Genomic DNA, 57,671 nt, shown 5'->3' on the forward strand with positions numbered 1-57,671 from the left:
AGCTGTTGATTATGCAGTTCCTCTTGAACGTATCGGGCCATTGCTCTACGATTTGCTGACTGGAGGAAATCTTTTGCCAAATGATGAGAGTACTGGAGACATTCTCAAAGAGATTCTCCTACAGGTGAGTAGACAAGCCAATATCGATTTTCGCCCCTATAAAAAGTCGACGATCCTGCGGCGCATTGGACGTCGTATGAGCGTGATACATTGTCATACGATGAGTGATTATGCGGATTATCTTGCAAAGGTTCCAGAAGAAATTGGAGAGTTAGTCAAAGCTTTTCTGATTAATGTGACGGAATTTTTTCGCGACGCTGAAGCCTTCGACTATATCAAAACAGAGATACTCCCAAAGATGATAGAACGTGCTCGTGAGAGTGACCATGTGTTACGCTTTTGGGCGGCTGGCTGCTCAACGGGTGAGGAGCCATATTCACTCGCGATATTGCTCACAAGCTTACTCGAAGAGGAACTATCTAAGTGGAGCATCAAGATCTTTGCGACTGACCTTGATGAGGCTGCTATCAATTTCGCACGCAGAGGCATCTATTCCGACAATATACTCAAAAGCATGCCAGATGTTTATCGTGAGCACTTTTTTGAGCATGTCGATCAAGGGCACCGTATTTCTAAAACACTACGCCAGATGGTTATCTTTGGTAAACAGGATCTGAGTAGGAGTGCTCCATTCCCACGTATTGATATGGTCATCTGCCGCAATATCCTGATCTATTTTACGCCTGAATTACAAGATTATGTCCTCAACCAATTCACTTTTTCACTGAACCCGGGTGGCTATCTCTTTTTAGGAAAGGCCGAAACGGTCCATCCGACCCAGTCATTTTACGAACTGACCAACAAACATTGGAAGGTGTATCGCTGTATTGGCAACGCACTACCTTCAGTTCGCCGCCAATCTCACAAAGAAATAAATACTCCTGGTTTAGAAGGATCCACCATGAATCGTGATGGCAAAAATATAGGCAAGCAGACCAACGATCAAGCAAACAGTATAAGCACACTTGAATCAGGACAGCTTCAACGTTTCAATGAACTGCTACTCCGCTTCCTTCCCGTTGGCATCGTGATCATTAATCATAACTATCACATCCTGACAGTAAACGGACCTGCCCGTCGTCTCCTTGGTCTGCGTGAAGTGACAATCGAACAAGATTTTCTCCATGCAGTTCGCGGCATTCCCTATCAGAAAATGCGTACCGCCATCGATAGTATGTTTCGCGAGCGGAGCGCTCTGACTCTTAGCGAGATTGAGCTGGATGTTGACTCTGGAGGTAACGGACGCTTTATCACCCTTTCCATCTCTCCTTTGCAGTTGGACGCTGGCCTACCAGACTTTGGCGCGATCAGTATCACCGACGTTACCGACCAGGTGCACATCCGCCGACAATTAGAGACGGTACAAGTCGAACAAAGCCAGCTGATGAATGAGTTGAGCGCAACGAACAAGCGCTTAAGTGATATCAATAAAGAGCTCATTGATGCCAATGAGGAACTCCAGGTAGCCAATGAAGAACTGGTTCTGACACATGAAGAACTCCAGGCCAGTATTGAAGAGTTTGAAACGACCAACGAAGAGTTGCAGGCCACCAACGAAGAGTTAGAGACCAATAATGAAGAACTTCAGGCCACCAATGAGGAGCTTGAGACCACCAACGATGAACTTCGTGCTCGGACGAGCGAACTACAAGAGTTTATGACCAACGCCGAAAGTGAACGTGTACGTCTTTCTGAAATCGTTGAATTCGCACCATTTTCCATTCTTGTTCTACGAGGAAAAAATCTCGTTATTGATGCCTACAATCCTTACAATGCCCAGCATCTAGAAAGTCGCCCGGTACAGGGTCATCCATTGGAAGAGGTCATGGATGTTTTCTGGGATGAGCACATATCCACACAAATACTTTCTCTGACAAAAGAAGTCTATCTCATGGGAATAAGAAAAACTTTTTCACACGCATCAACCCAGCTCTCAACGCAACCAAAAGATACATCGACAGAAGCAAACCAGCACAACTTTATGTATACCCTGGTTCCATCACATGATGCTGCAGGTAAAGTTGATGGCGTAATCATTTATGCCATCGATGAAACCAAACGGTAAGCATGACAGGCCTCTTTTATACCACTTATACTTGCTCACAAGCAGGCCCTATACAAATCCAAGTGTATAGGATCTGCTTCGAACGAATGACGCCATGCAACACGATAAATCCACATGTTGGGTATGTCCAAGCATGTACAACCATAACACCCATCAAAAATGAGTGCGTCTTCTGCTTCACACCACTGGCTTCTATCTTTCTGGCACGTCCTTTACATATCGGGTAGTTGGAAATTGGCCCCCCGTAAGCGCTTGATCAATGCTGGGCGACGCAAATGAGGTTGCATCCAGTTACGAAAACGCAACTGAAACTCCTGAAACTCGTTAAATTGATTGGCAACTTCACGAAGCCCGATCAGCAATCGTTCTGCCTCATCATAGCCTGAGCCTGTACTACGCATAACTGCTCGCTCAACCTGAAGCCAATAATCATCCAAGTGATCGTGGATCTCCTGGAGGCGACGCAGACGAGTTTGTTGCTCCTGTTCATATTTTTCGCGCTCTTGCCTGACTTTCACAGCTTCACTTTCGGCAAGCAGTACTTCATAGGGAACACGCTCACCTGGTAACGGCGCTGTGGCTGGCTCCCCCCTCCCTAATATACGCAACTCCTTTATCAGCATACGACTCAGGCCTGGTTCATTGTGTGCCAGGCGCACCAGGTAACTATCGCGACTCTTCTCTGGCAACAATTTAACCCATGCGGCAAAATCATCAGCAATTGATGGGGTTGCCGCGCTACTATGTTGAGCCGCCGCACCGAGCATTTCTTCCGGTACATGCAATAATACCGCTAACGCTTGCTGAGCCTCCGTCAGTGAGCCAAAAGCTGGAGGAACCTCGGGGGCGATTTCTACCTCTACCTCTTCCTCCTCCTCCTCTTCCTCATAATCCCCTATCATGTCTCGGGCAGCCAACCATACAATATACAGAGCGCGCAAATCACCTTCCAGCAACTCATCACGAATGCCAATCAGCGATCCCAGTTCATCGGATGCCCATTCGTCAGGACCTTCCATCTCTCCAAAAGAAATATCCAGAATGTCATATTGACTATGTCGAGTGAAGGTAACTAATTCATCCAGGTCATAGCCATCGAGCAAATTAGCTGGTAAGCTATTATGTGGAAAGCGGAATGCCAATCTTGGTGATCCCCAGTTAGCCCAATAGAGGAAGCCATCAAAGTATTTTTGAAGTACCCTGATAGGATCATGTTTGAAGTCACCATAGTTTTATTCGATGAAGGCACGTGTGGGAGTGACTTCTATATGACTGGACAAATCTTCAACGTCTGCGATTTGTTCTTTCGTCAAAGGCCGATCAACAGTCATAAATTCATAGCGTTGATATTCGCTCATTATTAAATACATCCTCCATGTAGTAACTTAAATACCAGGATAATATATATACCATGTTAGCACAATCAAATTGGCAATGCCCATTTGATTGCTCACCAGACTGGTTCGAAGCAAGCACAGGGTTAGCAGTAGGAACAAAATGGCAAAGAAGATGAGACACAACAATCCGAAAAATATTCTGGTCGGTGCCATTGATGAAGAAAAGCCGCAAGTCCGGACGATGAGAAAAAGTGCTGCTGGACAAGAAACTCAAAGGGAGCCTCAAGAAAGTTTAAAGATGATGACGTGACACGAGCAATCAATTTTTCATCCATCGTTTCAACATTGAGGAGTTTCCATCCTTGCTGGATGCCATGCCAGATATAGCGCAACTCCCATTCCACAACCAGAGGAGAAACCTCGATACTCTGGAGTGTCCGCATCGATGGCTGGAGCCCTTTTTCTAAAAGGGTATGCATCCAATTACTGCGCGTATACCACACCTGTCTTTGCGCCCCCCATACTCTTATGTGCGATGAGGCATCCTCTAAATGCTGCTTATGTCGACGCTTCGGCTGGCCAGTTCGTCCAATATAACGAATTTCATCCGTCTCTGGATCAACTTCTGCATAGATTACCTGACCCGCAGGAAAGGTCCGCAAGCAACAGGCTCGAATACACAACCGTTTTTGGCTCTCAGAAAGAGCGCAAAAAGCTATCTCACATTCCCGGCAACAGAGAGAGATACAAGTCCCATGCCCACACAAAGCATAGCCATCATAGTGAGCAAGAAAATTGTAGCGTGGTGTCTGACGCTGACAGAGACAGCATGCCAACTGATGACGCTCACGCAGGGCAGCATGACAGTTCATACATCGTGTGTACAGTACAAAACGCCCTGAGGAGCTGATTCCCCCAAAAGCAGTTGCGGGAAGGATCTCTTGACACATACGACAACGACGCTCTGGTTGCTGTCGATACCATTGCTCCCAAGCTTGTTGACGTTGCTCATGCTCCTGCCGCAGAGAGACTTTCCGCCGTAACTCTTGTAGCCTTCTATCTTCCTGCCTGGATTCTTGATACCACTGCTCTTGCTGAATAGCTAATCGATGATGGCGCTCAGACTGAATAGAGATCTCACATTCACAGCAAATTTCTCGTAGATCGGCCCTTTTTCCCTTATATCGTGAAAAAGCCTGGATTGACTTGACTTTATGACATTGTAAGCAACATCTTTCACCCCATTGCTGATTTGTTACATCAACATCCATCGCACTCTCACTTGCCCCTTCGCTCCACATCACCTATTCTTACAACGCCGCCTAAACCCATAATTCATTAATTATGCGGCAAAACCCAATGTAACAGAGCCAGAAGTATTCGTCAAGTCAAGCGGATAAAAGTATCAGGGTGCCTGACCAGACACCCCAAACACATGCTTGAGCGATCAAGACTTAGAAGATACGAACCGCAACCTCAGCAGGAGCATCAAACAGCGAAACAAGTTCATCATCCAGCCTGACTAAAGTGAGCGAACAGCCAGCCATATCAAGAGATGTACAGTAATTGCCGACATAACTACGCTGTACAGTGATACCACGAGCTTCGAGTTGCTGATGAGCACGTCCGTAGAGGATATATAGTTCAGAGATAGGAGTGCCCCCAAGTCCATTAATCATCAAGGCAACATGGTCACCTTGCTTATAAGGCAAATCCGAAACGACGGCTTCAAGTAACTCATCGATAATTGCATTCGCATTTGTCAATTTCTCGCGCCGACGTCCTGGCTCGCCATGAATCCCAACGCCCATCTCTATCTCATCATCGCCAAGCGAGAAGAGAGGCGAGCCCTTGGCTGGTGGTGTACACGAGGTAAGAGCCATACCCATTGAGCGAGTGACAGAGTTTACCTTTTTACCCAAAGCTACCAGATGATCAAGATCAGCCCCCTGCTCAGAGGCAGCCCCCACCGCTTTCATCACGAAAAAATTTCCGGCAACGCCACGCCGACCTACGGTATAGGTCGAATCCTTAACCGAAACATCATCATCAACCATCACAGTTTCAATGCGAATCCCCTCAGCTTCAGCCATCTCTCTGCCCATCTCAAAAGCCATACGGTCACCGGTGTAGTTATTGACGAGATGCAACACACCCATTGGTGAGGCCAGCAACTTTGTAGTTTCAAGCACATAATCCATCGGTGGTGCTGCGAACACGTCTCCCGGGCAGGCCGCATCCAACATGCCCCGACCAACCACCATCACATGAGCCGGCTCATGGCCTGATCCTGATCCCTGGATGATTGAAACCTTTTTGTCGCTGGGAGCATCAGTACGCATAATCAGATTATAATCGGGAATATACTTCAGTGTCGTTGGATTTGCCAGTGCAATTCCTTTCAGCATCTCAGGTACATATTGTTTCGGGTCATTGACGAACTTTTTCATGATCTTTTTCCTTTACTTCACTAACTTCGCTGTCAGAAGATACATTGATCAATACACGTCATTGTCCATAAAGGTCATCCCTGATGCGGCCAGATCTGACTTACCTGCTCAAACATTACCGCCACTGCCATAGCGCCAGCGTCAAGCGTCCCTTTACTACGCTCCCCTGAATAGGCCGCCCGCCCACGTTTCGCCAGGAGGTCTCTCGTCGCTTCAGCCTGTGTTCGGGCAACCTGAGCCGCCTGTTCAAGTGCTACCGGCACACTGGTAGAAGCGCTAAAAGCCTGCTCTAGCTGATCAACGGCAGGCACAAGCGCATCAAGCAGCGTCTTATCTCCAAGCTCGGCTTGTCCACGCTTCTTAATACCCTCAATGGCTGCTCGCAGCATGGCAACTGTATCAACACTTGTGAGTTCCTGTTTATCTCCAACGACAACAGCAGCTCGCAAGAAGCCGGTTCCCCAGATAGGTCCCGATGTGCCACCGATACGACTGGTAATAGTTGTTGCCACTTTCTTCAAAAATGTACTGATAGTAGTATCGTCAATCGTGTCCCAGTCGAGGAGTACTTTCTCGAAACCGCGAGCCAGTGAGTAGCCAAAATCACCATCACCAACGACGGCATCAAGATCCCCAAAGTACGTCTCGTTGTCCACAGCAGTTTGTGCGATGGTCCGCACTACAATCTTGACGGTTTCTAAACTTGACTGTTCCATTCAACTTCCTTTCGTGGATCTCTAGTGGATCAGTAGACCTCACATCCAGGCTCAAGGTTCAAGGCATGCTTCAAGATCCCGCAACGTAATGTAGGTACCAGGAGTAGCGTGCCCTCGATTGGCAAGCACACACGTAGGATTATCAGGATCACCGAGATGAGGAACGACGAGAATCGCCTCTTGCATATCTTCGTCCACGGTATAACTGCTCAGCGTTATCACACAATGCAACCCGGCTGCGACCGCCGCTAGCAGTCCATTACGCGAATCTTCGACAACGATGGCATCAGCCGGACTGATATCCAGACGTTCCAAAGCCAGCAGGTAGATGTCTGGGGCGGGTTTCTTTTTGGGAACGATGTCCCCGGCAAGCACCTCGAAATGCGCTGCCTGCTCAGGGCCGACAACGTGTTCCAAAATTGCACGTACCGACTCTTCAGCCGAGGTAGAGGCAACTGCAAGTTTCCAGTGGTTCGCGATAGCTTCATGCACGATACGAGCAATACCCGGACGTCCAGGCAGCTTCCCCGCATTTACTCTCTCTTTAAAGAAGGCCGTCTTCTGTTTATGCCATGCGGCCAGCATCTGCTGCTGAGAGGCACCATCGGTTGGCAGATGAGCTTGCTGGACAAACTCTTCGGTAAGCAGACTGGCCATGCGTTCCTTGCCGCCTCCGATTTTAAGCTTGATAGCATACTCTTCATCTGACCAGTGTACAGGTAAATCGAACTGCTCAAATGTCTGGTTGAATGCTGGAAGATGACCAAAGCGCTCAGTATCAGCAAGGACACCATCGCAGTCAAAAATCAGCGCTTTCACCATGCTTTGCCCTCAGATCCAAAAGTCCTCATATGCTTCTGAGCCATCTCCTTAATTTCCTCGCGAACAGAGGAAAAAAGCGATGGTGGATCCCACTTATCCCTGGCCTCAGCATCGCGCAAAAATGACAGAGTCGATTTCATAAACGTCATTTTAACGGCTGTAGAGATATTAACTTTAGCACACCCACGTGCAATCAGATCTTTGAATTGATCGTCCGTCAAGCCGGTACCGCCATGCAAGGCAATTGGAACCGGGAAAGCAGCAACAATATCGGAGACCCGTTGCCCATCTAACTTTGGTGCGGATTTATACATTCCATGAGCATTACCGATTGCTGGTGCGAAACAGTCCACCCTCGTGGCTCGAATGAAATCCAGGGCGACTTCAAGTGACTGGCGTGTGGATTCCTCATCGGAACCATGGCCGTCTTCGATACCCTTAATGCCCTCTATTTCACCCTCGACACCAGCCCCATAGCGTCGAGCCTCGGCTACAACTTCTATTGTTTGACGTTTATTTTCCGCAACCGGGAGTGCTGAGGCATCGAATAAGACAGAGTTCCACCCTTTCGCCAGACATGCGCTAATCACTGCGCGCTCAGGACAGTGATCCAGATGGAGCGAAACAGGTACTGCAATATCACGAGTCAACTCGGTCCACATAGCAAAAAGAAGATCAAGGCCAACCGATTTCACGGTCTTCACAGAGGTTTGAATAATCACAGGCGATCGCGCTGCGACCGCTGCCGCTAGCACCGCCTCCAGAGAGAGGTCATTAAAGACATTGAAGGCAGGCACACCATAACGCTCCTTGAAAGCGCGATCAAGTATGGCTTGCATGGTCACAACTGGCATTACACACTCCCTGACTACTCAATCGTTGAGTAATGACTAGCTTCATTCATCGCACAGAACATTCAATGGAGTGTCTCTATCTAAACCACGTTCAGGAGGGGGTAGGTCTTCCTTGCCGGTTTAGATGAGAGGAGAAAACTATTTTCATTCAAAGAATGACACAGTACTAAACCTAAAACATTCGACCCAATGAAAGTATAGTTATCAGGTTGCATGCTGTCAAGCCTTCTTTCATAGCAGTGGTGGGTTCCAATTGGAGCCCACCACCTCGCAGACAGTTTGGAGATACATCACACTCTCTTACCCAAAAGGAGTCATTTTACTCATCAGAGGTAGAAATTTACTTTCAATTCTGCTCTCTATTACAGGCTAGCCCAATCAGGCTGTTGACCACAACGAGCAGCTTCCAATCCTCTATCTCCGTACAAATGAGGCTCATCAGCAAGCACTCGCTCATACTCAACAACTGCATCACTATAGCGTTCCAAATGGAGCAAACAGGTTGCCATGGTGAAACGCAGCTCACTGTCATCTGGAGATTGTTGCAACCTCTCTCGAAGCAAAGAGAGCGCATCTGAGAAAGCTCCAGCTAGCACAAGGATTGCACATCGATTATTTATCATCCAAGCACGGTCATCTGGCTTCGCCAGCACGAGTGCTTGATCAATGGTAGAAAGCGCCGCTTGATACTCTCCCAAGAAACTTTGAATAAGTGCTTTGTCCGCCAGAGCGTGATAATAATATTCGTTTCTGAAATCTCTCTTAGAAAGTAACGCAAGGGCCTGCTCAAAATCCGAGAGCGCTTTCGTTATAAGAATGAGTCGTTTCAAGAGTTTCATGAGCTTTGAGAAGATACATACGCCCCATAATCTCATCCCATGGATAAGAAGAGCACATATCCTCCCAAAGATACTTACTGCGTTCCCGAGAGAGCCAGTCCAGGCACACTAACTTGAGTATTTCCATCTATTTCCTCCTATCTGATATACAACTAAAGCCCTTTTCTTTTCTTTTACAAATATGCGGTAAAAAAATACCAAAAACTATTAAATTATCTATAAATCCATACATACAAATATTACCATTATGTTATTTAAAACAAACTAATAGAGCACCATCTATAGTTGTTTCTGAGCAATATAAAATATTGATAATATTCAATGCTGAGACACATTGACAGCGCGCCAATAAATTGACTACATTTGATCTAGCCACCTATTGAGCATCCAGTCCACCATTAGCCAACGCGGTGAAAGCTCTGCCTGATTGGCTTGCAACAGCATTGGCATGAAGAAAGGATCATCTTATGTCAGATCAGCATGTACCGCAGAGGCATGCTCAGATAGCGATCGGTATTGATATTGGCGGAACCCATACACGTGTCGGCATCTTTCAATCACATGACCAGCCAGATTTTATGTTAATTAACCGCTTCCCTACTAATCAGAGCTATCAGCAACAACTACAATTACTGGTAGCAGCAATCAAGCAAATACAGGGTAAAGCAATAGAGGGGATCGGCATTTCAATTGGGGGACGGATAGCACAGGATGGCCGTTCGGTGATTTTCGCGCCCAATATGCCAGAGTATATTCGCCAACCATTTGCACTTGACCTTGAACAGCAAGTAGGCTATCCGGTACGCCTGGCACACGACACTGTCTGCGGACTACTGGGAGAAAAGAAGTTTGGCACTCTGCATGGGAGCGAGCGATGTGCCTACTTAACTCTTTCTACAGGCACAGGAGCAGCTTTTCAATTGTGCAAGGGAGAGCATTCATTCACTATTTCAACCGATATTGGACATCAGATTCTTGATGGGAATACGCGCCTCTGTCTCTGTGGTCAGGTCGGATGCCTGGAGACATTCACGGGGGGCAGGCAACTGTCTTTGCGGCTTGGTTATGCGCTGGAGCAGGAGACCAGTACGCTATTCTGGGAAACCTTCACGGAGAAACTGGCAATTGGACTACTCAACCTGACCCAGTTGGCAAAGGTAGAGATCATGGCAGTCAGCGGCGCAATCGTACTCAATCAAACGTTTCTCCTGCCATTACTGCAACGAAAGATAGATCAACTGCTCGTAGGATCTTCATTACATTTACGTCCTGCTCTTCTGGGCGAGAATGCCCCTATTGTAGGAGCTGCTACACTCCTGGAGATCCCTGAAGAGATGATTATTCATTAAAGAGTACGTATAGAGATAATTTTCCTTATTGACTCTTTTTCTTATTCTGATGTACAGGCATCTCTCACTCTGGTATACTTTTTAGATTGAGGCTTGATTAATTAATAAATAGCACAATACTAGTTAAGAACGACTGAGAGACCTTAGAAAGAAAATGGATATGAGATCATTTAGATTTCGGGCATGGCATAAAGCAGAAAAGAAAATGTATCCTGTAAAATCTATAGAATTCAATAATGAGGAAATTATTTCTCTATCTGTTTATGCCCCTCTTGATTATACCTCCCGCGTACGTAGGGACGATGTATCTAAACTGGAGGTGATGCAGTTCACTGGTGTACTAGATTGCAACGGCAAGGAGATATGTGAAGGCGATATTGTACGTGGCGACCAAAAAGATGCAGCCATCGTTGACTGGGAGCAAGAAATTACGACCGATCGGGAATGGCATTTCGCCTCTGGCTTCTCAATCAACCTGTCTGACACGACCATACAGACACTGATAAGTGGTCGCGGATTCCAATATCAGCTCCTCAACGTCGAAGTTATTGGGAACGTCTACGAGCATCCCGAGCTGATACCGCAAGAATAAAATATCTGCATCATGTGAGTCTTTATGTTTGCACTCCACCAAGACAAAAGCAGGCTTGTCTGGCCGCGATATCGGCAAGCCTGTTGCAGACATACAGCAGATATATAGTTCGCCGCATGAAAATTTGTGGGATAGACATGTAGTTACCATGTTGAACTATTCAAGGATAGCGTAAGTATAGAGAAATGAATTTTTGATAAATAGACAAATATGAACGAATACTTCTTGACAATAACCAGGAAATGGGCTATATTCGTAATAGTGAACCGATATTGATTTCGAAAAATATCGAAAGCAGTCAGGCGCATGGCTTTCTTCTTGCCCATGCGGCGGTCACAGAACATCGCAAACGATTGAAGACCATGGTTCTCAGATCTTCCTTCCCCATAAATCAGACAGATGAGGGTATTCCATACATATCCTATGAAATTTCGTTTCATTTCCTGGCAGAGGGTCAGATTGATATGAGAGTGCTCATACCACCCCTGATGAAAAGATGGTAGAAGGAAGTTCTTTCGCGCGATCTATTTTTACAGCATAACCCTGGTATATTGAACCCTCCTGGAAGCGTGGCCAGAGTTCTCTTTCTGTCTGCATCTGGTCAAACTCTCTTGATGTTCTAAACACCAGGTATGCAAGAGAGAAAAAGGAGATGTCATGGATGCACGTCCTCTCGGTGCTCTGAAGCACCGAAAACCTGCTCAACGGCTGATCGGGAAGAATATGCTATTCTGTTGTATGATTGTACTCTTTACAGCCTTCCTATTCTTCAATCCTTCCGCCATCGCTCATGCTGATGCGCAAAGCGCGCAAGTCAACGTCGGATCAGCCAATGCGGCAACATTGCCACAGACAGTTCCATCAATAGCGTCTAGCCAATATAACTTTGGCCAGAATGTTTACATCTTCACTCCCAGCATGCCACTGAGCCAGATCCAGGCAACGGTCGACGCCGTGGCAAAACAACAGATCTCCAACGAGTTCGGAACGCAGCGCTATGCGCTATTATTTGAGCCAGGCACATATGGATCCAGCACCACCCCACTCAATTTTCAGGTGGGCTACTACACCACGGTTGCCGGTCTCGGGCTCTCCCCGAACGATGTTATCATCAACGGCTCCATCGATGTATACAACCAGTGCGATAGCTCCAATAACTGTATCGCACTCGTGAACTTCTGGCGCTCGCTATCCAACCTGAGCATCAATGTCACCAATCCAAACGCAGGCTGCTACACTGGTGAATTCTGGGCAGTATCGCAGGCCGCGCCGATGCGTCGTGTCCACATCAATGGGGCAACCACCCTCATGGACTATTGCACCTCTCCAGCGTACGCCAGTGGTGGCTTCATCGCCGATTCAGAGTTCGATAATAGCACCGTAGTCAGTGGCTCTCAGCAGCAGGGATTGGTCAGAAACAGCCAGATCGCAGGCTGGAGCAACGGTGTCTGGAACCAGGTATTCTCAGGTGTTGTAGGTGCACCAGCTCAGTGTTTCCCCGCTCAAACATCATGCGGCGGCCCATACACCACACTCGCAACCAGCCCGGTAACGCGAGAGCAGCCATATCTATATGTAGACTCTCATGGACGCTACAATGTCTTCGTGCCATCAGTACAGCACAATTCCTCCGGCATATCATGGGGTAGTGGCACAACACCTGGTTCGTCCATTTCACTCAAAAGCTTCTTCATTGCCCGGCCGACTGACTCAGCCGCAGTAATCAACTTTGCCTTATATACTGGTAAGAATCTCATCCTGACCCCAGGCGTCTATCATCTCAACCAGAGCATCAAAGTTACACGCCCTGATGCAGTAGTACTGGGTCTCGGTTTTCCCACACTCATTCCAGAACATGGCATCGTGCCAATGACAGTCTCAAGCTCGAAGGGCGTTTCGCTTTCGGGGATAATCTTCGATGCGGGCACCATAAAATCGCCAGCGTTACTGCAAGTTGGAAGCGGTTACTCCTTTGGAGATCATGATGCTTCCGATCCAACAACGCTTCAGGATGTTTTCTTCCGCATCGGTGGTGCGGCAGCAGGTAAAGCTACTAATAGTCTCGTCGTCAATAGCAACAACGTTATCCTTGACGATATATGGGCATGGCGAGCCGACCATGGCAATGGCGTAGGTTGGACCAGTAACACGGCCGATACCGGTGTCATCGTCAATGGCAACAACGTCACCGCTTACGGCCTGTTCGTGGAACACTATCAAAAGTACGAAGTGATCTGGAATGGAAATGGCGGCACGGACATCTTCTTCCAGAATGAGATGCCCTACGATCCACCCAGTCAGGCAGCATGGATGGAAGCCCCGGGTGTGGATGGTTGGGCGGCTTTCAAGCTCGCTCGCACCGTAACCCGCTTCAGCGGATATGGTATGGGTAGCTACAGCTTCTTCAACCAGGGTGTAGACATCTACGCAGCACATGCATTCGAGGTTCCCAGCACCCTTCCAGCATCAAGCCTCCACGACCTGTTCACAATCTTCCTCTCCACAGCTGGATCTGGTGGTATCTTGAACGTTGTCAATAATACAGGAGGGTCATCAACTATTGCCAACCCGGATGTCCCGGTCACAGTAGTAAGCTATCCTTGAACACCTGATACCTCATAACAAACCATCGAGCTCCGTCAGTAGAGGCGGAGCTCGATGTTCTCTTCTGGGCAATTTGTTCCCAGCAACTCTCTTTTGGTACGAAACTAATCGACAAAAAGGAGATTGGAAATTCGCTCTAAAAAGTTCCGGGAGACGATATGTAACCTCATCTTGATCGTGGTTGAGGTGGATCAAGGTGCAAGGCATCAGAAAAACGATTAAAGAAATTAAACAAGCCAATCACGGTAGAAAGTTCGACCAGTTCCCCATCGTCGAAATACTGCTGCAATTCATCCCATAATTGTTCATCAACATCAAGGGCACCTGTCGTCATCGTCTCGGCGTAGCGTAACGCCACTAATTCGCGCTCGGTAAAAAGATGACGATGTTCGTCGATATGGGCCAACGCCTCAAGCAACTGTTCACTCACCCCAAGTTGCCTCGCCAGAATACTACGCGTATTCATACAGTAATAGCAATGATTAACTTGTGAGACACGTACCGCGATCAGCTCTTTCAGCGTAGGCTCGACGCTTCCGCTGCGCATTGTAGCTTCAAGTAATTGCATCGTCGGTTGCAGAATTGCCGGACGATGTGCCATCACCTGGAAAAATGCCCCTTTTACAGGCGATCCAATCTCCGAGGAGATTTGTTCTGATGGAATAGGAGGAATACGCGACATATCTAAATCTCCTCGATAGATGGAATATCTTTTGTCCCTATTTTAATAGAGATCGCCCTGGGATGCAAGCGGCTCATTTTTAACCGTTTGAAATGGTCCCCTGGGCTGACTGCTCCAGCTCTCTCATCTCCATTTTTTGCGGATGGACAACCAGGAGAGGTTGTGGCGCGGTATCAAAGATTTCTTCTGTAAAACTACCAAGCAACAGATGTTGCAGGCCATGGCGTCCATGCGTCGCCATAGCAATCATGTCACAGCCAGTAAACCCGGGCTCATCACCAATACATGAGCTTTCTTCGACAATGCGCTTCGTAATGTCTTTCACATCTGCGTAAGAGACAACTGATGTAGTCACATCCAGGTGATAAGAAGATAAATGTCCATCTATAAAACGCTGCTTTATCTGTGTCAGATAGGCTTCGGCTTGATCTCTCATTTCTTTATTAAGGTATTCAACCTGGGCAGGTGTCCTTGTCGAGCTCGCGGTCAAGCGCTCCACCACATATGTCAAATGTATCGCCCCTTGTCTTGGTGCAGCCAGAATTTCACTCAGTTGCGCGGCTGGTAGCAGAGCAGACTCAGCCAGGATTGAGCCATCTAAGGCCACAAGAATACGAGGTCTATGCATGTATGTTTCCGGTTTATTCTGCACATCTTTGACAATCAGCACAGGTACAGGACTATAGCGTACAAGGTATTGTCCAACGCTACCCATCAACCAGCGCTTCAACCTGGTTTCACCATAACTTCGCAGGACAATCAAATCCACTTGATGAGAAAGAGCCGCTTCGATAATACTCGAAGCCACTTCCCCCACCCGCATATCCATCTGTACTTTGAGCGAACTAAGATGTTCTTGAGAAATTACATGCTCAAAATATGCTTTGACGCTAGGAAAAGCATGTCCTTTCCTGGAGGAGATAGATTTCGTCGGAGTGCCTGGATAGAGTGGCACACTAGAAGGAGGCATGATATGAAGTAGCAACAACTCTCCACTGGAGGCGCGTACAATATGAGCAGCAAGCGGGAGTGCCTCTTCTGAAAGTTCTGAACCATCCAGTGGCACTAAAATCTTTTGGAACATAGTCATTCTCCTCATTTTAAACAGCATGGATACAATCTCTTGCTACTGAAGATAGTCTCCAAGTATTTCTATAATATCTTAGCTATCTTTGAAATATGAGCAGCAATTCCAGATGATCTTTTCTTTGCACCACCCAGACTTATTGTTCATGCTTCCTTCTAGCGGGGAATATCTTTACCTGAAGGATAGCTTGTTCCCATCACAAAAGCGGCAAACTCGACAAAAAAAGACTCACAAAGAGCTCTCAAAGCCTTCAACTCGCCATTATCGATCACTATAGGTTAAGGAAATCGCCAGCGACGCATTCTCATTCTCACTTGAAGAGCTCCTATGCACATATCCATTGTGATTCTTTTGTGAGAGAAATTTTCTGAGGAGAGAGTCTCTTGAGAGGCACCTGGCTTATCCTATTCAGTGTAGGAAGGTATAAAAAAGTTCACTAACGCTAAGCAGGTTTCAAAGGAGATACTTCTATGTTTAAACATATTCTTGTTCCACTCGATGAGTCTGCATGTGCTGAGCAAGCATTACCAATGGCAGCTCACATCGCTCGAACTACTGGTGCTACCCTGACACTTTTGCATGTCCTCTCATACTCAACAGACTATCTTGCCTACTCTCTGGCCCCCGGAGCATTCGTCCAGGATGCCATAGACATCAATGAGGATGAAGCGAAAAAGTACTTTGCGCGCATCTGTGCAACTCCACTCCTTAAAGATATCGAGGTTAAAACAGCCACCCTGTATGGCACTCCTCCCCGAGCAATCGTCGAGAACGCTGCACTTACACATGCTGATCTGATTGTCATGTGCAGTCATGGGCGAACTGGTTTGAAACGTCTGATGCTGGGAAGCGTAGCTCAACAGGTCGCTCGCGATAGCTCAATTCCAGTGCTCATCTTACATGAAAAACACGACCAACAAACGGCTGAAGAGTACGAGCAAAAATCTTTTCGCATGCTGATTGCCCTTGATGGCTCAAGTCATGCAGAAACTGCCATTAAGCCAGCCGCTGAATTAAGTGCGATCTTGTCCCGTCCAAACCCTGGAAGCCTACATCTCATGCGTGTTGTCAAACCGATCGTTTCTGTGGACTCACTGGATGGTAAGACCATTGCTCAGGCCAATAAAGACGCGTATGATCAAGCTGAAAACTATCTGGAAGATTTGACCCGGCGAATCTTTTTAACCATTGCGCCAAATATCCCATTAGATGTCAATTTCACTGTCCGTTGCGACGAGGATGTGGCAGCTCGACTCCTTTCAGTAGTGGATGTGGCCAACCTCATGGATGTTCCTCCATTGAGTGCTATCGCCGTCGCAACGCATGGACGTCATGGTGTCCCTCGCTGGCTACTGGGCAGCGTAACAGAGGAAATTCTCAGTCGGACAACTCTTCCAGTCCTGGTTCTCAAACATGTTGAAAGCGAAGGAGACAAAGGAAACATACTTGTCGAAGCCGCGACACAAAAACAAGCTGTTCGGGAAACATATCACCCATTTATCAGTTTATAGGTACAGCCGGGTATCAAGGAGTAGTAGCGAAGCGTGATCTCTTCTATCACTTCCTATGATCCACATTGTGATCACACTGAGACATCGTCAACACAGCCCGTGATGTCTCAGTGATCTAAGACATTTATCCTTTGGCGAGGAGGAATTATGGCCTTCAGCAATCATCTTTTTCTATCGTATTCGTCGTTTCGACAAATCCAGCCAATTTGAGCAAGATGAATACGATGCTCATCATCTTAATCATAAAGCAGAATAGTCGCACATAAGGAGAGCAATCGTGTTCAAACGTATTCTTGTTCCACTTGATGGTTCACCACTTGCTGAGTGCGCACTTCCCGCAGCACTACAGCTTGCACGCGTCATTAACGGCACAATTGTCTTACTTCGTGTCGTCAATACAAATTGGCCCTCTCATACCCCCCTGACACAACAGCTACCTGCCACAGCCAGATTCGAGGCGGAGAAGTATCTTCATACGCTCGTCAAGTCAGGTCGGCTCCCACATGTTTCCATCGAGACTACTGTGACTTTCGGCATCGAGGCTCCCACTATTCTTTCGACCATTACCACTCATCGTATCGATCTCGTGGTGATGTGTGGGCATGACTATTCAAATATGAATCGCTGGGTCGTGGGCAGTGTGATTGACAAAGTAACCAAACATGCCAGAGTCCCAGTCCTACTCCTTCATCATGAGAACGCTGCTTTTGTGAATACAGATCCTGATCGATTACAGCCATTGCGCATTCTTGTGCCACTGGATGGCTCTTCTCATGCCGAGGCAGCACTCAATCCGGCCGCTCAACTGATTGCAGCCCTGGCCTCTCCTCTTTCCGGCACGCTTCATATGCTGAGGGTGATTAGCCCAGGCAATAGCCACGAAGAGAAAGAACATGTAAGTGAATATCTCCAGCAGACGCTAGAACGGATTCAGAGAGGTGAACTTGCTCCAGATATAACACAATACAAAATAGCCACAAACAGGTCTGTGATTGTAGATCACGATATCACACATGCTGTTATCAAAGCTGCCGAAAACGCCAGCATCTTCGGCGGATATGATATCCTCGCCATCGCGACACACGACCTGGCAGGCTTATCACGCTGGACACAAGGAAATCCCTCAGAGAGTATCCAGCATCAGGCCAGACAACCATTACTCATCGTACCATCACAGCCTGCTTCTCTTACATCCAATAATGAGAAGCAGGATCGTTTACAGAAAAAAAGCGCATATACAAGTGCGCTATAGCACTTGAGGCGCGTAGACAAGATCAAGCAGATGTAGCCACAAGCATCTGCCCTCTCTATGCTGTTTGTATACGATCTGATAGATGTTATAAAGTCCACGCCATCTTATCAGATCGTATACAATATGTATGAGACGGAACGACTGTATGAGCCAAAAACTATCAATTATTCTCTTTCTGTGATCTATTTGTGACACAAATGACTCTGTAAATACTGTCCATTGTTATTTCTTCTGTCTATACTTGGGGAGAGAGAAATATTGGAGAGGTAGAGACTTTGTGCAACTATATGATAAGTGAATTATATGAATGATGAGCAATACTCTCATACAGAGAGAGAAAATGCACTGAATGCTTTCGCTAATCCTGGCCTGAATGCAGAATGGCTAGCCAATCTCAGTCATGAACTACGTAGCCCACTGGCGGCAATCCAGGGCTATGCGACACTTTTACTTCGTCATGACGGCCATATCCCTCAAAATGAACTGCACGAATATCTTGAGGCCATCGCAGAAGGAAGTCATCGTATGGCTACTGTATTGGATAGTTTGCTCGATGTTGCCTCTCTAGAAATGGGTACCACCACATTTCATCCAGGTCCTCTTGACTTGCTTCCTATTATACAAGAAGTACTTGCCGTCGAGCGGCAAAAATATCCGGAGAGTATGATATCGCTCTCCCATCAAGACAATACTATAGCCTCTGATATACAGGAACCTTATATCATCCAGGGAGATCAAATGCTTATCCAAAAGTTACTCATACAACTCTTGGATAATGCTCAAAAATATACATCTACATTCCCATCCATCACTGTCACACTCACATTTCAAAACCTTGATCAGCCGATAGCACAGATGTCTCCTCAGGTACGTGCATACTTCCAGCAACATCAGCCACCATTCGTGCACCTGACTATTCGTGATGAAGGCATTGGTGTTCCTCAGGAAGAGCATGAGCACATTTTTGATCGTTTTAAACGTATTAATACGGAACTGACAAATCCAGTTTCTGGTTTAGGACTTGGCCTTACCATGTGCAAACATATTGTCGAGTTACACAATGGTGTCATATGGGTAGAAAGCCTTCCAGGCAAGGGGAGCATATTTCAGATACTCTTCCCCGCTGCTACATCCATGAAAAATAAAGGATAGATACGATGACAGCACGCAAACAAGTGATTCTTACAGCTGATGACGATCCACAACTTCGCCGACTCGTTGCAAGAAGTCTTGAGCTTGAAGATTTTCAGGTACTCACGGCCGCCGACGGTGCGGAAGCGCTGGCCATAATTGAGGCCCAACCACCAGATCTGGTCTTGCTTGACGTAATGATGCCCAAAATGGACGGGTTCACGGTATGTCAAAAAGTCCGTGAGTTCTCATCTTTGCCCATCATCATTATCACTGCACGCGGTCAGGATGGCGATAAAATCAAAGGATTAAATCTTGGAGCTGACGATTATCTTACCAAGCCATTTAACATAGACGAATTAACCGCACGTGTACGCGCAGTGCTACGTCGCACGCAATTTTCTCCTCAGGAGCAAGCCTACGCCGTGCGCACCGTAACTACGATCGGAGCCCTAACCATCGACTATTCGCAGCGCCTGGTGACAATCGGTGGAAAAGAGATCGTGCTAACTCCGACAGAGTATCGTGTCCTTGCATATCTACTGCAAAACGCTGGTCGTGTCGTCACACATGATCTCCTGCTTGAACATGTTTGGGGTGGAGAATATGTCGGCGAGAGCCATATGCTTCAGGTCAATGTCAATCGCCTGCGACGAAAAATAGAGCCAGACCCACTTCATCCTCGTTATATCCTGACTAAAGTTGGCATTGGTTATCAATTTACAACCAAGCCCAAAGAGTAAGATTTGCGTCATCCACGATCTAGAGAGTGGAAGGCTGACCTTTATGTGACACCATTGTGATCACAATATAACAAATAGAGATCAGTCTATGAGCTAACTCTTCTATAATGACTAGCATGTTCTATAAGAAGGAACATGCTATTTCCTCGCAGAGTGGCAAATTTGGACATCTGCCATAGGAATAAGCGTCATTATATGAAAGGGCTAAAAGCCATATGGAGACACGTAGAGTCGGAGGGCAGCCTACCTCGAACAGAGTTGCACCCACCACCATTTTTCGCTACAAGCAACATCATCCCTTAAACTCTATCTTTGAGCCTCAGAGTGTTGCAGTTATTGGAGCGACCGAAAAAGAGGGTAGCGTTGGACGAACGATCCTCTGGAATCTCGTCAGCAATCCATTTGGGGGCACAGTCTTTCCCATCAATCCAAAGCGTGCCAGCATTCTGGGTATCAAAGCGTATCCCAACCTGGCTTCCCTGCCTCAATCTGTCGATCTGGCCGTGATTGTCACGCCAGCAGCGACCGTACCAGGGATCATCACAGAGTGTGTAGCAGCCGGCGTCAAAGGAGCGATCATCATCTCGGCCGGTTTCAAAGAGACCGGTGCCCAGGGGGCCGAGATAGAGGCAAAAATCTTACAACAAGCTCGGCAGGGAAACCTCCGCATCATTGGGCCAAACTGCCTGGGAGTCATGAGTCCACTGACCGGCCTCAACGCAACCTTCGCTGGCGCGATGGCTCGACCTGGTCATGTCGGTTTTATTAGTCAAAGTGGAGCTCTTTGTACAGCCGTCCTGGATTGGAGCCTGGGAGAAAATGTCGGTTTCAGTGCCTTCATCTCTATCGGCTCAATGATGGATGTAAACTGGGGCGATCTCATTGATTACCTGGGCAGCGATGAGCAGACAACCAGCATCGTGATCTATCTGGAGACCATTGGTGATGCACGATCGTTCCTTTCAGCAGCCAGAGAAGTAGCTCGCAGCAAACCCATCATTGTGATGAAAGCTGGTCGCACACAGGAGGCAGCTCAGGTTGCAACGTCCCATACTGGAGCGTTGGCCAGCAGCCAAGAAGTATTTGAGGCCGCTTGCCGCCGAAGTGGTATACTGATCGTCAATCGCATTGATGAGCTTTTCTCTATGGCAGAGGCACTTTCTAAACAGCCCTATCCTAAAGGGCCGAATCTCACCATCGTAACAAACGCCGGCGGTCCAGCCGTCCTCGCCACCGATGCCCTGATAAGCTCAGGCGGCTCCCTGACAGAGCTCTCTCCTCAAACGATTAGCTCGCTTGACAAAATCCTCCCGGCTCATTGGAGCCATCGCAACCCAATAGACATTCTTGGAGATGCCGACCCGGAACGCTATGCCAAAGCCATTGAAACCACCATACAGGATAGCAACAGCGATGGCCTACTGGTCATCCTGACGCCTCAAGCCATGACTGACCCAACGCTCACAGCCGAGCGCTTAAAGCACTATGCCACCAGCACGGGTAAAACGATCCTGGCGAGTTGGATGGGAGGAGCAACCATCACAAGTGGTAATGCCATTCTGCAACGAGCTGATATCCCCACATTTCCTTATCCGGATACCGCAGCCCAGATATTCGATTACATGTGGAATTACGTCTCCAATCTACGCAGTCTCTATGAAACGCCCCTGCCACCTCAAGAGCTGGAACACGGCGGCCCTGATCGAGCAACCGCAACGAAACTGATTGCAACCGCCCAACAATCAAACCGGACGTTGCTAAACGAATTTGAGTCCAAACAACTCCTGGCCTCCTATGGCATTCCAACAGTCGAGACCCACATCGCCACCAGTGAAATGGAGGCAGTCCAATATGCCGAAAAAATTGGGTATCCAGTCGTCCTCAAACTCTTTTCAGAAACGATTACGCATAAGACCGACGTCGGAGGGGTTCAATTACATCTCAACGATGCAGATGCAGTGCGCACGGCGTACCATGCCATAGCAGAGAGCGTGGAAAAGAAAGTTGGTGCCGAACATTTTCAAGGAGTAACGGTCCAACCAATGATCCCCCTCGATGGCTACGAGCTTATCCTGGGCAGTAGCCTTGATGCGCAATTTGGTCCGGTTCTCCTTTTCGGTTCAGGAGGGCAACTCGTCGAGGTCTATCAGGATCATGCCTTAGGCCTTCCGCCTCTAACCACCACCCTGGCACGCCGTATGATAGAACGCACACGCATTTTTGCAGCTCTGCAAGGGACACGGGGACGCCTACCAGTAGATCTTGCCGCACTAGAGCAGCTCATGGTACGTTTTAGTTATCTGGTGGCTGAGCAACCTCGCATCAAGGAGATCGACATTAATCCATTGCTCGCTTCTCATGGACGCCTACTTGCTCTCGACGCACGTGTGGTGTTACATCAGCCCGATAGTAGTGAGAGCTCATTACCGAGGCTTGCCATTCGTCCATATCCCCAACAATACGTGCATCCCTGGACATTACACAATGGAACCCAGGTCACGTTGCGTCCCATTCGTCCTGAAGATGAGCCCCTCATGATCCAGTTCCATGAGACGCTTTCAGAACGCAGCGTCTATTTTCGCTGGTTACAAGTACTGGGACTGAGCCAACGGATCGCCCACGAGCGCTTAATCGGAGTCTGTTTTATCGATTATGATCGAGAAATGGCTATCGTGGCCGATTATTATAATCCACAGATGCAGCAAAATGAGATTATTGGTGTTGGTCGCCTCATCAAAACTTCGTGGGCCAATGAAGCAGAATTTGCGGTGATTGTTACCGATCGATTTCAGCAACAGGGACTGGGTACCAAGTTATTAAGTCAATTGATCCAGTTTGGTCAAGACGAAAAGCTTCAGCGCCTTACAGGTGACATTCTCCTCGAAAATATAGGGATGCAAAATATCTGCAGGAAACTTGGTATACATCTCCAACCCTCACTAGCCGATGACTTGATGAAAGCAGAGCTGAAATTATAGCCTCTCTCTACCTATTATAGACCAGATATCCTGGCTTAGTCCTACAAAAACCAGAGTTGGCGTTCAATGAAATGAGATTTATTGAACGCCAACTCTTTTTCTGGTCCCGATATAGACAATGAGGCAACCTATCTCATAGCTTGAGATACTAAGCCTGCAACACTCTACCATCCACTACCACCACGCTCCCGGTCATATAATCCGACATGCCACTGGCAAGAAGCAATCAAAAGATATGCTATTCACCAGATTATGCGCACAAAAATATCTTATGCTGCAACTAAAACTGAGTTTTGATGATAATATTTTCCCGTGAATTTCTTGTGATAAAATGAGGCTCAATTGTGATGCCTTTGTAATCTGCAAAGAGTAAAGTACATGGTGTAAGGAATGAAAGGGCAGTGCAAATACCCCAGGCATTCTCTTAAGAACAGAGTTGAGAAGATGACGCTTTCAACGTCAAAACATGAAAGGGAAAAACAATGTCAATGATGCGTAGAGATCCTTTTGATGAGTTGATGCCTTTGCGTGAAGTCATGAACCGCTTGTTTGAAGAGAGCTTTGTCGGACCACGTCTTGGATTCTTCACTGGGCGCACTTTTCCGCTGGACATTTACGAAACTGAAGATAAACAACAGTATATAATCGAGGCTTCCCTTGCAGGTTTCAAACCTGAGGATATTCACATCGCCGCAGAAAGCGATACGGTGACTATTCGGGCAGTAAAGAATGTAGAAACCAAAAAAGAGAAGAGTACCTATATCCGCAGCGAGCGCTACGAGGGCGAGATGTCACGAACCGTAACGCTCCCTGGCATGATTGATGTCAACAAGGTTCTGGCCACCTACGAACACGGTGTACTAAAAGTGTCCGTACCCAAGGCTGAAGGGATGAAAGCAAAACAAATTCCCATCCAGGTTAAGGAGGCAGCAGGCGTCCACTAAACATTGCCAATAGCATTGTATTTGCACCCCGTAGAGTGCAAAAAGGAAACACAGCCTGTTTCTGGCACGGGGATTGTATAGACAATGGTAGTCTGTACAATCCCCGTGCTATTATTGTATCCGTAAACAGAGATTGACAATGATTTTGTGATGTTTGCGTGATAGTCCTTCATTCTAACGTGATGATTTTGTAATAGATGCACTCGATACTACATAATAAGCCATATACATAAGGATGTGTAATTTATTGGTCATAATCACAATCTCATCCTCGTGTATGCCATGGTACATAACAATGAAGTAAAAAATCGCCAGAAGCTCTTCGGAGATACGAGGAAAGCAACTATGATTGTGCGCGAGATTATGCAAACAAAACTGATTACGGTTGAGCCTGATGATACGCTAAGCCATGCAGTAGGTTTACTCAGGCAGTACCAGTTTCATCACCTCCCTGTTGTACAAGTAATACGACCATTGCAGCCACCTCAAAAAGCATATCAATATCAGCAACCCACATTTCTTTTTAAAGGACTACTCACGACTCAAGATATCGATATGGCAGTTGCCCTTACGCAACAAGAGGAAATGAGAAATCCTCTGGCTCATACATGGCAAGAAAGACATGTCGCAGAGATCATGCAACCATCTTCAGTATCTCTCACCCCGGAAACGCCAGTAGCAGCTGCGGCACAACTACTGGTCGAACGAGGGATAAATTGTTTGCCTGTGATTGAGTATAACCAGGATGATGCTCAAAAAAGAGCTGTTTTGGTTGGCATCGTGACACGCAGTGATATGCTTCTGACCCTTGCTCGCTCCCTGGGAGCATTTGAACCTGGCACGCAGGTCACTATTCAACTTCCCAACGGGCATATGACTCCTCTGGCAAAAGCCCTACTCGCCGCCGATCAACTCCATATCGGTATCAGTAGTGTGCTTGCAGAATCCCTGGAGCAAAAAGCTCATCACGCCTCACTGCGATTACGCACGATCAACCCCGCACCTTTCTTTATACGTCTGGAAAAGGAGGGCGTAGCTTATGCCCTGGGAGATGCATTTATGGAGGAGGAAGACCATGCCTGATGCGATAGCTGACCCAAATGCGCGCTTGCTATTTGATCCTCTTGCCATGCACTATGACTTTGGACCATATCATCCCATGCATTCTCAACGCCTGCAAGCGTTGATGGAATTATTGGCAGCCACCAATTTATGGCACCCTGAAAACGAGCTCACACGTTTGCGCGGACGTTTATCATCGGTTGATGAGCTACAACTCATTCACACGCCCGAGTATGTCGCAGCAATACAACGTCTGAGCGAGGTTGTAGACGAGCAGGAATATCATCAGCAAGATTTGTTACAACTCGCCTCGCGCTATGGGCTTGAAGAAGGCGATACGCCCGCTTTTCCAGGGATGCATACTGCTGCGGCAACTATTGCAGGAGGTACACTGGTCGCTCTCAATGCCGTGATGGGTTTATCAGGGGGTTTGGAGAATGGAACGCCACAGTCGCTGCATGTTTTCCATCCCGCAGGAGGTTGGCACCATGCCTGGTCAGAACGTGCTTCAGGTTTCTGTATCTACAATGATATTGCTGTTGCCATAGCACATCTTCTCCAGACATGTGAAGCGAAAGTTGCATATATCGACTTTGATGCCCATCATGGAGATGGAGTCCAACGTGCCTTCTATGATGATCCACGTGTGATGACCATTTCGCTCCACGAGACAGGGCGTTATCTTTTTCCAGGCACAGGTGATATTCTTGAGTTGGGAAGTGGTAGTGGACGCGGTTATGCAGTCAATCTTCCGCTGGCCCCGTTTACAGAGGACGATTCCTATATTGAGGTCATGAATATGGTCCTGGCTCCATTATTGACCTCATTTGCTCCAGATGTACTGGTCACGATGCATGGCTGCGACACTCATGCATGGGACCCATTAACACATCTACACCTGAGTATGCATGGTATTCAAGCTCAAGCACAGCTGGCCCATCAATTAGCACACACGTACTGTTCAGGACGCTGGCTTGCTCTGGGTGGAGGCGGATATGATCTATATCGGGTAGTGCCGCGTGCCTGGAGTCTGCTCTGGGCCGAGATGGCAGCTCTCCCTATTCCAGAGCAACTTCCTAAGACGTGGGTGAGCCGCTGGGAACCAATCTGGCGAGCTAGTAGGATACAAGAAGAGCAGGATCAATCTGCGATGGGAAAAAAAATAACGCAGGAGCATTTTCCAACCACCTTCCAGGATGGTCCGACGGATATACCAATCCAGCCCCGTCGTGATAGTATTAGTCGCCAGAACCGAGAAACAGCCGCACACGTGCGGCGTCTGCTCTTGCCGTCACCTCTTCGTCAGGCATTTCCAATGATGCGTCCTCACTCCCCATTTTCAGATCTGTTCAACCTGCTCCACGGAGACAGTTCTTCCACTCCCTCACGCAGCAAAGTGCTATCAACAACCCGAGGTTCGATCATCTTACGTGACTTCTGTCCTCCTTCGCTGGTAGAGCGCTTACATGCTGAAAAAGGGCTTCACGCTTTTGCACGCCTCCCTGAGCGCGAACAACAATTGCTCATCTCAATTGCTAAAAGTCCCGATTGTGCTCTGGCCTTAGCCCATACGCCAGAAGGAGAAATCATTGGTCAGGTCACGATTGCTCCCCTTGATGCCTGGTGGGAAGGGGTGGAAAATGCATATGAGGTCGCAATTGAAGTTAGTACAAATTGGCGAGGTATGAGTATAGCTAAAAACCTGCTGGCATTTGCTCTGGAACTGGATGCTTTAGAGGATATGCTGCTGATTGCTCTGGGTCTCTCCTGGCACTGGGATATGAAAGGGCTGAACATGTCCCCTTATGGCTACCGTCAGGTGATAACGCAATTATTTGCTTCACAAGGCTTCACTGAATATACGACCACCGAACCTGAAATATCGCTGGAGCCTGAAAATATCCTGCTAGTACGCATCGGCGCACGCGTCGACCCGCGCAGTATTGAGCGTTTCCAACGCTATATCCAACATTGAAAAGTCAGCACGTTCGCATGCAAAAATTTGTGCCTTTCAAAAAAGAACCGAAATGGTTTGAATAGTAAATTCAACCATTTCGGCATCTACATCTTACGACGTCCAGAAAAATCAACAGAGACAGAAGAGATCCTCCTGATTATTCAAGAGTATCTCTCGTGTCGTCTCCGGTCGGAGAGTAGGGATCTGTGATCACCTTCGTTGCCCGCAGAACCGCCTCAACATCTCCCTGAGCCAGTGTTGGCCCCAGATCATCACGACCACCAGGACCTCGAAGCAGATAGGCGAGCCCAACGGCGAGCAACATTCCAATGAATGGCCCGACGAGATAGGCCCCTAAATGTGCAAAGTCGCCCGATACCAGAGCCGGTCCCAGTTGACGCGTTGGATTCATGCAGGGTCCCTCGATTGGACCTGCCCAAAGAATGGCCGATCCAAAGTACGCCGCAATACCCAATGCCACCATATTACCAACATTCATGCCGCCATTCACAACCGCAAAAATCGTTGTCATCAGCCCAAATGTGATGATCGTTTCCCAGAACAGAATGCCCCAATCTCCTACTCCTGCTGCTGGTGCAAGCGTGCCCACATTGGCAATATTACCAAAGTATGCCCTGAGCAAGAGAGCCGCCGCAATGGAACCCAGCAGTTGTGCGGCTAGATAGCCAGGCACGCGCCGCCATGGGAAAACATTACGCAAAGCAAAGCCGATTGTAACAACGGCATTAAAATGTGCTCCAGAGATACGTCCCAGAGCCAGGATAAGGACAAAGATAATTAACATAACTGCTGCTGCTGCTGACTGAAGCGGAACCGAGCCAGGATATTTCGTCCCCACTATTCCTGAGCCAGCCGCCACCAGGACCAGAAGGAATGTCCCCAAAAATTCACTCACCAGGCGCCGCCACACCAGACGCATATCATATGGCTTTACGCGTACTGCCCGGGCCGATGCCATGACTACATTATCGCGATCAATTTGTTGACTGTTATCGATCATTATAAATTTACCTCATCTATAAAAAGACCTAAAAATACCTATCTTGTTGATGAGACTCATGGTTGTCTTTGAGACTCATATTTATCGTGGGAAAGGACGTTTGATGTGTGGCATCAGGGTCCATAAAACGTTATATCCTATGGACCCTGAATAATTCATTCTGGAGCTTGTCCCCAGTGCTCAGGCGAGCGCCAGAGGCTCGACAGAATCAACTCGCGGATGAACAACATCTCTTTTGGCAGTCGATCATATAGCTTCTCAAACAACTCCTCATGCGAGAGCAATTCCTGTTTCCAGCTGTCACGATCAACAGACATCAATTCATTGAACTGCTCACGTGTAAAGTTCTCCATACCACGCCAGTCCAGATCCTCGTAGCGCGGCATCCAGCCAATGGGACTCTCAATACTCACGGCACGACCATGTGCTCTCTCAACCACCCACTTCAGAACGCGCATGTTCTCACCAAAGCCGGGCCAGAGAAATTTACCATCGGCATCGCGTCGGAACCAATTGACTCCAAAGATACGTGGTGGATTAGGCAGCTGCCGACCAAAATTCAGCCAGTGGTTGAAGTAATCAGCCATGTGATAACCTGCAAACGGGAGCATGGCAAATGGATCACGACGTACCTCGCCAAGCTTACCGGCTGCCGCTGCCGTCATCTCAGATCCCATAGTAGCCGCAGCATACACGCCGTACATCCAGTTGAATGATTGATAGACCAGTGGAGGCCCTTCTGAACGTCGGCCACCGAAAATGAAGGCCGAGATCGGTACTCCTTGCGGATTATTAGCCTCTGAGTCAATTACCGGGCACTGACTAATTGGCGCCGTGAAACGCGAGTTCGCATGTGCGGCAGGGCGTCCACATGTGGGAGTCCAATCCTGGCCGATCCAGTCGATCAAATGATCTGGAGGAGTCTCCGTCATCCCTTCCCACCACACATCTCCATCATCAGTGAGCGCCACATTGGTAAAGATGGTATTAGCACGTACCGAGGCCATGGCATTCGGGTTTGAGCGTGTGTTAGTACCTGGTGCCACCCCAAAGAGGCCAGCCTCAGGATTAATCGCGTAGAGCTTCCCATCTTGTGCCGGCTTGATCCAGGCAATATCATCGCCAACGGTCGTTATCTTCCACCCCTCCTGGCGTAACTCTGGAGGAGGAACAAGCATTGCGAAGTTCGTCTTCCCACAAGCACTTGGGAAGGCAGCTGCCACATAGGTCTTCTCGCCATCTGGCTTCTCGATGCCAAGGATCAGCATATGTTCTGCCAGCCATCCCTCATCACGTGCGAGGACAGAGGCAATCCGTAGCGCAAAACACTTCTTGCCTAACAATGCGTTACCACCATAACCTGAACCATAGGACCAGATAGCCCGTTCCTCTGGGAAATGGACAATGTATTTGGTCTCTTTATTGCATGGCCATGGAATATCCGACTGACCAACCTCCAGAGGCATGCCGACCGAGTGTATACATGGAATAAATTCAGTACCTTCTTGCAGAATGTCATAGACAGCTCGACCCATACGGGTCATAATCCGCATACTCACAACGACGTAAGGAGAGTCCGTCAATTGGATACCCAGGTGCGCTAAGGGTGAATTGAGTGGTCCCATGCTAAAAGGGATAACATACATCGTTCTTCCGCGCATACAACCATCAAATAGTCCACGCAGGGTCTCCTTCATCTGTTTGGGAGGAACCCAGTTGTTTGTCGGTCCAGCATCATTCTTGCTTAAAGAGCAGATGAACGTTCGATCTTCGACACGAGCGACATCACCGGGATTCGAGCGAGCCAGGAAGCTATTGGGGCGTTTCTCGGGATTGAGACGAATAAAGGTACCTGAAATGACCATCTGCTCGCACAGGAGATCATACTCCGCTTGTGAGCCTGTACACCAATGAACCTGATCAGGCTTACATAACGAAACCATTTCTTTAATCCAGGCACGCAACCTTGTATTGGTCACATAATCCGGCACAGTGCTCGTATAATCTGTTATCTGCATCATTTCCTCCAATGAGTAAATTGTCAATCTTCTTTTCAAGAGAAAATCAAACGTAAAGGAGTAATACTTCTTTCTTATATGTCATGCTGAGTATGATAGATTTCTCTCTCAAATCCCTCACAGTAAAGAAAAGCGCTCTCACAATCCAGGAACAATAGCGATTAGGTTCTTTCTCCCATGCAGACTAGATCTTTGTGATGTTGGTGAGAGCCCCCTCATGACACTTGTGATAATAGTGTGAGGCAGGAATGATAGCATCCAAATATAGACATTCCTGTTTCAAGGAGAAAGTGACACTGCCACATTTAACTCAATGCTTCGCCATCTTGAGAATGGGACAGAACGACAGGCAATCACTATTTGAGCTTCTCAGATAGTAGTTGCCTGTCACTTGATAAAGGTATAGTGAGAAAGAGAAGGATTATGGAGCATACATGGAAGATGATAGATGGAAATGACGCAGCCGCTAATGTAGCTCATGCTGCCAGTGAAGTCATTGCCATCTATCCCATTACGCCTTCCACCCCAATGGGTGAGCAGGCCGATGCATGGTCAGCCACAGGAAGAACCAATCTCTGGGGTGCTGTTCCTCAGGTGATCGAAATGCAATCAGAAGCTGGCGTCGCAGGAGCCATGCATGGTGCACTCTCGACGGGTGCTCTAGCCACCACTTTTACGGCCTCACAGGGTTTACTTCTGATGATCCCAAATATGTACAAGATAGCTGGAGAGTTAACACCAACAGTCTTCCATGTTGCAGCACGTGCATTGGCAGCTCAAGGGCTCTCTATTTTCGGCGATCATTCCGATGTCATGGCCGCACGCGCAACAGGCTTTGCGTTGCTTGCCTCTAATTCGGTGCAGGAAGCTCAGGACTTTGCTCTGATTGCACATGCAGCTACTTTGCACACACGTATTCCCTTTTTACACTTTTTTGATGGCTTTCGCACATCGCATGAGATTAACAAAATTGCAATGCTTGATCAGGATGATATGCGAGCGATGATCGATGATGACCTTGTTGAGGCACACCATCAACGTGGGCTCTCCCCTGATCACCCCTTCATTCGAGGCACTTCACAGAATCCCGATGTGGCCTTCCAGGCGCGTGAGACCGTTAATCCTTACTATTTAGCCTGTCCGGACATTGTGCAAACCATGATGGATCGCCTGGCAGCTCGCACTGGACGCCAGTATCATTTGTTTGAATACGTTGGGGCTCCCGATGCTGAGCGGGTCATAGTCGCGATGGGATCAGGAGCAGAAACTATCGAGTCCACGGTCCAATTTCTAACCAGGCGTGGTGAGAAAGTTGGCATGATCAAAGTGCACCTGTTCCATCCCTTCTCTGTCGCACATCTTCGACAAGCGCTCCCCTCAACGGTCCAGGCCATCTCCGTGCTGGATCGTACAAAAGAGCCCGGTAGTATTGGCGAACCCTTATTCTTAAACGTCGTTGCGGCACTCAACGAAGGATTCCCGACACACAAAGCTCCACGCATTATCGGTGGACGCTATGGTCTTTCTTCTAAAGAGTTTACTCCTGCGATGGTCCAGGCCATCTTCCATGAGCTGACGCGTCAACAACCCAAAGAGCATTTTACCATTGGTATCCAAGACGATGTCACCTCTACCAGTTTGGAATATGATGAGACGTTCTCCATCGAGCGACCCGAGACTATTCAATGTGTCTTCTGGGGACTAGGCTCCGATGGCACAGTCGGAGCAAACAAGAACTCAATCAAAATTATTGGCGAAGAGACTGATAATTATGCACAGGGATATTTTGTCTACGACTCAAAAAAATCGGGATCTGTGACAATCTCCCACCTTCGCTTTGGTCCACATCCGCTCCATGCTCCGTACCTGATCGGCAAAGGACAGGCAGACTTCGTCGCGTGTCATCAGTTCAGCTTCCTTGAACGTCTCGATGTCTTGAAATATGCTCGTCCAGGTGCCACTTTCTTACTCGACAGTGTCTATAGTGCAGAAACAGTCTGGCAATATCTCCCCTATGAGTCACAACAAGAGATTCTTGAGAAGCACCTGCATTTTTATGTCATTAATGCACATAAGGTTGCTCGTAAGACTGGCATGGGTGGACGGATCAATACAATCATGCAGACGTGCTTCTTCGCCATCAGCGGCATTTTACCGCATGATGAAGCCATCGAGCAGATCAAAAAAAGTATTCGCAAAACGTACAGCAAGCGTGGTGAGGCGGTGATTGAGAAGAACTTCCAGGCAGTTGACGCGGCATTAGAAAATCTGCATGAAGTCACCTTGCCCGTTCAGGTTGAAGCATACGTAGGCGCCACCGCAGCGATGTGGAATGGGACTCAGCCACTCCCTCAGAAACTATCAGTACTCACACGCCGTCCACCGGTGCCTTGCGAAGCTCCCGATTTTGTACAAAAGACACTTGGGCCGATGATCGCAGGCGAAGGCGATGCGTTACCAGTAAGTGCATTCCCCGTCGACGGGACGTATCCATCCGGCACGGCACAATGGGAAAAACGAAATATCGCACAAGAAATCCCGGTGTGGGACCCAGACCTATGTATCCAATGCGGTAAATGTGTGATGGTCTGTCCGCATGCAGTGATTCGTGAAAAAGTCTTTCAGCCCGATGAGCTAATAGATGCTCCCAGCCTCTTCAAATCTACTGAAGCTCATTTCAAAGAGTTTCCGGACATGAAGTATAGCTTACAGGTCTCAGCGGAAGACTGCACAGGTTGTACCCTCTGCGTCGCTGCCTGTCCAGTTAAAGACAAACATCAAGTTGGGCGTAAAGCCATCAACATGGCTCCCCAACCGCCACTACGCGAACAGGAACAACAAAACTGGACGTTTTTCCAGCAGCTCCCTGAAGTGGATCGGACTCAACTCAATCCAAACGCGATCAAGCACACCCAACTCCTACAACCGCTCTTTGAATTCTCCGGTGCATGTTCCGGCTGCGGTGAGACTCCTTACATCAAGCTAGCAACGCAGTTATTTGGTGATCGCATGCTGGTCGCGAATGCAACTGGTTGCTCCTCAATCTACGGCGGCAATCTCCCCACAACGCCCTGGACATGCAATGCGCAAGGAAGAGGACCGGCCTGGTCTAATTCACTCTTTGAAGATAATGCAGAATTTGGCCTGGGTATGCGCATCACACTTGACCAACAAAGCACAACTGCCAGTAGCTTACTCTCAACGCTTTCTGCCGACCTTGGTCCAAGTTTAGTCCAGGCACTCCTGGAAGCTGATCAAACAACTGAGGCAGGCATACAAGCACAACGTGAGCGCGTGCTCGCCCTGAAAAAACGCCTTCAGGAACTTACCATATCCGACCCGACCCGGCAAAAGCAGAGCCAGCAACTATTAAACATGGCTGAGGCGCTGGTCAAAAAAAGCGTCTGGATTATTGGAGGCGATGGTTGGGCCTACGATATCGGCTTCGGAGGACTCGATCACGTGTTGGCCAGTGGAAGAGATGTAAATATCCTCGTCCTCGATACAGAGGTCTATTCAAATACTGGCGGACAAGCCTCAAAATCGACACCTCGCGGTGCAGTTGCTAAATTTGCTGCTCGTGGTAAGGCTACACGAAAGAAGGATCTTGGTATGCTGGCAATGGCTTACGGAAGTGTCTATGTCGCGCACATCGCATTAGGGGCCAACGATCAACAGACCTTGCGTGCCTTCACCGAGGCTGAAGCCTATGACGGTCCATCCCTAATCATTGCGTACAGTCATTGTATCGCGCACGGCATCGATATGAATCACGGATTGGATCAACAGAAACTTGCCGTTCAGTCAGGGTACTGGCCTCTCTACCGCTACAATCCAGCCTTGGAGGATGAAGGTAAAAATCCATTTATCCTGGACTCAAAGGAGCCAGGTATCCCTCTAGAAACTTATGCATACAACGAGACACGCTATCGCATGCTACGACAGAGTAATCAGCAACGCGCCAATGAGCTCATGCAGATGGCAACCAGAGATGTAAAAACACAGTGGCATACCTATCACGACATGAGCAATGCCACACATGAGTATGGAAATAGCTTATCACATACAGAGAACTAGGGAGGACTCCTTCAATGGCATCACTTGATCTGTCAACAAGCTACCTGGGACTCCAGTTGAAGAATCCTCTTGTAGCTTCGGCCTCTCCATTATCAAAGGACCTTGATCTCGTGCGGCGTCTCGAAGAGGCAGGGGCTGCGGCCGTTGTCATGTACTCGCTGTTTGAAGAACAGATTACGCACGAGAGTCACGAATTGGACCATTATCTTGAATATGGGACGCAGAGCTATGCCGAAGCATTGAGCTACTTCCCAGAAATGGATAGTTACAACGTTGGGCCAGATGCTTATCTAGAACATATCCATACGATCAAACAGCAAGTGCAGATTCCAATCATCGGCAGCCTCAACGGAATCTCATCAGGTGGCTGGATTGAGTATGCTCACAAGATAGAGCAAGCAGGTGCCGACGCCCTGGAGCTGAATATCTATTACCTGCCGACAGATCCTGACCTATCGAGCGCCGAGCTTGAGGAGTCCTATATCAAGCTGGTACACGATGTAAGAGCAGCAGTGAAGCTTCCCCTGGCACTCAAGCTCAGCCCTTTTTTTACCTCATTGCCGCACGTCGCAAAACGTTGTGTGGAGGCAGGAGCTGATGGCCTGGTCTTTTTCAACCGCTTCTATCAGCCAGATTTTGATCTGAATGAACTCAACGTGGTACCATCCCTGGCCTTGAGCACTTCCGATGATCTGCTTCTACCTCTACGATGGATCGCCATTCTCTACCAGCGCATTCAAGCTGATTTTGCTCTTACCAGCGGAGTTCATACGGCTTCCGATGTCATCAAAGGGGTCATGGCGGGTGCAAACGTTACCATGATGGCCTCAGAATTACTACTCCAGGGACCTGAGCGCATCAGCACCATGCTGGAAGAGCTTCAAGACTGGATGGAAAACTACGAGTATACATCCATCCAACAGATGCGAGGAAGCATGAGTCAAATTCATGTTGCCGAACCAGCTGCCTTTGAACGGGCAAACTATATGAAAGCATTAAATACATTTGACAGATATGTGCGTAGTCTGTGAGGCGATAAATGTTCTCCGTAACACGATTGTGATTATCATCCCGTATATTAGAACTAAAAGAGCTAATATCGCTGATAATTTCTCTGAAGAAAGGAATCATATTATGTTTCATCGCCTGATTGTACCTCTTGATGGATCATCTTTTGCCGAAAAAGCGGTGCCTGTTGCCGCACGGATCGCACGAGCGACGCACGGATCAATCATACTTACCCACGTCGTTTCGCCGGGTCATGTCATCGCAAACTATGGATCAGAAGCCGCGATTGCAACCAATCCAACTACATTTGAGAAGGCACTCTCCGATGCGATAAGCTACCTGTCCCAGGTAGCCCACACCTATAGAGAGGCGTTACAAGATATTGCTGTAGAAATTGAAGCAGAAGCAGGCAACACAGTCTCCAGCATCATTTCTACAGCATCGACAGAGCACGCTGACCTGATCGTAATGTACCGCCACAAAGACACGATGTTGACGCATTGGTTTCTCAAGCATATTACACAACAGACCATCCGTCGTAGTCCGGTACCTGTTTTATCCTTGAACGAACATGGAGAGCCGCTACTTGATAACGATCCCTCTCATGCCTTTCACATATTGATCCCACTAGATGGATCATCTTTTGCCGAAACAGCACTGGAACCATCGATGCAACTCCTGCAAGCCTTAACGGTACCATCACAGAAGATTGTAGTGCACTTGATGCGAGTAATAGATGCTCCCCCGGTTAATAAAAACGCGGAAGATTGGGATTTTGCTGAACAAGAAACAATAGAGCAAGCTTACAGAGAAGCAAACATGTATCTGAAGGAGACCGCTCAACGCCTCCGAACAAAATGGCTACCATATACGCATATACAGATAAAAAAGACAGTAAGGATCAACACAGATATAGCAGAGACAATTCTTCAACAAGCCCGACTCATCAAAGAGACATCGACCTCCGGGGAATGTAGTTTAATCGTCATGGCAGCACATAATCGTAGCGGCCTCCAGCGTTTCTTATTGGGAAGTGTTACTGAACATATTGTGGGTGATAGTACTTATCCTGTGCTGGCAATCCATCCGCAAGAGAGTCCCCGGCAACAAGAAGAGCAACTATACAGCTTACAGAACTGATATTCTCTATCAGTTCTGTCATCACTGGAACGTATAACTCAATCGAGTTGGTTGTGCCAACTCGATATCCTTGTAACCAATATCATATTCTTTTTCTTCCATGCAGCGTCAACTTCATTAAAATGTGCTGGCTAATTCTGCTTGCTCTTACTTGCCGAGCAAAATTAGCCAGCACATTATTTATTCACCAGTCACACAGCTACTCACGTGGAGGTACGAATATAGCGTAAACATCTGAAATTAATCACTTCCCCCCACAACTACGATATAATTTTTCATCCAAGATGTAGAAAAGCGATAACAACAAAAACAACAGAGAGCGAACACATTGACCACAATGTATACTTCACCCACAAATCCTGATAGAGGTGATAACCATGCAGCGAGGCGCTCGCAATTGTGCCTAGCAGTAGAACAACGAGCATGATACATAAACCAGCAAGTCCAGCATCATTGTCCCAGTCTATAAATCCTTGCATACGAAAAATCCAGGCACCAATAATGAGAATAAAGCCGATCGATAATAACAGATGCCAGAAGCGTCGTGGAGAAGCTTGAAACCGCATTCTGGCATGCTCGAATACATCATCCAGGAGTGAACTTATCCAATTACTAGTCATATCCCTGCTCCTTGTCGTGTTGGGATCGCACGACTTTCATCTGCTTGCACTGTCACACATGCGCAGTCAAGGTATCCCAGACATCCAGGATAACAAAAGACATGCGAACCGACTCCTTTCTACAATCATCAACCTATTTTGTGATAGGTTCTGTTACCATACAGTTTAAGAAAAAGAAGTCACAAACAAGACACAAGAGCCCGTATCTTTTCACAGGACAATCACAAGGAATCGCCTTAAGTCATGGATGCTCCTTCGGATGCGCCTCCTGCGACACGTGCGTAAAGGGAGAGGATACCACTATTATGACGTGATGGTGGTGATATCCATCGGCTTCGCCGCTCTGCCAGTACACGCGAAATCTCCTCCTCAGAAAGGTGCTGTCCCTGAACGCCAACCAACGCCAATCTGCGTTCCGGTACATGGATTTCGATCAGATCATTTTCCTCAATCAGAGCCAGGGGACCGCCCTCCAAAGCTTCAGGAGTAATGTGTCCCACGCAAGGCCCCTTCATTGCCCCGGAGAAGCGCCCATCAGTAATCAGAGCTGTGGTCGTATTCAGTGTGGGGTCGGCAGCAATGATGGTTGAGGCAAAATACATTTCAGGCATCCCATTAGCGCGTGGTCCCTCATAACGAATGACAACCACATCACCAGGATTAATCTGGCGTTCACGCAGAGCATCGAGAGCACTATCCTCAAAATCAAAGACTCGCGCTGGTCCTGTATGAATATGCATTTCTTTGGGAACTGAGAACGTTTTTATAACAGATCCACCTGGAGCAAGGTTGCCACGCAACACGGCGATACCTCCATCAGGTCCAAAAGGATCGGTACGCGGACGAAGAATTTCACGCCGGGGTACTTTCACATTGTTCAAGTAACCTATGCGCTCAGCAAAAAAGCGACTGTGTTCAATCTCAGCCAGATTTTCGCCCAGGGTCTTCCCTGTCACGGTCAGGCAATCCAGATGGAGCATGTCGCGTAGCTCAAGCATAACGGCAGGCACGCCACCCGCATACCAGAAATATTCAACGGGATAACGTCCAGTCGTCTTAACATTTGCCAGGACAGGCACCTGACGATGAATACGATCAAAATCGTCAATAGTAATCTCAACGCCTGCCTCACGGGCAATGACAGGAAGGTGAAGCAAAGCATTTGTGGAACCACCGACTGCGGAATGAATCATAATCGCGTTTTCAAAAGCCTGCCGTGTCAAAATACGTCGCGGAGTGATCTCCTCTTCAATCAGACGCAAAATTTGTTTGCCTGTTGCACGAGCATAACGCAAAAGGTGAGTCAGGGGAGCAGGAACAAGTGCAGAGCCGGGCAAGGCCAGACCAAGCGCCTCAGACAAAACTTGTCCTGTGCTGGCACTTCCCATAAACTGACATGCTCCACACGTCGGACATGCTCCATGCTGAGCCAGCTCGAAATCGGCTGATGATACCTCTCCACGCTCGACCGCCATCCCCATATCCCACATATGATTTGAGGTAACATAGTCAGGAGCATTCAACTGTGTTCCACCCGGAAGATGAATCGCGGGCAAGTTACAGCGAGCGATTGCCAGCAAGTGCGCAGGTACCGATTTATCGTTCCCAGAGACCAGGACCATACCATCATGCGGATGACCAAGAGCATGAATCTCGATCATCGCAGCCATGATATCGCGCGAAACGAGAGAGTAGCTCATCCCAGCATGCGCCTGAGCAACGCCATCACAAATATCACTGACAGTAAAAACTCCTGGCTTCCCGCCAGCCTCAAAGACGCCATTGCTGACCTCTTCAATGAGTGGGCGAAAATGAAATGTCCCGGGATGGCCCATACCATAGGCGCTATCAACAAGTACCTGAGGTTTCGCCAAATCTTCTTCCGTCCAGTTCATGCCCAGGCGTAAAGCATCACCCTGATAGTTCACATGCCGCAGTTGTTGGCTGCGCAGTTTTTGTGGATCAATTGGCACGCACTTGCTCCTTCATTAGATTAAGGCAGAGGATAACTTTTGCTCAGATGGCGCAGATCTACCTATCTACTTAGCCAGCCGGATTAATTTGAACGGTTTTCATATCAGTAAAGAACTCAACTGCCGCAGGCCCCTGTTCGCGTGAGTGTGAACTGGAATAGTGCATACCACCAAAGGGAGCGTGTGGATCAACTCCTGTGGTATCGCCATTCACGCGTACCATGCCGCATTCAATTTCCTGAACATAACTCAAGATCGCATTGATATCTCGCGTGAATAGTGAGACGCTTAATCCAAAGCGTGTACTGTTTGCCAGAGAAAGAACCTCTTCAAAGCTCCTGGCTGTCTGCACGGTCAACAGCGGTCCAAAAACCTCTTCTTGCACAACAGAGGCATCATTGGGGACATCTGCGATCACCGTGGGCTCAAAGAAAAAACCGTTTTTACATGCAGCACTGGAAACCTCATGTCCTCCAAGAAGAACAGTACCTACTTTTGCTCCCGCCTCTGCGTAACTACGTACTTTTTCTTGTGCCTCGCGTGTGGATAGTGGTCCAACTGCACTCAGGACTTCACTGGCTGGAGCAACTGGCAAGGCTTTAATCTGAGTAATCAAGCGTGATAGAAACTCATCTCGGACTTCTTCCATCACGATAAGCCGGCTGGTCGCCGTACATTTTTGCCCCGCAAAGCGCATCGCCCCGGCTGCCACAAGCTTTGCAGCTTGATCAAGATCGGCATCAGCCAGTACCAGTGCCGCGTTTTTTCCACCCATTTCCAATTGATACTTGATATTACGCCGTGCGGCTTTCTCTGCAATCCCCATCCCGGTTGACTCTGAGCCGGTAAAAGTGACAGCTCGAATATCCTGATGCTGAATAAGGGTATCACCAATACGTGAGCCTTTGCCCAGCAAAAGATTCAATACACCAGCGGGTAGGCCCGCTTGATCAAATGCCTCGACCAGGCTGATGGCCACAAGCGAAGCGACCTCTGCTGGCTTCCAAACAATTGTATTGCCATAGGCCAGAGCAGGAGCCATTTTCCATAAAGGGATGGCCACTGGAAAATTCCAGGGGGAGATCACTGCGACCGGACCAAGTGGCTGACGCATGGTGTATTGTAGACTGCCAGCTATCTGAGCGGGAATCACCTGACCCAGCGGATGAACAGCTTCTTCGGCGAAATAGCGCAGAATCATGACACCGCGATCTACCTCCTGAAGGGCTTCTCCAATAGGTTTACCAACCTCCAGAGCAACCAGTGATCCTATCTCCTGACGACGTGCCGCCAACACATTCGCCACACGATGCATGACTTCCGCACGAGCTGGACCTGATGTGTTTTTCCAGGTCGCAGCTGCCTGGCGTGCGGCTTCAACCGCTCGATCAACAATCGCAGGCTCGCCTGCGGGTAGCAAAGCAAGGGTGTGGGTCGCGTCGGATGGATTAACGTCGGGAATCCATTCATCTGTCTCGGCATGGACCCACTGGCCATGAATGTAATAAGATACCTTTTTTTCACTCATTGTTGGTATGCTCCGTCTTTCGTTCATAATATTTGCTCTATGTTACGCTGCAAATGCTGCCAGATACCTTCAACCACAAGCTAAATAAATTTGCTCACAACCTCTTCCGCCGCAAAGCTCTCCGGTACTGAATAGCCTCATTGATTGCTGATGCAGAAATATAAGCAAACCTGTTTGCATCTACTGAGGGCGAGATAATGAGTCAGCTGATACGCAGGGGCTTCTCAGATGGAGATAATCGTGTCGAGACACTCATTTATCTTACGCTATTTTATCATACCATGATTTGCATGATACAATCATATCCGTGAACCTGTCCTAACAACATGAGAAAGGACTATTGATATGCAAATTATTCGTTATATACAATCCGATGGTACATCAAGACTGATGATTGCGCAGGAAGGTCAAATCATTGGACACTTTGCCCAGGGTGTCTTAATTTCCCAATTGCTAGGGCGTTCGCTTACAGATTTCCGCCAGGAGGTTGAACAGGCGCTCCAGGCCACTCCATCTGCTCATCTACCAGAGCACCTTCTGGCACCTATCGATAGTGAGATGGAGATCTGGGCAGCTGGCGTAACCTATCAACGCTCAGTTGAGGCACGGGTAGAGGAGAGTGAGACGCCAGATATCTATACCCGTGTTTATCAGGCCGAGCGCCCCGAACTCTTCTTCAAAGCAAACGCACGCCGCGTAGCCGGTTCTGATAAGCCTGTTGTCGTGCGTGCAGATTCAGATTGGGATGTTCCAGAACCGGAGCTAGCTCTGGTGATCAACGCACACGCAGAAATTGTAGGATATACCATCGCAAATGACGTGAGTTCGCGCAGTATAGAAGGTGAAAATCCTCTCTACCTTCCTCAAGCCAAGGTTTATGCTGGCTGTTGCGGGTTAGGCCCGGGGATTGTTCCCGTTTGGGAGGTAAGTGATCCTCGACAACTTGCTATTCATATGCATATCGAGCGCGACGGACAAATCTATTGGAGTGGAGAAACTAATACATCCCGTCTCCATAGGCATTTGGACGAGCTGGTCGAACACCTCTTCCGCGAAGACGCTTTCCCACATGGTGCGATACTCTGCACCGGCACTGGTCTGGTTCCAGAACGCCCTTTCAGCCTGACCGCAGGAGATATAGTCCATATCGAGATCGAGCAGCTTGGCAAGTTGAGTAATCCAGTAGTGCGTGGAAAGGCATCCCTGGCCATTTAATACTCTTCTATTTTATAGCCCTATGTTCACAAAAAGGCGCTAACAGAGCGACCTGTTCTTACCGAGCCAGCAAAATACCTTTCTCTTTGAGCGTATTTTGCTGGCAGCGTCACAGAAGATGCGGGAACTTTCATAAGCATGCATAAAAATGTACTTTTAACTGAGGATACTCATGAAAGATCTCTCAGACTTCATGAATTGTCGACGACAACACACATAGGCTGCTCTATTCAGCAGATCTACACTGAAAATGCTTGGCCTTGGATATAAACGATACTAATTTTTCATCTTGAAGTTCTCTGCCATCAACTCCTTTTCCATCCTTAACGCCAGAACTCACATCTACCCCCAGAGGTTTCACTGTTTGTATAGCTTTCTCAATATTATCAGAGTGAAGTCCACCTGCTAAAATAATAGGCATTTTACATCCATACTCTTGTATGACCTTTTTGCTTATGTTCCAATCGTGGATATTTCCTGTTCCACCAATCTTGTTTGTGACAGGATCTATAGTATCTAGCTCTATGGCATCTGCAACACGCAGGTACTGTTTCACAAGTAGCATGCAAGAATCATCTATGACAGGAAGAGATCTGATTACTTTTATGTAAGGCAATCTATTTTTGATGTCAATGATATCCTCGGGTGTAATATTCCCAGTAAGCAATATGATTCTTACTCCGATCACGATGGTTAAATATATAATCTTATGTACATCCATCAGATCAGTAACAAGCACACTTCCACAAAATTCTTCCATCTCTCCAAGCACTTTGGGCAAGGTATGCAAGCCATCCATGGATGAAAATAAAGTTGGGGATAGACATTCCTGCCTGGCTTTCCTTATCCTAAAGGATGGAGCGCTTTCAGAAACAAGAGAAAGGCTCTTCGTGATAGCTGTCGCTACTTCAACTGACATGGCTAACTCGGGGGAAATAAAATTGGTATTGAAAACATCCGCTTGTCCCACTACTACCCCAAACGCATCCGCTCCTAGATTCCATGCGTTTAATGCATCCTCTATTTTTGTGATGCCCGTGATCATAACCCACATGTTTCTTCCTCATCTAAAAGATAATAGAGCAAGAAGAACTCAGGCGACCTGAGTACCCTCTTACTCTATAAAGAGCCAGTGCAAGCGGTGAACCAGCTATTTCTCAAAAGCTTGTAATCACCCACACTGCAATTGATAAATCTCATCTCCTTAAAGCGCACTTTCTCAAAAGCAAGATAATACATCAAATTTAGTGTGAGAGCTACGAGTCGTTTATGTCCGGCAAAAGAGTTGCTGTCCATTCTTAATAGCATACTCGACACTCCAAGAGATAATAGATGATAACCAAATCGCATGCTCACCAGTCATTATGGCTTTCTCTAGACATGTTTTCTTGAAGTGATGGCATAGTAAAAAGGACTGAGGGAGGTATGCTTCGGGAAAATACAACTCCTATCAGCCCTTGATCTGCTCCCGCAACTCTTGAATCAGATCATCTAAACCTTGTATCTCTTGCTTGGCGCCAAGGCGCTCGTAGCCCTCTCTGGCTTCCTTTGCCCAATCTAAGGCCTCATATAACCTGCCCTGCGCCTGCTTTAGCCTGGCATACGAGCGTTTGTAGCTGGCAGCACGCCGCCTCTCGTTATTACGCTCTGCCATGGTCAGCCCGGGTCCTAACAGATGTTCCGCTTCCGCATAGTTTCCTTCTCGACTGGCAATATCTGCCAGATAGTTTTGTGAGTAGTTAGCAATTCTTTGCCAACCAAAGGCATTGGCGCTCTGCTCTGCTTTCCTAAAACTGGTCCGCGCCGTCAGGATATCGCCTCTTCTATAATAATTAGCGGAGCGATCATAATTAATATTCACCAACAGCCGCGTATGAATTGGATCTGGCACATTTTGAAGCATGTCCGTTGCCTGATTAAAAAACAGATCGGCTTCATCATAGCGCGATTGATAGATCCGTAGATACCCATGATTAAGGAGAAAACGTGCTTCGATCCGTGGCTCTGTATGCTGACGCAGCAAATGTCCTCGCTTGAAGGATTCTTCAGCCTCATCATGACGTCCCATCAGCGTAAGCGTATATCCATAGCTAGCAATAGCATCCAGGACAGTAAGCCAGTCTCCCCGTGCTCCAGCTTTCTCTATCAACCAGGATAACCAGGTCAATCGATCATCCCATAAGCCATAGATCGTAGTGAAGTCAACCACGCTTCCCGGCTCATCTGCACACCAAAAACGTTTAATCAGATCATATTGTTCATGGATAGCACACCAGTCAAAGACAGCCTGGAGATTTTCCCACTCGCTTTCAAGACGATCAAAGCCCAGATGCCACTCCTGCATATCATGACCGCCATACGTTTCAGCAAAGCGTAGATACCAATCGACCCAACGCTCACGTGCTTTTTGGCTGAATTCTGGATGTTTAACCAGTTCCGCCAGCGCGTACTCGCGTGTAAGAGGCAGCATGCGAAAGTGATCTTGAAACTCTCGTACAAGCGAGAGACGCTGCAATTGAGAGAGAGCCTCCTCTGCAACGATCGGATCGCTTTCTAGTCCGGAGACATAATTCACCGTTGGTCGTAATGGAGATTGTGGGAAGAGGGCTAATGCCATCAACATGGCGTGGGTAGGTGTATCGCGCAAGGGTTCTACCGAGCCCTGAAAACAGAAGCGAGCGACGTCGCCTTCGGCGTTGGGCACATTACGCAGTACCGTTTCTAATGAGTAGCCCACAGCTCGTTGGCCTACGGCATACACCAAAGCTGCGGGTATACCTCCGATACGTTGATAAAGCATTTGAGCTTCTCTGGCATTCAACTTCACCTGCTTCTCTTCTGCTTGCTGCTCAATAAGTTCCCTGGCCGCCTCCTCTGCTAACTGCTCCAAGCGGATGGGAGCAAACATTGTTCGTTCGCGTGTCGTAACAACGACTTTCACAGTAGGAGGAAGTTGATACAAAAAGGAGATTATCTCCTGTTTATCCTCCATTGTTTCCAAGTTATCCACAATCAGCAGCGTCCGTTGACGTCCAAGAATTTCACGCACAAGATCAGCCTGCTCTTGCGATGGAGTTGCAGGGATATCCTGACGTTCCAGCGTTTTTGTCACCTCCTGGAAAATCTTACGCAGTGTGCGAGCCGCTTGTGTCTGCTGGAGAATACCTTGAGGAGTTAAGTATTGCTGCTTAGCAGTAACAAAGATAATCGCATCAAACGTCGGAGTATGCGGCAAAACAGCTTCACCAATGCTAGCTTGCCAGGATTGATAAGCAACATCGAGCACTAATGCTGTCTTACCCACACCGCCGATCCCATCAACTGTGATCAGGTAGGCAGCATAGTTAGGAAAGAGCAATTTTTGCAGTTGCTTTCTTTCTTCTTGACGACCAATCAGGCGTGTATGCTCCATCCTCCCCAGACGATTGGGAATAATGCGGGATTCCTTAGGACCCCATAATTTATTTAAGAGTCCCGTTGTATCAGAATAATGCGTTGCCATCAGCAGGTCTTCGCACCATTCGCGTGGTAGATTCGCTTCTCTATAAGCAATCTGAGCCAGGATCTCAACAATTTCTGACTTGGGTTGTGCCCGCCCTTGTTGCCAACGATAGATCATATCACTACTTCTATGTGTTCGGTCTCCAATATAACTCATCGACTGTTCCCTACTCCAGTCTTTTATGTCTGCCAAACTACTGGTTAAGCGCTTGATAAGTTTACCGGATGCCGGAAATTGTGGCTGATTTGGATAATGTCGCACCATATTATTCTCCTCGGAAAAGACCTGTTTTATACGCAGCGGCAAACATCGATGTATGAGTGCCCCTTTAGTATGCCCTTTTTAAAAGATTCGATGCTATTCCTTTAAATGCTACAGTATTCTTATCAAAAGCGCTAGTGAAGACTGTTTGCAATATCTGGAAAAAAGTGCGAATTTTTTGGAATGGTGCTCATTGACATAAGGTAACTCTTTAGAAAGAACCTTGCTGGGAGCTTTGATGCTCATGAAGCAATCATGATAACAATCTAGAGCCCCCAACAAGGAATCTCGGCTCACATCCGACCGCCTCGACTGTGTTGATGAGGTAGCGCTAACTTCATGCCAAGAATCAACCCCAGAATAAAGCTGCATAGCGCGATAATCGCCACTGCCATGATGATTGTCTGTAAATCCATTGTGTGTACTCCTCTTCGCTTCAATTTTAGCTGTGCTTAAGATCCCAATCTGGTCAGGCAAGACGCCTTTCGAGAAGAATACACTACTGGCTCATAAAAATTAAAGCTGGAATCCTTACAAGACCTTGGAATTTCCTGCCAATTTTTCTTTAGCTCCTCTCCTTGCCTTTTAAGCATAAAGGAGAGCTTCTCACTCAAATATTTTCACCAGAATATCTTGTAATTCTTCTGGCGTGCCAGGTAAACGTTCTAAATCCAACAAGCTGGATAATTTCAAATAATCGGAAATGAGACCCTGATCATCATGGCAACTACCAGCAAGCACTAAAACTTTCTCAAATTCTGCCTTATCCTGCGAATTTCCAAAGTATGATACGAGCAATAAGGTTTCAAGATTTGTCAGAGTATTGTGTTCTTTATCGCCAACCCGCAAATTCAAAGCACAAAACAAAGGGAAAAAACCTAAAACTTTATTTACCCTTTCACAAGATATGGCACGTCGATCCAATACATCCTGCAAAAGCTTTAGAGCTTCTGGACTGGCTTGCATTTTTGCAGATTCTGGGACACCGATTAAAGCAGTTGCAGCGCCTATATGTCCTTCATGAGCAGCAATAAAAGCGGCCAGATTGGCCAGAGTTGTCTGACGCCGCACCGAATCATCGGCCAATAAATAGATAGCCTCCTTATCAACGACTCCATCGAAGAGAGGTTGTTTCGGTAACAGGCCAATAAAACTGAAGAGTTTCTCCTCTTTAGAGATATTTTCATACAGGCTAACTGTACGCTTTACCTTGACAGTTGCACGCACATTGGTATCACATGCAACAGATGCGTGCCAATGATCAGATGGATCTTTTTTGCTCAAGATCTCTTTCAATTTATCTTCCAGGGCAGCAACGAAGACCTGACTCAGCTCATTTGAAGATTGTGCACTTGTGACAGGCATGGGAAATGCAATTTTGATCTTAAAGGGTTTATGATCTTGATATAATTCACTCCGCAGATATGCATTGAGTAGGTTATCCCAAATCCTGGCTATATACCATCCATTAATAGTTCTGCTGCATACTATAGATGCAGCATTAATTTTTTCTTCATATGAAAAATCTCCGGCTACAAATTCTTCGCCATTCCTCTTTATATTTTTTGCAACATAGTATGCTTCTCTCATTCCCATGCGATTACGTTCTTCGATGGTAGCTGCCAAAATAATATCGGGATAATGGAATCCACTTTTCCTCATCATATTTTACCTGCTACTGCCTTTTATCCGGCTTATCACTCCTTTTGATATCTAACTACTCATACTCTATTGATATCTATCGTTACACCACTTCCAGAGGACTCTTCTCAAGTGTGCAAAAAATAGCTGCGTGCTTGCTTGCAAAGACTACTGCATCTTTATAAGTTGCCCCTTGTGCCAAAGCGGAAAGAAAGCCGGCCGAAAAACTCGCCCCAGCCCCTATCGTTCTCAAAGGTTGGATAGATTCGGCAGAGATATAGTAATTACCATGCAGATCAACCAGAACAGCTCCTCGACGGCCCAATGTGATAACCACGGCCTTTGCATTGCACGTTTGGAGTAGATCATTACCCCAGACACGAGCCTCATCCACACTCCCATTCCCTCCAATTTGTATCGTATCAAGAGATGGGACGTGTGCCAGCAACGCTACTTTCGCCTGAATATTAGAGGCACTAAGGTTTATCAAACAACGTACATTGTCTTGAGACCACTTCTGTATCAGGGCCAGACGCTCTGCGATGTGCCCTGAATACACATCAATATAAGCAAATCTAGAAGCGGGAAGAAAATTAGAAGAGGGAGAACGAAAGGTATGATCTTCAATCAACCAGGTACGCTCATCTGAGCTTGCACTGGAGAGAAGAAAGGTTGTGGGAGTGGTTACACCTTCGGTATCGACGAGAGAAATATCGACACCTCCCTGCTGGAGTAGATGAATAAGCGGTTGACCATCATGTGTGGCGATTGCGTTGGTTGCTAATAGTTGACAATGCAACCCCAGACGAGAAGCCAGTACAGAGACAATCGCAGCGTCGTTGCCGAGGTGGCGCTTGATAGTGCTTATCGCTACTTCCTCACCAAGCAGAGGTAGGCGAGGCACAGATAAAGCCATCAGCCAGTTGAGATCGCCTACTGCGCAAAGATCGATCATGCGCCAATCCCCTTCAAGCTATTCTGAGTGCATGTGTCTGAGAGAGGGAGCCAGCAATCCACGAATTATAGGCTGCTTGCCACACACTCTGCTTCGATGCCGACATGACAGAAACCTGTGTGTTCACCTGCTCCATTATAAGCTGTATTTGCGCTTCATACCACAATAAAACACTGTGAATGGCTTCATCAGTATGCCCTTCTTGTAGCTGGTCACGTGCAACTGCATAGAGGCTCTGACAGCCTTCAAGTCCTCCGTGCATCTTTTCCCAACGTTGCAAGGTAGTCCGATCAACGAGAGAGAAGACTTCAACCAGTCCTCGAATGAGCATATATCCAAGATAGCGATGGCTAGAAATCGCTTGACGCAACAACGCTCTCTCTTTGCCTTGAGAGACTTTCTGAAGCCCTTTTAAGACGTAGACTATCGGAAAGCAATAATTTACCCAATACTGACATGCCTTACAGATGATACCTATCTCTGGCACAACATATGAAGTAGCATAACGTGCAAACGACACATCCAACTGCTCATTCATCAATTGTGGTGCCTGTCCTCGCAAATCAAAGAGATAACGGCTCTTTTCCAATACCTCAAGCGGAGAGACCATGTATGAGACCTCCTCAAAGACGGCGCGTCCACTCATCCACGGCATTTCCTGCTGATGATTAGATGATACGAGAGAATATATCTCTTCCACTGAAGAGCCACGAGCTGAGGGAAGTATGATATCCGTTCTGCCTAGAAAATCGATATTTTCAATCATATCGTTCACTGACATCAGTGGATCAAAAAAGATAAAGCCAAAACGCAGTTGTATACCTAAGAGGCTTAAATACCGGATGGCCGAGACCATTTCACTTACTGAACTACCCTTATTGTAACGTAAAAGCTGTGCAGAAGCACCTGATTCGACCCCAACAAAGAGCCGTGATAATCCTCTTTCTACACAATGTTTAAATAATTCACCTCGACTCAGATGCCAGCTTTGATCACGACCTTCGCGGAAAATCTGATCAGCGCGACAGGATGCATCGAAAGTCACGTGTAAATTGCGCTCCTGTGCCCCATCTAAAAAGTCAGTGATACGCTGAATAGTGGCATCACCATCTTCTATACCAACAAAATCCTCGTCGGCAAGAAAAACATGAGGCATGCGTTTAAAATGCTGAAAGACCTGAGTAAAAATCTCCCAGTGTTGAAGCATAGATGCAACTGGCACAGTTCTCCATATGCTCCCTTTATGAGAACGTGGACAGAAACTACACTGGTTATATTGACAGCCACGGCTAAACTCAGCCGTTATCACACCATCCTGCTCGAAAAGTTGGGCCACAGTATCAAGCGCCGGAGGTGGCAAATTTTCCATCGGCAAGTAGTTCGGTGGAGTACTCACCAGTTTTCCCTGTTTATCGCAATAGTAAATACCCGGTATCTGATTCCAACGAGAGCGATCACGGCCATACTTCACAAGGGCGGCTAGCCCGAGCTCACCCTCTTTGCGACAGATTACAACCTCTGGATAGACCTTCAAAATTTCGCGGAAGCACATGGCAGGCAGAATATTGCCCAAAATTACGATCGGAGGTTCACTCACGATGGTTGGATCATAGATACGATCCAGCAATTGCTCCATAAGATCAAACTGACCAAAGTTGACTGAAATTCCTAGAATATCCGGATGAGTTTGCGTCACACGTTCAACAATAGCAGCCACATCAGGCCCTAATTGACAATCCATTAACTCGACAGTGGCAAGATGAGAGCGCCTTAAATACGAGGCGAGATAGGAAATTCCAAGCGTGAGTCGGGCCGCAGGATACATATTAGAATGAAACAGGCTGGTCAATAGGACAGAAGGCAATATAAATCTAGCTTGCAAAGGTGCTGATAGAGAAGTCACCATACAGACACAAGTCGGATCAAAAGCATACTCATCAAAACATACATCAAACCTCTCGACCAATTCATGCACAAATGGATGTGCCAGCAGGCTGATATCTTTACGGGGGCTGCATAGAAGCACCTGATCATTGCTTATGAGACAAAGAATAAGTTGATCAGGCGAGCCAACCACTGCAACATGCTCCAGCATGTCTTTAGTCCAATTCACTGAAGACTGTAATAATGTAAGGATGCTATTGGTCATGGCAGAGGGTGTTTCCCATGGCTTTGCCAACACGGTAGCCACGTCAGGCCACACATCGCGAATGAGACCCAATATCCGATCGGATAACATAGGCTTTTCTTCCTTGATTAATCGAACCATCCCTGCTGGGCTTCAAAGTCCAGCGAATTACGACCACAGCCTTTCCAATAAGGAGTCAGGTGATATTCTTGATAGACTTCTTGTAGCGCCTGGGCAATTTCTAGCAGATGTTCAAAAGATGGACGAGGATGTTTCTCATAGTGACTACCTCGATCATTATGAAAAACATTGATAATGGGCGTAACCCCTATGCTGGCAAGGTATCTGATACCAGCAATTGTCGAGTCTATCGGCTCAAGACCAGCAATGAGAATAGAATGCACGCGCATGCCACTGATCACATTTGCCGCATGCTCTAAAGCCTGCAATAGCTTATTTCGACCATAGAGCTGTGTTTTGCCAGGACAGATGATCTCAAAAAGTTTTTCGTCAAACACTTCTATATTCATCGTGACACGAGCATTCAGATTGGCTAGAGAGTCGAAGAGACCAAAATCGTTTGGGGGCATCGTAGCAATGTGGGTCTCCAGTGCACGTACGACCGATAACGCAGCCTGTCGTTGATCCAGGGCAGCAGCAATTTCCAGGTGACGCCGAAATCCCTGATCATAATTCGACACATTCCCCCCAACCAACATAATTTGCTTTAGCAAATGAGCATCGGTCTCTAGAGCAATCTCTAACACTGAACTGGCAAGCTCTGGACTAATTTTATATAGAAACGATTGCTGAACGCTACGGTTGGGTTGTAATGAACAAAATTTGCACTCATGCTTGCTATTGAAATAGTAGCACGTTCCTGGAGTAAAAAAGGCCAAAGAGGACCCACCATAAAGATTAGCAACCTGATCACAACGAATACCATCGCTCATAACATATTCAAGGAAGCGAGGACGTTCAGGAAAAGTAACTTCTACAGCGGTGCCGTCTTTTCCCAGGAGGCGATAAGAACCTTCATGATAGATAATTTGCCAGGGGGAATGTTGCTTGTAGTTGACTGCGATTACCACATTTTGAATATACATCTCTTGTGGTATACGCAAGGCTCGATTTAACTGCCTCTCGTCGCTGTCATTATACACCCGCCGCTTTTCCATGCTCTTCAAATCATCCGCGAAATGTTCTAAAAAGGTATTATCGAAGAAAACTCCTTCAGATAATATATGAAGTTTGAGTCGCGCCGCATGGCGAACAGAGAGCAGAGTCATGGATTATCCCTCCCCAACTATACATAGCTCTTGATGAGCATACGCAAAGGGTAAAAAGAGATTAATTTCCAAAGTATCGTATTGATTTAGATTGGTACATAATACAACTCACTTATATATACCTATAACATAGATGCATTTATTATGTCAATAGTATCTTTAGAGAAATTTTAGAATATAGCTAAAATATAATAGTATGCGCGAATTGGATAGTTTTTCGCCGTCTATCTATGGCTATACGAATTCCAGAGGTGCGTCTTTATCGCATGGGGGTTCCGAGAAATTCGATACTTTTATCTAATGCTTCGCTTAAATAAGCAGTGGTATTTTTACTTGTTGATCGAGTATGCTCCATTCATATCAACATAAGATCACAAAGCTAATCAACAAAAACGAAGTATTCTCTAGTTGCAAAAGGACAAGACAATAACTATGAACAAGCAGATGATCGCGAAAGATATCGATGTTTGCGTAATATGTGCGCTCCCCGAAGAGGCTGACACATTTATGAGAACGCTTACCCAGGATTATCAAGTCATCTTTGAAAAGTCATTTAGCAAGAGAAGCAAGCGTGAACACCGTTCTGCTGTTATCTACAATAACTATGGAGAGCCGCTCACATTACTTGTTTCATGGCCTCCAGGCTATGGAGCGGTGGAGACAAGCTTACACCTTAAGCCCATTCTTGAAGAGTACCGACCCCGTTTTGTGGCCATGACAGGAATTTGTGCCGGCGATCAACAAAAGGTTAAACTGGGAGATATCATTGTCGCCGATCGCACCTTCACTTATGACAACGGTAAGTTTGTACGTGAGGAGAACCGCCTCATGTATCTGCATGATACAGATACACGTCATGCAGACCCAACAGTTTTGCAATTTGTCCGCATGTTCGATGCGTGGAAGTCTTCAGTAAATAGGCTGACACGGCCATTTTCCAAGCGTCAGCAACGTGAGTGGTTACTCTGTCAACTGCTGGAAGAGTCAACGCCCCATGTAGACGATATTCCATTGGAAGCGCTAAACAGACATGCGCCCACCTGGAGAAAAATTGTTCATGAACTGCAAAGGAAGCCTTATCTCTACCTGACACCAAACAGGATGCTGCGAGATAAAGCAAGCATAGAAGAGCTCTTTTATAACGAAGAGATTTTTCCGTTTACAGATCCTGCATTACCTGAACGGTATATTGCTCCGATGGCATCCGGAAGTGCCATACGCAGCGATGATCCTTTTAAGACGATTCGCATTCCAGTACGCGGAACTGTTGGTATCGATCTAGAAGGGGCTACTTTCTACCGCACCATGGTAGACTTTCCTGACATACGCTCACTGCTTGTCAAAGGAGTAGCCGATTATGCAAATAGGGACAAAGATGATCAATATCATACCTACGCAGCTGAAATTGCAACTTTGTTTGTATACTCCTTTATCAAAGAGTATGTGACATCTGACCTGATACCAAAACGCCGCAGAATACGTGTATACTGATCCTAGCCTCAAGCTCAAAAGATACAGCCTGGCGTGAGCTAGTAACAAATACACATGTATTGCTTTTGTCGAATACAAACCACGTTCTATAAAGAGGATATAGGAGGATATAGGCTGAATACGCCATGCTAGCCTTCTAGCTTACCAGTCATAACTAGCCAGCGTACAAATGCCAGACGATGGACATCAAGTGCAGGCTGATCGTCCCTCCCTTGCTGATAAGAGCTGCGTAGCTGACATAATCGAACAATGCTTTGATCATCAATACCAGCACGACGCAACCTTTTGAGGTCCACTCTCTCATAGGTAATCCAATAAATAATCCAATACATTGGAGTTCTCCTCAACAAACGAAGAACATGGAAACATGCCATGCCTTATTCTGCTGCCACATGTACAATAAATACTGGCAATTTCGTCTCTTCAAGCACACGTTCCGTAATACTACCCAAAGCCCAGCGCTGTAATCCACTTCTACCATGGGTTGTTAAAGCGATCATATCAACACTCGAAAAATTCGTATCTTGTGGAAGATACTCACCACGTTCTGCAATATCGACCAGCGTTTCCGCAACATCGTCATGCACGACCACCGATGAGCTTGTTGCAAGACAATCCTCTGGATCTATTTTTTGCTCTACCTGTTTCAGATACTCTTCTGTATCCTTAATGATACGTTCTCTAGCTCCCCTGGCTCCTGCACTTCTATTGAACATTCCTGGTGTAGGTAATGGCAGCACTTGCGCAAAATGAAGATGGCCTTTCCCTGGTTTAGAGAGAGCGCTACTCAATTGGGCAACTGGTTCCAGCACTGTTTCCGCCAGAGGAGATCCATCCATAGCAACCAGGACACGAATAGGGTGGTGCTCAGTTGCATAGAGGCGAGTCGAGCTTTCGTCCTCTTCATGGAGCACAAGCACTGGCACGGCACTATAGCTGACTAATTTTGCAGCGATACTGCCTAATGCCCAGCGCTTTAAACCTGTATATCCATGACTACACAGGACAACAAGATCAATCGCTGCCGCTTGAGAAACAGAGAGAATGGATTCTGCCGCCACTTCATCAACAGACACTTTTGTCATTATTGGTATCTCAGCTAATATCTCTTGCGCTGCGATATCTACCAGATACTTCTCAGCCAAATGTACTTCTTTATCGACGATTTCTTGTTCAAACTGAGCCGAAGTAACAAATCCCCTGCCTGGATAAGAATAATTAAGCACAGGCGGAACGATACGTAGTAGCATCAAAGATCCCTGTGTAGCCCTCGCAATGCGAGCCGCTACAGCAATAGACTCCTCTGCACGCCTGGACCCATCCAAGGGAACCAATATATGTTGAAACATCCCAGTTCTCCTTCTCACCTGCGAGCAATCTTAAAGTAGCTACAGTACTAAAATACCAGGCAAAGACTGGTAAAAGCTTACGGTTGCATTGTAAGGAGTATAGAAGAAGGAACGTACAGAAAACTCACAAATGATAGGACAATTATCACGATCTAGTCACAATGACATCCTATCGTTTTCCTTTTCCAACCATTATTTTTTACTCACTAAAAGTGATGGTGACTTCATTTCTGATGATGCAAGACAGCTATCTTTGCTTCTAGATATTCAGGGAAAGCGACGAGAAGTAGCCCAGCTGCTCACGCAGCAAGGAAACAAGATCTTCCTGTGCATCATGCTCAAGCCACACCTCAAGCGCCAGACGAAATGCCGTCATGTAAATTGCAACCAAAGCACGAATTTCATAACGATTCGTGGCAAATTCCAGACGAGAGTAGAGAGCATCACCAATGACGTTTTCCTTTTCCAGTAGTGCATAGACATAGAAGGAAGCAATTGATGGAGTTTGTACTGCTACACGATAGCGAATCAGAAAGCTGTCTCGCTGCTGCTGATACAAACTTGCCAGATAGACAAAGGTTGCATTCAAGGCTTTGTGTGGTGACTCAGTTGAATCAACTTGCTCAAGTGAACGAATACTTTCACTCAAGGCGGTATGCATTGGTCCAAAAAGCACTTCTTCTTTGGAGGCAAAGTAGCGAAAAAAGGTACGCGTTGACATCATCACTGTTTCAGCGATGTCCTGAATAGAGGTTTGCTCATACCCTTGTTGTTGAAAAAGCCGCAGCGCCGTTTCTTCAATGGTCGTTTGAACCAGACGTTTCTTACGTTCTCGCAAGCTCATTGGCTGAACATCATCAGGTAATGAAGATATTGTGTCACTCATTTTCCTTTTTTCTCCTATTGACTTATGTCACTCACTGGCACTACAATACAAAACGACATATGTGTCAGTAGCAGACAGTATACCTGATCACTCGTCTTTGTACGAGTCGTATCCTTTGAGGAGGAAATACGTATGCGTTTTGAACGACAGGTAGCATTAGTCACCGGGGCCACCTCTGATATTGGTCGAGCGCTGGTTCAACGTTTTGTCGCCGAGGGAGCGGCTGTGGTTGCTGTGGATATTGTTGAGGAAACAAAAAAGGAAAGAAAGAGCAATGAAAGTGACAGCATTGACCAATCGATGTATTGCAAGTGGAGCATGTGTCCTGGCCTGCAGTCAGGTGTTTAGCCAGCGCGAGAGCGATGGCGTCGTGGAACTACTCCAGCAGCATCCTTCCCTGGACCTCCTGAAGAAGGTTCAGCAAGCAGTCGCAGCGTGCCCTTCCCAGGTCTTTGTCGTGGAGGATGAAGATAACTTCTCTCTACTCACCCTGGATACTAACGATCAGGAAATATGATCATCCGGCATGTAAAGGGCCAATCCCGGCGAGAAAGTAAACCAACAAAACGTGTTCTGCACTACTATCATAGTCATTGAGAAACGTCGACAAAGAGAACAACGCTTCCTGCCCTTAGCCAGAAGAGCGTATAGATTGGAGTCAACATCGATGAGTCAGGAACAATTAACACCTACCAATGAAACCTCCCAAGAGGAGCTTCCATCATACCCGTTTCCATTTGCTGATCATAGCCTGGAACTTCCGGAGGAGTATGATCGCCTCCAACAAAAGTGTCCAGTCGCCCGGGTCCATATGCCCCATGGGGGCGACGCGTTTATGCCCGTCCGCTACAAAGAGATCGCGCAAGCCTTCGCCAATCCCAAATGTGGCGCCATTCAATCTTCGGATGGAGAGGTGCCCCGTCTGGAAGCTGGCAGTGTCACAGGAACAGAGGATTCGCAAATGGCAACGATTTTTTCTGTCTCCGACGCTCGCCACAACAAATTACGTCGTGTAATTGGCCCAGCCTTTACAGTGCAGGCAGCCAATAAGCTGCGTCCGAGGGTAATCGAGGTTACCAATGCACTGGTAGATGACATGGAACGTTCCGACCAACCAGTGGATCTCTTTGAGGACTATGCAATACAAGTTCCGATGACTGTGCTTTGTGAAATGCTGGGGATTCCTCAGCAGGAAGAACATCTGTATCGCGAATCAGCACGGATTATGATCTCAACAACGGCCACTCCGCAAGAAAAACAGGCTCAGGTAATGAAGCTGATGCACTATCTCGCTCCCATTATCAAGCAAGCGCAAACGAATCCGGGAGATAACATACTGGGTCTGCTGATTCGAGCCCAGAAGCAAGGTGACGAGGTGATGACGGAGCCTGAAATGTATGGCTTTGCCATGGCAGTGATTGGAGCAGGCTTTGAAACAGTCAGCACCACGTTTACGAACTCGGCCTTCATTCTCCTGCAACAACCAGAACTGAAAGAGCAATTACGGACCTACCTGGAAAATCCAGACCAGTTAGCGAATGCGATTGAAGAGCTCTTGCGCGTCACGCCGATTGGGCACGGCAGACCACGCATCACGCGGGAACCTGTTCAATTAGGAGAGACGACGCTTCCTGCTGGAGAAGTAGTCTTCCTGGCACCCATTGCAGCCAACTTTGACTCATCAGTATTTCCCGAAGCCCGCACCATACGCTTTGATCGGGAGATGCAACCCATTCTCAGTTTTGGGCGCGGAATTCACGCCTGCCTGGGACAGCAGATTGCCCGCATGGAACTGCAAGTCCTCTGGCAAACATTACTGACACGGCTCCCCAACATTCACCTGGCAGTTGCGCCAGCAGAGGTTCCCTGGCGTGAAGATGATGCTCTGACATTTGGTCCTGCGCATCTGCCCGCAAGCTGGTAGCCAGGTAAACGCTTCCTATCATATAGAAAACCAACTCTCTGTCCATGTTTCTATATGATAGAAGGCACTGAATATGCTCAAAGTCAGAGAGATGCATGCTATATATCATGAAATAACAGCTTCAATATGATATCTTTATACATAGATATTTTGTAGGCACCAGGATTATAGAATGAAAGCTGAAGGTCAGAGAACGTATTGAACAATCGTTAACGCACGCCTCTTCTACACGCCCAATCACTGTATCTCGCTTGAAGTTAATCCTTTACAAAAAGACCTTCCATCCCTCGAACTGATCACCTACCAGCATGGCATGCGTACTCAAGTGGAGTGGCTCGCCACGTGTACACTCCACAGAGAACGCATGACATGGCATGCGCCCGCACGTATCCCATAGTTCCAAAGTGGAAATCTCTCTCCATCAGCATTCGCTTGTAGACAACCAGAGGTTAATTTTTATAACGTGTAGAGCTGAAGACCCCCTTGGAAAACGCAAAGATCTTCGTAGGAACTACCGAGAAAACGAGAGCACCGGGAAGGGTTTCATTTTCATTGCTGTGGTAATAGGAGCCATTGCGTACTATGAATTGCCATCGTCCGTCCCACTTAG

46 protein-coding genes (2 of these 46 cut by a window edge) are annotated in these 57,671 nt (G+C 47.2%); 20 read left to right on the top strand and 26 right to left on the bottom strand.

Features of this window, described 5'->3' with window-relative positions; all coding sequences use genetic code 11:
- On the top strand, positions 1 to 2,125 hold the 3' portion of the coding sequence (locus tag AC27N8_RS15830) for a CheR family methyltransferase (RefSeq protein WP_487068354.1). 518 nt of this gene lie to the left of the window's left edge; 2,125 of the gene's 2,643 nt are visible here — the last part of the coding sequence; its start codon lies off the left edge, out of view; the stop codon is at positions 2,123 to 2,125.
- Positions 2,126 to 2,337: 212 nt separating this feature from the next.
- On the opposite strand, the gene AC27N8_RS15835 is transcribed toward AC27N8_RS15830, so the two are convergent.
- The 8 genes from AC27N8_RS15835 to AC27N8_RS15870 all read right to left on the bottom strand — a co-directional run bounded on the left by AC27N8_RS15835 (position 2,338) and on the right by AC27N8_RS15870 (position 9,143).
- A complete protein-coding gene (locus AC27N8_RS15835; RefSeq protein ID WP_487068355.1) occupies positions 2,338 to 3,267 on the bottom strand; it encodes a hypothetical protein in 930 nt (309 codons plus the stop codon).
- Positions 3,268 to 3,357: 90 nt separating this feature from the next.
- Positions 3,358 to 3,483 (bottom strand): hypothetical protein, encoded by a 126-nt coding sequence (locus AC27N8_RS15840; protein ID WP_487068356.1) that lies wholly within the window; start codon positions 3,481 to 3,483, stop codon positions 3,358 to 3,360.
- A 122-nt stretch (positions 3,484 to 3,605) separates the two neighbouring features.
- Positions 3,606 to 4,733 carry a GIY-YIG nuclease family protein gene (locus AC27N8_RS15845; protein ID WP_487068357.1) on the bottom strand — a complete coding sequence of 376 codons (1,128 nt, stop codon included), beginning with the start codon at positions 4,731 to 4,733 and terminating at the stop codon, positions 3,606 to 3,608.
- 183 nt (positions 4,734 to 4,916) lie between these two features.
- Positions 4,917 to 5,912: a dihydroxyacetone kinase subunit DhaK gene (dhaK, locus tag AC27N8_RS15850; RefSeq protein WP_487068358.1), complete on the bottom strand. Its 996-nt coding sequence runs from the start codon at positions 5,910 to 5,912 to the stop codon at positions 4,917 to 4,919.
- 74 nt (positions 5,913 to 5,986) lie between these two features.
- The gene (gene dhaL, locus AC27N8_RS15855) at positions 5,987 to 6,628 is read right to left on the bottom strand and encodes a dihydroxyacetone kinase subunit DhaL (RefSeq protein ID WP_487068359.1); all 642 of its coding nucleotides are present in this window, start codon (positions 6,626 to 6,628) and stop codon (positions 5,987 to 5,989) included.
- Positions 6,629 to 6,679: 51 nt separating this feature from the next.
- Positions 6,680 to 7,450 (bottom strand): HAD-IA family hydrolase, encoded by a 771-nt coding sequence (locus AC27N8_RS15860; RefSeq protein ID WP_487068360.1) that lies wholly within the window; start codon positions 7,448 to 7,450, stop codon positions 6,680 to 6,682.
- Positions 7,444 to 8,304 (bottom strand): class II fructose-bisphosphate aldolase, encoded by an 861-nt coding sequence (locus AC27N8_RS15865; RefSeq protein ID WP_487068361.1) that lies wholly within the window; start codon positions 8,302 to 8,304, stop codon positions 7,444 to 7,446. The genes AC27N8_RS15860 and AC27N8_RS15865 overlap by 7 nt, the downstream gene beginning before the upstream one ends.
- Before the next feature lie 362 nt (positions 8,305 to 8,666).
- Positions 8,667 to 9,143, bottom strand: coding sequence for a tetratricopeptide repeat protein (locus AC27N8_RS15870; RefSeq protein WP_487068362.1), 477 nt, complete (start codon positions 9,141 to 9,143; stop codon positions 8,667 to 8,669).
- Positions 9,144 to 9,610: 467 nt separating this feature from the next.
- On the opposite strand from AC27N8_RS15870, the gene AC27N8_RS15875 reads away from it, so the two are divergent.
- The 3 genes from AC27N8_RS15875 to AC27N8_RS15885 all read left to right on the top strand — a co-directional run bounded on the left by AC27N8_RS15875 (position 9,611) and on the right by AC27N8_RS15885 (position 13,688).
- Complete coding sequence (locus tag AC27N8_RS15875; protein WP_487068363.1) at positions 9,611 to 10,492, top strand: ROK family protein; 882 nt, start codon at positions 9,611 to 9,613, stop codon at positions 10,490 to 10,492.
- 160 nt (positions 10,493 to 10,652) lie between these two features.
- A complete protein-coding gene (locus AC27N8_RS15880; protein WP_487068364.1) occupies positions 10,653 to 11,084 on the top strand; it encodes a YopX family protein in 432 nt (143 codons plus the stop codon).
- Positions 11,085 to 11,741: 657 nt separating this feature from the next.
- Positions 11,742 to 13,688 (top strand): adenylyl cyclase, encoded by a 1,947-nt coding sequence (locus tag AC27N8_RS15885; RefSeq protein ID WP_487068365.1) that lies wholly within the window; start codon positions 11,742 to 11,744, stop codon positions 13,686 to 13,688.
- Between the two features lie 166 nt (positions 13,689 to 13,854).
- Here the strand turns inward: AC27N8_RS15885 and AC27N8_RS15890 are convergent, their stop codons facing one another.
- Complete coding sequence (locus AC27N8_RS15890) at positions 13,855 to 14,370, bottom strand: carboxymuconolactone decarboxylase family protein (RefSeq protein ID WP_487068366.1); 516 nt, start codon at positions 14,368 to 14,370, stop codon at positions 13,855 to 13,857.
- A 79-nt stretch (positions 14,371 to 14,449) separates the two neighbouring features.
- Positions 14,450 to 15,454, bottom strand: a complete 1,005-nt coding sequence (locus tag AC27N8_RS15895; RefSeq protein ID WP_487068367.1) for a universal stress protein — start codon at positions 15,452 to 15,454, stop codon at positions 14,450 to 14,452.
- A gap of 473 nt (positions 15,455 to 15,927) precedes the next feature.
- Between AC27N8_RS15895 and AC27N8_RS15900 the strand changes: the two genes are divergently transcribed.
- The 8 genes from AC27N8_RS15900 (at position 15,928) to AC27N8_RS15935 (ending at position 27,053) form a co-directional block, all read left to right on the top strand.
- Positions 15,928 to 16,968 (top strand): universal stress protein, encoded by a 1,041-nt coding sequence (locus AC27N8_RS15900; protein WP_487068368.1) that lies wholly within the window; start codon positions 15,928 to 15,930, stop codon positions 16,966 to 16,968.
- Positions 16,969 to 17,245: 277 nt separating this feature from the next.
- Positions 17,246 to 18,220, top strand: a complete 975-nt coding sequence (locus AC27N8_RS15905; protein WP_487068369.1) for a universal stress protein — start codon at positions 17,246 to 17,248, stop codon at positions 18,218 to 18,220.
- Positions 18,221 to 18,523: 303 nt separating this feature from the next.
- A complete protein-coding gene (locus AC27N8_RS15910; RefSeq protein ID WP_487068370.1) occupies positions 18,524 to 19,372 on the top strand; it encodes a sensor histidine kinase in 849 nt (282 codons plus the stop codon).
- Positions 19,373 to 19,377: 5 nt separating this feature from the next.
- The gene (locus tag AC27N8_RS15915) at positions 19,378 to 20,094 is read left to right on the top strand and encodes a response regulator transcription factor (protein WP_487068371.1); all 717 of its coding nucleotides are present in this window, start codon (positions 19,378 to 19,380) and stop codon (positions 20,092 to 20,094) included.
- Positions 20,095 to 20,309: 215 nt separating this feature from the next.
- Positions 20,310 to 23,072, top strand: a complete 2,763-nt coding sequence (locus tag AC27N8_RS15920; RefSeq protein WP_487068372.1) for a bifunctional acetate--CoA ligase family protein/GNAT family N-acetyltransferase — start codon at positions 20,310 to 20,312, stop codon at positions 23,070 to 23,072.
- Positions 23,073 to 23,554: 482 nt separating this feature from the next.
- Entirely contained in the window at positions 23,555 to 24,016 is a 462-nt protein-coding gene (locus tag AC27N8_RS15925) for an Hsp20/alpha crystallin family protein (RefSeq protein ID WP_487068373.1), read from the top strand.
- A 345-nt stretch (positions 24,017 to 24,361) separates the two neighbouring features.
- The gene (locus AC27N8_RS15930) at positions 24,362 to 25,099 is read left to right on the top strand and encodes a CBS domain-containing protein (protein WP_487068374.1); all 738 of its coding nucleotides are present in this window, start codon (positions 24,362 to 24,364) and stop codon (positions 25,097 to 25,099) included.
- A complete protein-coding gene (locus AC27N8_RS15935) occupies positions 25,092 to 27,053 on the top strand; it encodes a GNAT family N-acetyltransferase (protein WP_487068375.1) in 1,962 nt (653 codons plus the stop codon). Before AC27N8_RS15930 ends, AC27N8_RS15935 begins: the two co-directional genes overlap by 8 nt.
- Positions 27,054 to 27,192: 139 nt before the next feature.
- On the opposite strand, the gene AC27N8_RS15940 is transcribed toward AC27N8_RS15935, so the two are convergent.
- Together AC27N8_RS15940 and AC27N8_RS15945 are read right to left on the bottom strand one after the other, a co-directional pair.
- Positions 27,193 to 28,056 (bottom strand): MIP/aquaporin family protein, encoded by an 864-nt coding sequence (locus tag AC27N8_RS15940; RefSeq protein ID WP_487068376.1) that lies wholly within the window; start codon positions 28,054 to 28,056, stop codon positions 27,193 to 27,195.
- Positions 28,057 to 28,211: 155 nt separating this feature from the next.
- Complete coding sequence (locus AC27N8_RS15945) at positions 28,212 to 30,077, bottom strand: phosphoenolpyruvate carboxykinase (GTP) (RefSeq protein ID WP_487068377.1); 1,866 nt, start codon at positions 30,075 to 30,077, stop codon at positions 28,212 to 28,214.
- Between the two features lie 438 nt (positions 30,078 to 30,515).
- On the opposite strand from AC27N8_RS15945, the gene nifJ reads away from it, so the two are divergent.
- The 3 genes from nifJ to AC27N8_RS15960 all read left to right on the top strand — a co-directional run bounded on the left by nifJ (position 30,516) and on the right by AC27N8_RS15960 (position 36,299).
- Complete coding sequence (gene nifJ, locus AC27N8_RS15950; protein ID WP_487068378.1) at positions 30,516 to 34,151, top strand: pyruvate:ferredoxin (flavodoxin) oxidoreductase; 3,636 nt, start codon at positions 30,516 to 30,518, stop codon at positions 34,149 to 34,151.
- 14 nt (positions 34,152 to 34,165) lie between these two features.
- Positions 34,166 to 35,182 carry a dihydroorotate dehydrogenase-like protein gene (locus AC27N8_RS15955; protein WP_487068379.1) on the top strand — a complete coding sequence of 339 codons (1,017 nt, stop codon included), beginning with the start codon at positions 34,166 to 34,168 and terminating at the stop codon, positions 35,180 to 35,182.
- Positions 35,183 to 35,285: 103 nt separating this feature from the next.
- Positions 35,286 to 36,299 carry a universal stress protein gene (locus tag AC27N8_RS15960; RefSeq protein WP_487068380.1) on the top strand — a complete coding sequence of 338 codons (1,014 nt, stop codon included), beginning with the start codon at positions 35,286 to 35,288 and terminating at the stop codon, positions 36,297 to 36,299.
- A gap of 275 nt (positions 36,300 to 36,574) precedes the next feature.
- Here the strand turns inward: AC27N8_RS15960 and AC27N8_RS15965 are convergent, their stop codons facing one another.
- The 3 genes from AC27N8_RS15965 to AC27N8_RS15975 all read right to left on the bottom strand — a co-directional run bounded on the left by AC27N8_RS15965 (position 36,575) and on the right by AC27N8_RS15975 (position 40,420).
- Complete coding sequence (locus AC27N8_RS15965) at positions 36,575 to 36,919, bottom strand: hypothetical protein (RefSeq protein ID WP_487068381.1); 345 nt, start codon at positions 36,917 to 36,919, stop codon at positions 36,575 to 36,577.
- Positions 36,920 to 37,155: 236 nt separating this feature from the next.
- Positions 37,156 to 38,892: a dihydroxy-acid dehydratase gene (ilvD, locus tag AC27N8_RS15970; RefSeq protein ID WP_487068382.1), complete on the bottom strand. Its 1,737-nt coding sequence runs from the start codon at positions 38,890 to 38,892 to the stop codon at positions 37,156 to 37,158.
- A gap of 70 nt (positions 38,893 to 38,962) precedes the next feature.
- Positions 38,963 to 40,420, bottom strand: coding sequence for an aldehyde dehydrogenase family protein (locus AC27N8_RS15975; RefSeq protein ID WP_487068383.1), 1,458 nt, complete (start codon positions 40,418 to 40,420; stop codon positions 38,963 to 38,965).
- A 345-nt stretch (positions 40,421 to 40,765) separates the two neighbouring features.
- On the opposite strand from AC27N8_RS15975, the gene AC27N8_RS15980 reads away from it, so the two are divergent.
- Positions 40,766 to 41,635 carry a fumarylacetoacetate hydrolase family protein gene (locus AC27N8_RS15980; protein ID WP_487068384.1) on the top strand — a complete coding sequence of 290 codons (870 nt, stop codon included), beginning with the start codon at positions 40,766 to 40,768 and terminating at the stop codon, positions 41,633 to 41,635.
- Positions 41,636 to 41,861: 226 nt separating this feature from the next.
- On the opposite strand, the gene AC27N8_RS15985 is transcribed toward AC27N8_RS15980, so the two are convergent.
- The 7 genes from AC27N8_RS15985 to AC27N8_RS16015 form a co-directional block, all read right to left on the bottom strand.
- Entirely contained in the window at positions 41,862 to 42,689 is an 828-nt protein-coding gene (locus AC27N8_RS15985) for a phosphoribosylanthranilate isomerase (RefSeq protein WP_487068385.1), read from the bottom strand.
- Positions 42,690 to 43,085: 396 nt separating this feature from the next.
- The gene (locus tag AC27N8_RS15990) at positions 43,086 to 45,401 is read right to left on the bottom strand and encodes an NB-ARC domain-containing protein (RefSeq protein WP_487068386.1); all 2,316 of its coding nucleotides are present in this window, start codon (positions 45,399 to 45,401) and stop codon (positions 43,086 to 43,088) included.
- Positions 45,402 to 45,691: 290 nt separating this feature from the next.
- On the bottom strand, positions 45,692 to 45,814 hold the full coding sequence (locus AC27N8_RS15995) for a hypothetical protein (protein WP_487068387.1): 123 nt from the start codon (positions 45,812 to 45,814) through the stop codon (positions 45,692 to 45,694).
- Between the two features lie 190 nt (positions 45,815 to 46,004).
- Positions 46,005 to 47,063: a hypothetical protein gene (locus tag AC27N8_RS16000; RefSeq protein ID WP_487068388.1), complete on the bottom strand. Its 1,059-nt coding sequence runs from the start codon at positions 47,061 to 47,063 to the stop codon at positions 46,005 to 46,007.
- Positions 47,064 to 47,142: 79 nt separating this feature from the next.
- Positions 47,143 to 47,994 carry a carbohydrate kinase family protein gene (locus AC27N8_RS16005; RefSeq protein ID WP_487068389.1) on the bottom strand — a complete coding sequence of 284 codons (852 nt, stop codon included), beginning with the start codon at positions 47,992 to 47,994 and terminating at the stop codon, positions 47,143 to 47,145.
- Positions 47,995 to 48,007: 13 nt separating this feature from the next.
- Positions 48,008 to 50,233: a B12-binding domain-containing radical SAM protein gene (locus AC27N8_RS16010; protein WP_487068390.1), complete on the bottom strand. Its 2,226-nt coding sequence runs from the start codon at positions 50,231 to 50,233 to the stop codon at positions 48,008 to 48,010.
- A gap of 17 nt (positions 50,234 to 50,250) precedes the next feature.
- Positions 50,251 to 51,411, bottom strand: a complete 1,161-nt coding sequence (locus tag AC27N8_RS16015; protein ID WP_487068391.1) for a radical SAM family protein — start codon at positions 51,409 to 51,411, stop codon at positions 50,251 to 50,253.
- A gap of 432 nt (positions 51,412 to 51,843) precedes the next feature.
- Here AC27N8_RS16015 and AC27N8_RS16020 point away from each other — a divergent pair, with 432 nt between their 5' ends.
- Positions 51,844 to 52,902, top strand: coding sequence for a phosphorylase family protein (locus tag AC27N8_RS16020; RefSeq protein WP_487068392.1), 1,059 nt, complete (start codon positions 51,844 to 51,846; stop codon positions 52,900 to 52,902).
- Between the two features lie 128 nt (positions 52,903 to 53,030).
- On the opposite strand, the gene AC27N8_RS16025 is transcribed toward AC27N8_RS16020, so the two are convergent.
- The 3 genes from AC27N8_RS16025 to AC27N8_RS16035 all read right to left on the bottom strand — a co-directional run bounded on the left by AC27N8_RS16025 (position 53,031) and on the right by AC27N8_RS16035 (position 55,137).
- The gene (locus tag AC27N8_RS16025) at positions 53,031 to 53,234 is read right to left on the bottom strand and encodes a hypothetical protein (protein ID WP_487068393.1); all 204 of its coding nucleotides are present in this window, start codon (positions 53,232 to 53,234) and stop codon (positions 53,031 to 53,033) included.
- Between the two features lie 45 nt (positions 53,235 to 53,279).
- Positions 53,280 to 54,251: a universal stress protein gene (locus AC27N8_RS16030; RefSeq protein WP_487068394.1), complete on the bottom strand. Its 972-nt coding sequence runs from the start codon at positions 54,249 to 54,251 to the stop codon at positions 53,280 to 53,282.
- Between the two features lie 259 nt (positions 54,252 to 54,510).
- On the bottom strand, positions 54,511 to 55,137 hold the full coding sequence (locus AC27N8_RS16035) for a TetR family transcriptional regulator (RefSeq protein WP_487068395.1): 627 nt from the start codon (positions 55,135 to 55,137) through the stop codon (positions 54,511 to 54,513).
- Positions 55,138 to 55,269: 132 nt separating this feature from the next.
- On the opposite strand from AC27N8_RS16035, the gene AC27N8_RS16040 reads away from it, so the two are divergent.
- The 3 genes from AC27N8_RS16040 to AC27N8_RS16050 all read left to right on the top strand — a co-directional run bounded on the left by AC27N8_RS16040 (position 55,270) and on the right by AC27N8_RS16050 (position 57,061).
- Positions 55,270 to 55,485, top strand: coding sequence for an SDR family NAD(P)-dependent oxidoreductase (locus AC27N8_RS16040; RefSeq protein ID WP_487068396.1), 216 nt, complete (start codon positions 55,270 to 55,272; stop codon positions 55,483 to 55,485).
- Positions 55,412 to 55,654 carry a ferredoxin gene (locus tag AC27N8_RS16045; protein ID WP_487068397.1) on the top strand — a complete coding sequence of 81 codons (243 nt, stop codon included), beginning with the start codon at positions 55,412 to 55,414 and terminating at the stop codon, positions 55,652 to 55,654. The genes AC27N8_RS16040 and AC27N8_RS16045 overlap by 74 nt, the downstream gene beginning before the upstream one ends.
- 150 nt (positions 55,655 to 55,804) lie before the next feature.
- Positions 55,805 to 57,061 carry a cytochrome P450 gene (locus AC27N8_RS16050; protein ID WP_487068398.1) on the top strand — a complete coding sequence of 419 codons (1,257 nt, stop codon included), beginning with the start codon at positions 55,805 to 55,807 and terminating at the stop codon, positions 57,059 to 57,061.
- A 449-nt stretch (positions 57,062 to 57,510) separates the two neighbouring features.
- On the opposite strand, the gene AC27N8_RS16055 is transcribed toward AC27N8_RS16050, so the two are convergent.
- Positions 57,511 to 57,671, bottom strand: the 3' end of a protein-coding gene (locus AC27N8_RS16055; RefSeq protein WP_487068399.1) for a pyridoxamine 5'-phosphate oxidase family protein. 355 nt of this gene lie beyond the right edge of the window; the window shows 161 of its 516 coding nt (coding positions 356–516); its start codon lies beyond the right edge, outside the window — the gene reads right to left on this strand; it ends in the stop codon at positions 57,511 to 57,513.

The organism is Dictyobacter sp. Z7_2 (assembly GCF_057551105.1).

Excerpts from the sequence above, each read along its gene's own strand:
- AC27N8_RS16005 (WP_487068389.1), bottom strand. The coding sequence starts at position 47,994 with ATGATCGATCTTTGCGCAGTAGGCGATCTCAACTGGCTGATGGCTTTA.
- AC27N8_RS15840 (WP_487068356.1), bottom strand. The coding sequence starts at position 3,483 with ATGAGCGAATATCAACGCTATGAATTTATGACTGTTGATCGGCCTTTG.
- nifJ (WP_487068378.1), top strand. The coding sequence starts at position 30,516 with ATGATAGATGGAAATGACGCAGCCGCTAATGTAGCTCATGCTGCCAGT.
- AC27N8_RS15865 (WP_487068361.1), bottom strand. The coding sequence starts at position 8,304 with ATGCCAGTTGTGACCATGCAAGCCATACTTGATCGCGCTTTCAAGGAG.
- AC27N8_RS15915 (WP_487068371.1), top strand. The coding sequence starts at position 19,378 with ATGACAGCACGCAAACAAGTGATTCTTACAGCTGATGACGATCCACAA.
- AC27N8_RS15980 (WP_487068384.1), top strand. The coding sequence starts at position 40,766 with ATGCAAATTATTCGTTATATACAATCCGATGGTACATCAAGACTGATG.
- AC27N8_RS16000 (WP_487068388.1), bottom strand. The coding sequence starts at position 47,063 with ATGATGAGGAAAAGTGGATTCCATTATCCCGATATTATTTTGGCAGCT.
- AC27N8_RS16015 (WP_487068391.1), bottom strand. The coding sequence starts at position 51,411 with ATGACTCTGCTCTCTGTTCGCCATGCGGCGCGACTCAAACTTCATATA.
- AC27N8_RS16050 (WP_487068398.1), top strand. The coding sequence starts at position 55,805 with ATGAGTCAGGAACAATTAACACCTACCAATGAAACCTCCCAAGAGGAG.
- AC27N8_RS15880 (WP_487068364.1), top strand. The coding sequence starts at position 10,653 with ATGAGATCATTTAGATTTCGGGCATGGCATAAAGCAGAAAAGAAAATG.
- AC27N8_RS16025 (WP_487068393.1), bottom strand. The coding sequence starts at position 53,234 with ATGTATTGGATTATTTATTGGATTACCTATGAGAGAGTGGACCTCAAA.
- AC27N8_RS15960 (WP_487068380.1), top strand. The coding sequence starts at position 35,286 with ATGTTTCATCGCCTGATTGTACCTCTTGATGGATCATCTTTTGCCGAA.
- AC27N8_RS16020 (WP_487068392.1), top strand. The coding sequence starts at position 51,844 with ATGAACAAGCAGATGATCGCGAAAGATATCGATGTTTGCGTAATATGT.
- AC27N8_RS15945 (WP_487068377.1), bottom strand. The coding sequence starts at position 30,077 with ATGATGCAGATAACAGATTATACGAGCACTGTGCCGGATTATGTGACC.
- AC27N8_RS15985 (WP_487068385.1), bottom strand. The coding sequence starts at position 42,689 with ATGTGGGTTATGATCACGGGCATCACAAAAATAGAGGATGCATTAAAC.
- AC27N8_RS15900 (WP_487068368.1), top strand. The coding sequence starts at position 15,928 with ATGTTTAAACATATTCTTGTTCCACTCGATGAGTCTGCATGTGCTGAG.
- dhaL (WP_487068359.1), bottom strand. The coding sequence starts at position 6,628 with ATGGAACAGTCAAGTTTAGAAACCGTCAAGATTGTAGTGCGGACCATC.
- dhaK (WP_487068358.1), bottom strand. The coding sequence starts at position 5,912 with ATGAAAAAGTTCGTCAATGACCCGAAACAATATGTACCTGAGATGCTG.
- AC27N8_RS15895 (WP_487068367.1), bottom strand. The coding sequence starts at position 15,454 with ATGTTCCAAAAGATTTTAGTGCCACTGGATGGTTCAGAACTTTCAGAA.
- AC27N8_RS15890 (WP_487068366.1), bottom strand. The coding sequence starts at position 14,370 with ATGTCGCGTATTCCTCCTATTCCATCAGAACAAATCTCCTCGGAGATT.
- AC27N8_RS15995 (WP_487068387.1), bottom strand. The coding sequence starts at position 45,814 with ATGGATTTACAGACAATCATCATGGCAGTGGCGATTATCGCGCTATGC.
- AC27N8_RS15870 (WP_487068362.1), bottom strand. The coding sequence starts at position 9,143 with ATGAAACTCTTGAAACGACTCATTCTTATAACGAAAGCGCTCTCGGAT.
- AC27N8_RS15935 (WP_487068375.1), top strand. The coding sequence starts at position 25,092 with ATGCCTGATGCGATAGCTGACCCAAATGCGCGCTTGCTATTTGATCCT.
- AC27N8_RS15860 (WP_487068360.1), bottom strand. The coding sequence starts at position 7,450 with ATGGTGAAAGCGCTGATTTTTGACTGCGATGGTGTCCTTGCTGATACT.
- AC27N8_RS15965 (WP_487068381.1), bottom strand. The coding sequence starts at position 36,919 with ATGACTAGTAATTGGATAAGTTCACTCCTGGATGATGTATTCGAGCAT.
- AC27N8_RS15920 (WP_487068372.1), top strand. The coding sequence starts at position 20,310 with ATGGAGACACGTAGAGTCGGAGGGCAGCCTACCTCGAACAGAGTTGCA.
- AC27N8_RS16010 (WP_487068390.1), bottom strand. The coding sequence starts at position 50,233 with ATGTTATCCGATCGGATATTGGGTCTCATTCGCGATGTGTGGCCTGAC.
- AC27N8_RS15910 (WP_487068370.1), top strand. The coding sequence starts at position 18,524 with ATGAATGATGAGCAATACTCTCATACAGAGAGAGAAAATGCACTGAAT.
- AC27N8_RS15990 (WP_487068386.1), bottom strand. The coding sequence starts at position 45,401 with ATGGTGCGACATTATCCAAATCAGCCACAATTTCCGGCATCCGGTAAA.
- AC27N8_RS16030 (WP_487068394.1), bottom strand. The coding sequence starts at position 54,251 with ATGTTTCAACATATATTGGTTCCCTTGGATGGGTCCAGGCGTGCAGAG.
- AC27N8_RS15885 (WP_487068365.1), top strand. The coding sequence starts at position 11,742 with ATGGATGCACGTCCTCTCGGTGCTCTGAAGCACCGAAAACCTGCTCAA.
- AC27N8_RS15845 (WP_487068357.1), bottom strand. The coding sequence starts at position 4,733 with ATGGATGTTGATGTAACAAATCAGCAATGGGGTGAAAGATGTTGCTTA.
- AC27N8_RS16040 (WP_487068396.1), top strand. The coding sequence starts at position 55,270 with ATGCGTTTTGAACGACAGGTAGCATTAGTCACCGGGGCCACCTCTGAT.
- AC27N8_RS15925 (WP_487068373.1), top strand. The coding sequence starts at position 23,555 with ATGTCAATGATGCGTAGAGATCCTTTTGATGAGTTGATGCCTTTGCGT.
- AC27N8_RS15930 (WP_487068374.1), top strand. The coding sequence starts at position 24,362 with ATGATTGTGCGCGAGATTATGCAAACAAAACTGATTACGGTTGAGCCT.
- AC27N8_RS16045 (WP_487068397.1), top strand. The coding sequence starts at position 55,412 with ATGAAAGTGACAGCATTGACCAATCGATGTATTGCAAGTGGAGCATGT.
- AC27N8_RS15940 (WP_487068376.1), bottom strand. The coding sequence starts at position 28,056 with ATGATCGATAACAGTCAACAAATTGATCGCGATAATGTAGTCATGGCA.
- AC27N8_RS16035 (WP_487068395.1), bottom strand. The coding sequence starts at position 55,137 with ATGAGTGACACAATATCTTCATTACCTGATGATGTTCAGCCAATGAGC.
- AC27N8_RS15975 (WP_487068383.1), bottom strand. The coding sequence starts at position 40,420 with ATGAGTGAAAAAAAGGTATCTTATTACATTCATGGCCAGTGGGTCCAT.
- AC27N8_RS15955 (WP_487068379.1), top strand. The coding sequence starts at position 34,166 with ATGGCATCACTTGATCTGTCAACAAGCTACCTGGGACTCCAGTTGAAG.
- AC27N8_RS15875 (WP_487068363.1), top strand. The coding sequence starts at position 9,611 with ATGTCAGATCAGCATGTACCGCAGAGGCATGCTCAGATAGCGATCGGT.